General features: G+C 51.6%; 54 protein-coding genes and 1 CRISPR repeat array (1 of these 55 running past the window's edge). Of the genes, 37 read left to right on the forward strand and 17 right to left on the reverse strand.

Annotated elements, in window-relative coordinates:
• The first annotated feature begins 39 nt into the window (after positions 1 to 39).
• A CRISPR array of direct repeats spans positions 40 to 1,792; the repeat unit is 36 nt; unit sequence AGTATAGCACTCTGGTGATTGAGAGCCTAGAGCAAC.
• 12 nt (positions 1,793 to 1,804) lie between these two features.
• The 3 genes from SAR116_RS00005 to SAR116_RS00015 form a co-directional block, all read right to left on the reverse strand.
• Positions 1,805 to 2,122 (reverse strand): hypothetical protein, encoded by a 318-nt coding sequence (locus tag SAR116_RS00005; RefSeq protein WP_013044874.1) that lies wholly within the window; start codon positions 2,120 to 2,122, stop codon positions 1,805 to 1,807.
• Positions 2,123 to 2,258: 136 nt separating this feature from the next.
• A complete protein-coding gene (locus SAR116_RS00010) occupies positions 2,259 to 2,684 on the reverse strand; it encodes a hypothetical protein (protein WP_041860668.1) in 426 nt (141 codons plus the stop codon).
• A gap of 238 nt (positions 2,685 to 2,922) precedes the next feature.
• Positions 2,923 to 3,861 (reverse strand): DMT family transporter, encoded by a 939-nt coding sequence (locus SAR116_RS00015; protein ID WP_013044876.1) that lies wholly within the window; start codon positions 3,859 to 3,861, stop codon positions 2,923 to 2,925.
• 412 nt (positions 3,862 to 4,273) lie between these two features.
• Between SAR116_RS00015 and SAR116_RS00020 the strand changes: the two genes are divergently transcribed.
• Entirely contained in the window at positions 4,274 to 9,064 is a 4,791-nt protein-coding gene (locus SAR116_RS00020; protein ID WP_013044877.1) for a DEAD/DEAH box helicase, read from the forward strand.
• Positions 9,065 to 9,302: 238 nt separating this feature from the next.
• Here the strand turns inward: SAR116_RS00020 and SAR116_RS13845 are convergent, their stop codons facing one another.
• From SAR116_RS13845 to SAR116_RS13055, 4 genes are all read right to left on the reverse strand, one after another.
• A complete protein-coding gene (locus SAR116_RS13845) occupies positions 9,303 to 10,094 on the reverse strand; it encodes an NERD domain-containing protein (RefSeq protein ID WP_013044878.1) in 792 nt (263 codons plus the stop codon).
• Positions 10,095 to 10,262: 168 nt separating this feature from the next.
• Positions 10,263 to 10,499 carry a type II toxin-antitoxin system HicA family toxin gene (locus SAR116_RS00030; protein ID WP_041860670.1) on the reverse strand — a complete coding sequence of 79 codons (237 nt, stop codon included), beginning with the start codon at positions 10,497 to 10,499 and terminating at the stop codon, positions 10,263 to 10,265.
• The gene (locus SAR116_RS00035) at positions 10,475 to 10,864 is read right to left on the reverse strand and encodes a hypothetical protein (protein WP_013044881.1); all 390 of its coding nucleotides are present in this window, start codon (positions 10,862 to 10,864) and stop codon (positions 10,475 to 10,477) included. The genes SAR116_RS00030 and SAR116_RS00035 overlap by 25 nt, the downstream gene beginning before the upstream one ends.
• 154 nt (positions 10,865 to 11,018) lie before the next feature.
• Positions 11,019 to 11,720, reverse strand: a complete 702-nt coding sequence (locus SAR116_RS13055; protein WP_013044882.1) for a tetratricopeptide repeat protein — start codon at positions 11,718 to 11,720, stop codon at positions 11,019 to 11,021.
• Positions 11,721 to 12,020: 300 nt separating this feature from the next.
• On the opposite strand from SAR116_RS13055, the gene rpmF reads away from it, so the two are divergent.
• From rpmF to SAR116_RS00095, 11 genes are all read left to right on the forward strand, one after another.
• Positions 12,021 to 12,206, forward strand: a complete 186-nt coding sequence (gene rpmF, locus SAR116_RS00045) for a 50S ribosomal protein L32 (RefSeq protein WP_041860671.1) — start codon at positions 12,021 to 12,023, stop codon at positions 12,204 to 12,206.
• Between the two features lie 243 nt (positions 12,207 to 12,449).
• A complete protein-coding gene (gene hspQ, locus SAR116_RS00050; protein ID WP_013044885.1) occupies positions 12,450 to 12,779 on the forward strand; it encodes a heat shock protein HspQ in 330 nt (109 codons plus the stop codon).
• A 206-nt stretch (positions 12,780 to 12,985) separates the two neighbouring features.
• A complete protein-coding gene (locus SAR116_RS00055; RefSeq protein ID WP_013044886.1) occupies positions 12,986 to 13,480 on the forward strand; it encodes an SUF system Fe-S cluster assembly regulator in 495 nt (164 codons plus the stop codon).
• 63 nt (positions 13,481 to 13,543) lie between these two features.
• Complete coding sequence (sufB, locus tag SAR116_RS00060; protein ID WP_013044887.1) at positions 13,544 to 14,995, forward strand: Fe-S cluster assembly protein SufB; 1,452 nt, start codon at positions 13,544 to 13,546, stop codon at positions 14,993 to 14,995.
• Positions 14,996 to 15,013: 18 nt separating this feature from the next.
• A complete protein-coding gene (gene sufC, locus SAR116_RS00065; RefSeq protein WP_013044888.1) occupies positions 15,014 to 15,769 on the forward strand; it encodes a Fe-S cluster assembly ATPase SufC in 756 nt (251 codons plus the stop codon).
• Complete coding sequence (gene sufD, locus SAR116_RS00070; RefSeq protein WP_013044889.1) at positions 15,744 to 17,009, forward strand: Fe-S cluster assembly protein SufD; 1,266 nt, start codon at positions 15,744 to 15,746, stop codon at positions 17,007 to 17,009. The genes sufC and sufD overlap by 26 nt, the downstream gene beginning before the upstream one ends.
• The gene (locus SAR116_RS00075) at positions 17,006 to 18,253 is read left to right on the forward strand and encodes a cysteine desulfurase (RefSeq protein ID WP_013044890.1); all 1,248 of its coding nucleotides are present in this window, start codon (positions 17,006 to 17,008) and stop codon (positions 18,251 to 18,253) included. The genes sufD and SAR116_RS00075 overlap by 4 nt, the downstream gene beginning before the upstream one ends.
• 47 nt (positions 18,254 to 18,300) lie before the next feature.
• The gene (locus tag SAR116_RS00080; protein WP_013044891.1) at positions 18,301 to 18,840 is read left to right on the forward strand and encodes a DUF59 domain-containing protein; all 540 of its coding nucleotides are present in this window, start codon (positions 18,301 to 18,303) and stop codon (positions 18,838 to 18,840) included.
• 49 nt (positions 18,841 to 18,889) lie between these two features.
• A complete protein-coding gene (locus SAR116_RS00085; protein ID WP_013044892.1) occupies positions 18,890 to 19,240 on the forward strand; it encodes a HesB/IscA family protein in 351 nt (116 codons plus the stop codon).
• Between the two features lie 71 nt (positions 19,241 to 19,311).
• Positions 19,312 to 21,165, forward strand: a complete 1,854-nt coding sequence (locus tag SAR116_RS00090; protein WP_013044893.1) for an ABCB family ABC transporter ATP-binding protein/permease — start codon at positions 19,312 to 19,314, stop codon at positions 21,163 to 21,165.
• Positions 21,165 to 22,133, forward strand: a complete 969-nt coding sequence (locus SAR116_RS00095) for an alpha/beta fold hydrolase (RefSeq protein WP_013044894.1) — start codon at positions 21,165 to 21,167, stop codon at positions 22,131 to 22,133. Before SAR116_RS00090 ends, SAR116_RS00095 begins: the two co-directional genes overlap by 1 nt.
• Here the strand turns inward: SAR116_RS00095 and SAR116_RS00100 are convergent.
• The 3 genes from SAR116_RS00100 to SAR116_RS00110 form a co-directional block, all read right to left on the reverse strand.
• Positions 22,115 to 23,278, reverse strand: coding sequence for an MFS transporter (locus tag SAR116_RS00100; RefSeq protein ID WP_013044895.1), 1,164 nt, complete (start codon positions 23,276 to 23,278; stop codon positions 22,115 to 22,117). The genes SAR116_RS00095 and SAR116_RS00100 overlap by 19 nt on opposite strands.
• A complete protein-coding gene (locus SAR116_RS00105) occupies positions 23,278 to 23,649 on the reverse strand; it encodes a cupin domain-containing protein (RefSeq protein ID WP_013044896.1) in 372 nt (123 codons plus the stop codon). Before SAR116_RS00105 ends, SAR116_RS00100 begins: the two co-directional genes overlap by 1 nt.
• 80 nt (positions 23,650 to 23,729) lie before the next feature.
• Complete coding sequence (locus tag SAR116_RS00110) at positions 23,730 to 24,488, reverse strand: NAD kinase (RefSeq protein WP_013044897.1); 759 nt, start codon at positions 24,486 to 24,488, stop codon at positions 23,730 to 23,732.
• A 168-nt stretch (positions 24,489 to 24,656) separates the two neighbouring features.
• On the opposite strand from SAR116_RS00110, the gene SAR116_RS00115 reads away from it, so the two are divergent.
• From SAR116_RS00115 to SAR116_RS00150, 8 genes are all read left to right on the forward strand, one after another.
• Complete coding sequence (locus SAR116_RS00115) at positions 24,657 to 25,559, forward strand: formate dehydrogenase accessory sulfurtransferase FdhD (RefSeq protein WP_013044898.1); 903 nt, start codon at positions 24,657 to 24,659, stop codon at positions 25,557 to 25,559.
• A 9-nt stretch (positions 25,560 to 25,568) separates the two neighbouring features.
• Complete coding sequence (mobA, locus tag SAR116_RS00120; RefSeq protein WP_013044899.1) at positions 25,569 to 26,204, forward strand: molybdenum cofactor guanylyltransferase MobA; 636 nt, start codon at positions 25,569 to 25,571, stop codon at positions 26,202 to 26,204.
• Between the two features lie 168 nt (positions 26,205 to 26,372).
• Entirely contained in the window at positions 26,373 to 27,314 is a 942-nt protein-coding gene (locus tag SAR116_RS00125) for a KpsF/GutQ family sugar-phosphate isomerase (protein WP_013044900.1), read from the forward strand.
• 4 nt (positions 27,315 to 27,318) lie between these two features.
• Positions 27,319 to 28,431: a tRNA preQ1(34) S-adenosylmethionine ribosyltransferase-isomerase QueA gene (gene queA, locus SAR116_RS00130; RefSeq protein WP_041860672.1), complete on the forward strand. Its 1,113-nt coding sequence runs from the start codon at positions 27,319 to 27,321 to the stop codon at positions 28,429 to 28,431.
• Complete coding sequence (tgt, locus tag SAR116_RS00135; protein WP_013044902.1) at positions 28,428 to 29,561, forward strand: tRNA guanosine(34) transglycosylase Tgt; 1,134 nt, start codon at positions 28,428 to 28,430, stop codon at positions 29,559 to 29,561. The genes queA and tgt overlap by 4 nt, the downstream gene beginning before the upstream one ends.
• Positions 29,562 to 29,580: 19 nt before the next feature.
• Positions 29,581 to 30,714 carry a tRNA epoxyqueuosine(34) reductase QueG gene (gene queG, locus SAR116_RS00140; RefSeq protein WP_013044903.1) on the forward strand — a complete coding sequence of 378 codons (1,134 nt, stop codon included), beginning with the start codon at positions 29,581 to 29,583 and terminating at the stop codon, positions 30,712 to 30,714.
• Positions 30,715 to 30,945: 231 nt separating this feature from the next.
• On the forward strand, positions 30,946 to 31,842 hold the full coding sequence (locus SAR116_RS00145) for an MBL fold metallo-hydrolase (protein WP_013044904.1): 897 nt from the start codon (positions 30,946 to 30,948) through the stop codon (positions 31,840 to 31,842).
• A gap of 16 nt (positions 31,843 to 31,858) precedes the next feature.
• Entirely contained in the window at positions 31,859 to 32,518 is a 660-nt protein-coding gene (locus SAR116_RS00150; protein WP_013044905.1) for a glutathione S-transferase family protein, read from the forward strand.
• 39 nt (positions 32,519 to 32,557) lie between these two features.
• Here the strand turns inward: SAR116_RS00150 and SAR116_RS00155 are convergent, their stop codons facing one another.
• The 3 genes from SAR116_RS00155 to SAR116_RS00165 all read right to left on the reverse strand — a co-directional run bounded on the left by SAR116_RS00155 (position 32,558) and on the right by SAR116_RS00165 (position 35,598).
• Positions 32,558 to 32,944 (reverse strand): RidA family protein, encoded by a 387-nt coding sequence (locus tag SAR116_RS00155; RefSeq protein ID WP_041860981.1) that lies wholly within the window; start codon positions 32,942 to 32,944, stop codon positions 32,558 to 32,560.
• Between the two features lie 132 nt (positions 32,945 to 33,076).
• Positions 33,077 to 34,051 carry an alpha/beta hydrolase gene (locus SAR116_RS00160; protein ID WP_013044907.1) on the reverse strand — a complete coding sequence of 325 codons (975 nt, stop codon included), beginning with the start codon at positions 34,049 to 34,051 and terminating at the stop codon, positions 33,077 to 33,079.
• Between the two features lie 245 nt (positions 34,052 to 34,296).
• Positions 34,297 to 35,598: an ammonium transporter gene (locus tag SAR116_RS00165; RefSeq protein WP_013044908.1), complete on the reverse strand. Its 1,302-nt coding sequence runs from the start codon at positions 35,596 to 35,598 to the stop codon at positions 34,297 to 34,299.
• Positions 35,599 to 35,942: 344 nt separating this feature from the next.
• Between SAR116_RS00165 and SAR116_RS13060 the strand changes: the two genes are divergently transcribed.
• The 3 genes from SAR116_RS13060 to SAR116_RS00180 all read left to right on the forward strand — a co-directional run bounded on the left by SAR116_RS13060 (position 35,943) and on the right by SAR116_RS00180 (position 38,351).
• Entirely contained in the window at positions 35,943 to 36,896 is a 954-nt protein-coding gene (locus SAR116_RS13060; RefSeq protein ID WP_013044909.1) for a PfkB family carbohydrate kinase, read from the forward strand.
• A gap of 9 nt (positions 36,897 to 36,905) precedes the next feature.
• Positions 36,906 to 37,811: a pseudouridine-5'-phosphate glycosidase gene (locus SAR116_RS00175; protein WP_013044910.1), complete on the forward strand. Its 906-nt coding sequence runs from the start codon at positions 36,906 to 36,908 to the stop codon at positions 37,809 to 37,811.
• A gap of 123 nt (positions 37,812 to 37,934) precedes the next feature.
• On the forward strand, positions 37,935 to 38,351 hold the full coding sequence (locus SAR116_RS00180; RefSeq protein ID WP_013044911.1) for a hypothetical protein: 417 nt from the start codon (positions 37,935 to 37,937) through the stop codon (positions 38,349 to 38,351).
• A 70-nt stretch (positions 38,352 to 38,421) separates the two neighbouring features.
• On the opposite strand, the gene SAR116_RS00185 is transcribed toward SAR116_RS00180, so the two are convergent.
• The gene (locus SAR116_RS00185; RefSeq protein WP_013044912.1) at positions 38,422 to 39,480 is read right to left on the reverse strand and encodes an ester cyclase; all 1,059 of its coding nucleotides are present in this window, start codon (positions 39,478 to 39,480) and stop codon (positions 38,422 to 38,424) included.
• A gap of 185 nt (positions 39,481 to 39,665) precedes the next feature.
• Between SAR116_RS00185 and SAR116_RS00190 the strand changes: the two genes are divergently transcribed.
• The 14 genes from SAR116_RS00190 (at position 39,666) to SAR116_RS00255 (ending at position 53,429) form a co-directional block, all read left to right on the forward strand.
• On the forward strand, positions 39,666 to 40,724 hold the full coding sequence (locus SAR116_RS00190) for an ester cyclase (protein WP_013044913.1): 1,059 nt from the start codon (positions 39,666 to 39,668) through the stop codon (positions 40,722 to 40,724).
• Positions 40,725 to 40,919: 195 nt separating this feature from the next.
• Positions 40,920 to 42,155 carry an ABC transporter substrate-binding protein gene (locus SAR116_RS00195; RefSeq protein WP_013044914.1) on the forward strand — a complete coding sequence of 412 codons (1,236 nt, stop codon included), beginning with the start codon at positions 40,920 to 40,922 and terminating at the stop codon, positions 42,153 to 42,155.
• Positions 42,156 to 42,217: 62 nt separating this feature from the next.
• Entirely contained in the window at positions 42,218 to 43,249 is a 1,032-nt protein-coding gene (locus SAR116_RS00200; RefSeq protein WP_013044915.1) for a carbohydrate ABC transporter permease, read from the forward strand.
• Positions 43,246 to 44,130 (forward strand): carbohydrate ABC transporter permease, encoded by an 885-nt coding sequence (locus tag SAR116_RS00205; protein ID WP_013044916.1) that lies wholly within the window; start codon positions 43,246 to 43,248, stop codon positions 44,128 to 44,130. Before SAR116_RS00200 ends, SAR116_RS00205 begins: the two co-directional genes overlap by 4 nt.
• A gap of 10 nt (positions 44,131 to 44,140) precedes the next feature.
• On the forward strand, positions 44,141 to 45,187 hold the full coding sequence (locus SAR116_RS00210; RefSeq protein ID WP_013044917.1) for an ABC transporter ATP-binding protein: 1,047 nt from the start codon (positions 44,141 to 44,143) through the stop codon (positions 45,185 to 45,187).
• A 13-nt stretch (positions 45,188 to 45,200) separates the two neighbouring features.
• Entirely contained in the window at positions 45,201 to 45,755 is a 555-nt protein-coding gene (locus tag SAR116_RS00215; protein ID WP_013044918.1) for an ester cyclase, read from the forward strand.
• 3 nt (positions 45,756 to 45,758) lie between these two features.
• Positions 45,759 to 47,069 carry a histidinol dehydrogenase gene (gene hisD / locus SAR116_RS00220; protein ID WP_013044919.1) on the forward strand — a complete coding sequence of 437 codons (1,311 nt, stop codon included), beginning with the start codon at positions 45,759 to 45,761 and terminating at the stop codon, positions 47,067 to 47,069.
• Complete coding sequence (locus SAR116_RS00225) at positions 47,066 to 47,833, forward strand: SDR family NAD(P)-dependent oxidoreductase (RefSeq protein WP_013044920.1); 768 nt, start codon at positions 47,066 to 47,068, stop codon at positions 47,831 to 47,833. Before hisD ends, SAR116_RS00225 begins: the two co-directional genes overlap by 4 nt.
• On the forward strand, positions 47,833 to 48,864 hold the full coding sequence (locus SAR116_RS00230) for a LacI family DNA-binding transcriptional regulator (RefSeq protein ID WP_013044921.1): 1,032 nt from the start codon (positions 47,833 to 47,835) through the stop codon (positions 48,862 to 48,864). The genes SAR116_RS00225 and SAR116_RS00230 overlap by 1 nt, the downstream gene beginning before the upstream one ends.
• The gene (locus SAR116_RS00235) at positions 48,851 to 49,825 is read left to right on the forward strand and encodes a nuclear transport factor 2 family protein (protein ID WP_013044922.1); all 975 of its coding nucleotides are present in this window, start codon (positions 48,851 to 48,853) and stop codon (positions 49,823 to 49,825) included. The genes SAR116_RS00230 and SAR116_RS00235 overlap by 14 nt, the downstream gene beginning before the upstream one ends.
• Before the next feature lie 30 nt (positions 49,826 to 49,855).
• A complete protein-coding gene (locus SAR116_RS00240) occupies positions 49,856 to 50,845 on the forward strand; it encodes a cupin domain-containing protein (protein WP_013044923.1) in 990 nt (329 codons plus the stop codon).
• A gap of 36 nt (positions 50,846 to 50,881) precedes the next feature.
• Positions 50,882 to 52,015, forward strand: coding sequence for a cobalamin-independent methionine synthase II family protein (locus SAR116_RS00245; protein WP_013044924.1), 1,134 nt, complete (start codon positions 50,882 to 50,884; stop codon positions 52,013 to 52,015).
• A 20-nt stretch (positions 52,016 to 52,035) separates the two neighbouring features.
• Positions 52,036 to 52,734, forward strand: coding sequence for an alpha/beta fold hydrolase (locus SAR116_RS00250; RefSeq protein WP_190275455.1), 699 nt, complete (start codon positions 52,036 to 52,038; stop codon positions 52,732 to 52,734).
• Positions 52,734 to 53,429, forward strand: coding sequence for an RraA family protein (locus SAR116_RS00255; protein WP_013044926.1), 696 nt, complete (start codon positions 52,734 to 52,736; stop codon positions 53,427 to 53,429). The genes SAR116_RS00250 and SAR116_RS00255 overlap by 1 nt, the downstream gene beginning before the upstream one ends.
• 127 nt (positions 53,430 to 53,556) lie before the next feature.
• Here SAR116_RS00255 and SAR116_RS00260 read toward each other — a convergent pair whose 3' ends face one another.
• From SAR116_RS00260 to SAR116_RS00270, 3 genes are all read right to left on the reverse strand, one after another.
• Entirely contained in the window at positions 53,557 to 55,032 is a 1,476-nt protein-coding gene (locus tag SAR116_RS00260; RefSeq protein ID WP_013044927.1) for an aminotransferase-like domain-containing protein, read from the reverse strand.
• 131 nt (positions 55,033 to 55,163) lie between these two features.
• Positions 55,164 to 56,654, reverse strand: a complete 1,491-nt coding sequence (locus SAR116_RS00265; protein ID WP_013044928.1) for an aldehyde dehydrogenase — start codon at positions 56,652 to 56,654, stop codon at positions 55,164 to 55,166.
• Between the two features lie 69 nt (positions 56,655 to 56,723).
• A protein-coding gene (locus tag SAR116_RS00270; RefSeq protein WP_013044929.1) for an epoxide hydrolase family protein crosses the window boundary here: on the reverse strand, positions 56,724 to 57,671 show its 3' portion. It continues 201 nt past the right edge of the window; the window shows 948 of its 1,149 coding nt (coding positions 202-1,149); its start codon lies beyond the right edge, outside the window — the gene reads right to left on this strand; the stop codon is at positions 56,724 to 56,726.

Genomic DNA, 57,671 nt, shown 5'->3' on the forward strand with positions numbered 1-57,671 from the left:
TAGAGCAACTGTGAGGTGTTTTGTGAGATAGTGAGCTGCAGTATAGCACTCTGGTGATTGAGAGCCTAGAGCAACCGTGGTGGTCTCAAGCAGATAAACCCTTCCAGTATAGCACTCTGGTGATTGAGAGCCTAGAGCAACTGACCGCTTGATATCGCATCACCGCACGGCAGTATAGCACTCTGGTGATTGAGAGCCTAGAGCAACGTAACGCCATTGTGCCGCAAGTCGCGGCGCAGTATAGCACTCTGGTGATTGAGAGCCTAGAGCAACATGAGCAGAATTCATTTATCACTTTGACTTAGTATAGCACTCTGGTGATTGAGAGCCTAGAGCAACTGAATATACCTAATCGTTCACTGCCATCTAAGTATAGCACTCTGGTGATTGAGAGCCTAGAGCAACGGTAATGATGTCCACATGTCCAACTGCGTCAGTATAGCACTCTGGTGATTGAGAGCCTAGAGCAACCGTGCGGGCTTCATAGAACCGGATCGATCCAGTATAGCACTCTGGTGATTGAGAGCCTAGAGCAACTATGCCAAGGCACTATCGGCTGAGGCACAAAGTATAGCACTCTGGTGATTGAGAGCCTAGAGCAACACTATAAGGCAACACAACAAATCGATGTTAGTATAGCACTCTGGTGATTGAGAGCCTAGAGCAACTATGGCGGCGGGCGGCGTTCAACTGACAGCAGTATAGCACTCTGGTGATTGAGAGCCTAGAGCAACATAAAATCGCGTGACGAAAAGAAAACACTAAGTATAGCACTCTGGTGATTGAGAGCCTAGAGCAACTGAAAGTTGGTGTGCCTGCCGTCCTTGGCCAGTATAGCACTCTGGTGATTGAGAGCCTAGAGCAACTGGTGGACAGATATAATACCTGTCATCATGAGTATAGCACTCTGGTGATTGAGAGCCTAGAGCAACGAAGGACAGGTAGTGCCGCCAGCCCCTGAAAGTATAGCACTCTGGTGATTGAGAGCCTAGAGCAACAAGAACGGCGCAAGACCTTATAGCTTTCATAGTATAGCACTCTGGTGATTGAGAGCCTAGAGCAACTCAACAGCTTTAGACCATTTATCACCGATTAGTATAGCACTCTGGTGATTGAGAGCCTAGAGCAACCGTTGGACGGTAACGTCCAATAATTTATATAGTATAGCACTCTGGTGATTGAGAGCCTAGAGCAACACTGGCAATTTATCGGACAAACTGAAATGGAGTATAGCACTCTGGTGATTGAGAGCCTAGAGCAACAGTTGCAGGGCTTCCAATCCGAATGGGCAGAGTATAGCACTCTGGTGATTGAGAGCCTAGAGCAACTCAATAGGTACTGCTGGTTACGAAGCGTCAAAGTATAGCACTCTGGTGATTGAGAGCCTAGAGCAACCAATCGCTTGGTCTACTTAAGACTTCTGGTAGTATAGCACTCTGGTGATTGAGAGCCTAGAGCAACCGGTGATCCTAAAAATCCAGCTCGTTTGGGAGTATAGCACTCTGGTGATTGAGAGCCTAGAGCAACTTCCGATTCAGACGATCCACCGTCGCCAGAAGTATAGCACTCTGGTGATTGAGAGCCTAGAGCAACTGGATTGAGCTTGATCCTGCGCGCGATATCAGTATAGCACTCTGGTGATTGAGAGCCTAGAGCAACTTACCCGCTACTTCCTGAAAGAATGCCAGTTAGTATAGCACTCTGGTGATTGAGAGCCTAGAGCAACCGATCCCTCGATGATGGGTTGACCGCCGAAAGTATAGCACTCTGGTGATTGAGAGCCTACCCCCCAATACCCCATCCCCTAATCCCCTTTATGGCCGAAACGTTCGGCAAAGGTCGATAGCGTATAGGTACGGGTGGCGCGGGCAATGGCGCGCTGATCCTGCATCATACGGTGGATGATGGCCATATCGGCGGGTGTTGCTGCCGCCTGCTGATGCGATGTGGGCGGGGTTATGATCGCGCTTACCACCATTACCGCCAGCGCCATAATGACAAACACACAACCGGCGCGGCCAAGGCCGGTGCGCGGGCGCGGGCATCTGGCCAGCTTATGCAGACAAGCATGGCCAAACCCTAAACAGACATAGCCAAACCGATGAAAAATTGTGCGTCTCATATCATCTATCCTTTGAATAAAAAGGACAGCACCCACACATGAACGACCAAAGCCGTGCCATGCATCGGTGCTGCCAGTGGGAACCTCTAGGAATTTTGAAAAATCATGTCGCGCGGGGCGACGGTCTATTCAGGCTCTATAACAACACCGATGGGCGCCAATAGATGGCTTGTTTGACGGCTTGTTTGACGCCAAGTTTGGCGGTGGTTTTTTGCACCTGCCAGACTTTGGCCTGCCAGACCGGATTAAGCGCCGGAATGAGCCCCGAAAATGCTACTGAAAATGGAACTGAAAATGGAACTGAAAATGGTACTGAAATTGGCGCCGATACTATTGACGCCGCGTCCGAATATCTGGTGATCATAGCCCGCGCCAGACCAGCCCGCGCCAGACCAGCCAGACCAGACAACAGATCATGCAAAGCGGTGGCCAGCCTGTCGCTGGCATTCATATCCGTGCCCGCCTGTGCGGCGGCGATGTCGTGTGTCATCGATGATCCCGACAGCCGCGCTGGCCGCCCTGGCATCATAATATGCAATGACAATGTCGACAGTCCCGACATGCGCTTGATGATCCTTTCCAGATTCGTTTCTGATCCAGTCTAGGCACAGCAAGGTTAATAAAACGTTAACAAAAAACACTTTTTTCGGATTTTTGCGAAATAGTTTCGGCTGGGGATTTGCCAGCTTTCGTTCCTGTTTTGTTTCACGTGAAACATTTTATCTGCGCCCGATCTGCCCCCGATCCAAGCACGGCGATTAGGCGATCAGGCGGCTAGGCCGTGATAATCTAGGGGGCGGTTAAGCCGGTGCGCTAGGCGCGCGCACCACCTTATAGACCCCAAAAACAGTCAGCGCACAGCCGACCAGCGCGACCGCATTTAACTGCTCATCGAATAGCCACCATGTCTGGATCAGCGTCACTGGCGGCACCAGATAGAAATAGCTGGTGACTTTGACGACTTCGCCTTCGCGGATCATATACATCAGCAATATAACCGCCAGAATGGACAGGCCAAACACCAGCCATAACAGCGCCAGCGCCAGCTCGATTGTCGGCGTGACAGCCTGGGTTTCCAGCGTGAAGGTCAGGATCAGCATCATCACCGTCGCCCCCAGATATTGATATAATGACCCGCTAAGCAAGGGGACATCGCGCCCAATGCGCTTTTGAATGATGGTGCCAACCGAAATGCCGAACAGGGCAATGACATTGGCGATGAGCCCGATTATGCTCATGTCGGGCAGGCCTAGTCCGGCGATGCCGTTGCCCGAGATGCCAGAACCCGAGATACCATTGCCAGTGACCACCAGCGTGATGCCGATAAAGCCCGCGATGAGGCCGATATACTGGCTTCTATAATGCGCGCTGTTATAGGGCTGGGCGCGCGCGGGCTGGGGCAAAAACACCCGTTCCAGCACCGATATGAGGATCGGCTGCAAGCCCACGATCACCGCCGAAATGCCTGCCGGTACGCCTTGCTTGATCGCATAGAACACGCCACCAAGATAGAGCCCATGCAGCAAAAGCCCGACCCCCATCTGGCCCGCGGCCTGACGGCATGTGGCGCGCCGATGCCGCCCGATTTCGACGATCAAACCTATCAATATGATCACGAAAATAAAGCGAATGAACAGCATGAAGAACGGCTCTATATAGGGCAGGCCGTATTTGGCGCCGACGAAGCCGGTGCTCCATAGCCACACGAATAATAGCGGGATCAGATTTGTCAGACGCATATGGTTCTCGTTTCGGCTTAGTCTGAAGGCCTTGTCTGGGCGCTAAGTTTGGGGCGCTAAGTTTGGGGCGCTTACATCGGGGGCGCATGGTGGCACGGCATATCGGGCAGATCGCTTGTAGCAGATCATGGCCAGTTGCGAAATGCCGGAATAATTATCGGTCTTGTCAGCCCATTTGTTCCCGTTATGTTTCACGTGAAACATTTTGATGATTGATGACTGGTCGGCGGATCATCGGGCAGATGATTGGGGTCTGGCACGATACCAACCAGACATGATTTTGAGTATAGATGCAATGGGTTAGTAAAAGGTTAATGAGAACTTCGCACGACATATTTCTGAGTATGATGAGGCGCCGTTAACTTTTAATTAACCCTTCATCTATAGGCTTCCCGAACAAGGGGGGCTTCACATGACCACATTCAATGATGTGCTTGACGCATTGCGCGCGCAGGCACGAAATACGCGCGAACAAGGCACATTGTTTGAAGATTTGATGGAGGCAATTTTGCCTCAGCTACCCGATGCTGGCTTTGAAGAGGTCTGGTCGTGGAAAGCATGGCCAGACCGTCATGCACAAACGGGCATGAACGCACAGGATGTCGGCATTGATCTGGTTGGCAAGCGCGAGGGTGAAGATGGTTTCTGCGCCATTCAATGCAAATTCTATGACCCCGATACCAGCATAGCGGAAAGCGATCTTGGCACCTTTTTCACGCAATCCGGCAAGGATGCGTTTTCTTCGCGCCTGATTATCACGACGACTGATAGATGGACAAAACACGCCGAAACGGCGATCCGGCATCAGGACAAGCCGACCAACCGGATGCGTATGGCCGATCTGGCCGAACTGGCCATTGACTGGGATATTCACAAGCCGAAACAGACCAAACTCGATATCACCAAATACACATTGAATGGACGCCAGAAAGAGGCGCGTGACGCGGTCATAACTGGCCTGAAAGATAATGACCGTGGCAAGCTGATCATGGCGTGCGGTACGGGCAAAACCCTGACCTCGCTACATATAGCCGAAATGATGATAGAGGGGACAGGCCATGTGCTGTTCATGGTGCCATCGATTTCGCTACTGGCGCAAAGCCTGCATGAATGGTCGTTTCAACGGCGCAAGGATCATCGCTATATCGCTGTCTGTTCGGATACAAAGGTTGATCGCACATCCGAAGATAGCGCCGTTGAAGATTTGATCTTTCCAGCCTCAACCAATGCCCATAGCGTTGCCCATGCCCTGCGTCAAAAAGCAAACCGCATGACGGTTGTGTTCTGCACCTATCAGTCGATTGACATTATTCATCAGGCACAGCAAATGGGCGCACCTGCTTTTGATCTGGTGATCTGTGACGAGGCGCACCGTACCACCGGTATTGACCGCGCCAATCTGGCAAAAGGCAAAACCAGCCCCTTTGTTCGCGTGCATGATGGCGATTATCTGAAAGCGGCGAAACGTCTGTATATGACAGCGACGCCGCGCATCTATACCGATCATTCAAAACAAAAGGCCGATGACCAAAATATCGGCATCTATTCGATGGATGACGAGGCCGAATTTGGCACGGTTCTGTATCGGCTGTCTTTTTCCGATGCCATTACCGAAGGGCTGTTATCCGATTACCGTGTTATTGTCCTGAATATGTCCGAAAGCCATGTCAGCCAGACGATGCAGGATGCGATTTCGGATAAAAACGAACTCTCGGTCGATGATGCAGCAAAGATTGTTGGCTGTTATAATGCCTTGCGCAACCGCCCCGAAGAAAGTGACAGCAAAAAGCTCAAGCGCGCGGTCAGCTTTTCCAGCACGATCAAAAAATCGAAACATGTGCGCGATCATTTTCAGGCGGTTGTCGATAAGATGGATGAGCAGGAACATGACGGCTTTACCTGTCAGGTCGATCATGTCGATGGCACCAATACCGCACTGGAACGCAAAAACAAACTTGACTGGTTGCGTGAACCGGCAGGCGCGAATGAACATGGCGAAATCTGCCGTATATTGAGCAATGCCAAATGCCTGACCGAGGGGGTGGACGTGCCCGCACTCGATGCCGCCATTTTCATGAATCCGCGTAAATCACAGGTCGATGTGGTGCAGGCCGTTGGCCGCGTCATGCGCAAGGCCGAAGGCAAGGATTATGGCTATGTGATTTTGCCGATTGTTATTCCCCTTGGCAAAACCCCCGAAGAGGCTCTGGATGACAATGAAACCTATGCCGTGGTCTGGGAAATTCTGCGCGCCTTGCGTTCGCATGATGACCGCCTGACCAATATGATCAGCAAACTTGATCTTAACGCCACCAAGCCCGATTTCATTCAGGTGATTGGCGGCGATGCGTGGGATGACCAAGACAGTGAAAAGGTAAAAGACGGCTTTCAGTTCGGGCTGGATCTGGGCGAGGAATTCAGAGACGCCATCTATGCCAAGCTGGTTGAAAGGGTAGGTGACCGCCAATATTGGGAAACATGGGCGCGTGATGTTGCGCATATCCATGAACTGCTGATCACCCGCATCACCGATTTATGCGCCAGCAATCCGGCCTTGCAAGCGCGGTTTGACGGATTTGTTACCAGCCTGCAAGCCGACATTAATGACAATGTCGATGCGGGTGAGGCTGTTTCGATTCTGGCGCAACATATGATTACCCGCCCTATTTTTGACGCCTTGTTTGACCATTATGATTTTGCGGGGCTGAATCCGGTATCGCAATCGCTGGATATGATGCTGGCGGAACTGGCACCTTTTGGTCTGGAAAATGAATTACGCGGCATGGATCGCTTTTATGCCAGTGTCCGTGATCGCGTGACTGGCATTGATAATGCCGCCGCGCGCCAGAAGATCGTGATTGAACTTTATGAAAAATTCTTCAAAACGGCTTTTCCGAAAGTGTCGGAAAGTCTGGGCATTGCCTATACGCCAGTTGAAATTGTCGATTTTATCCTGCATAGCGCCGATCATGTTCTGCGCACCCAATTCGGGCGCGGCATTGGCGATGAAGATGTGCATGTCATTGACCCGTTCACCGGTACTGGTACCTTTATCAACCGTTTGATCAGCAATCCCGCGCTGATCCCCGATGAAAAATTACCGCATAAATTCGCGCATGAAATCCATGCCAATGAAATGCTGCTGATGGCTTATTACATCGCCTCAATCAATATTGAAGAGGCGTATCACGTGCGTATGTCAAAGGCTAATGGTGGGGCGGGCGGGGGTGCCAAAACAGGCGGTGATTATATGCCGTTTCCGGGGATTGTTCTGACCGACACATTCCAATTATATGAACGTGCCCTATCGCGGCAGGACGATATGGACAGCCATTTCATGCCCGATAATAACGAACGCCGTAATCGCCAGATCAACGCCCCGATCCGCGTTATTATCGGTAACCCGCCATATTCGGCAGGGCAGAAATCACAGAATGACGCCAATCAGAACCTCACCTATCCCAATCTGGATGAAAGCATACGTTCAACCTATGCGGCACAATCGACCGCAACAAACAAAAACGCGCTATATGATTCCTATATCCGCGCGTTCAAATGGGCGTCGGATCGCATCGGTGATGAAGGCGTCATTGCCTTGGTTTCAGGTGCCGCATGGATTGACCGCCCCTTTGCCGACGGTATGCGTAAATCACTAGCCGAAGAATTTAGTTCGATTCATATTTTTCATCTGCGCGGTGATATTCGCAAAAATATGCTGTCAAAAGGGGCGGCGCGCGAAGGTGAAAATGTCTTTGGTCAGGCCAGTATGACCGGAATCGCCATCACCATCCTGACCAAGCAAGCGGGGCATGTGGGCGATTGTGCCATCTATCATCACGATATTGGCGATGACCTGCGCCGTGATGACAAACTGGCCAAAATCGCCGATGCCAGATCGATTGCGGGGCTGGATTGGCAGACCATCATTCCTAACCCTGAGGGTGACTGGTTGAACCAGCGTGACCCCGCTTTTCAGAAATTGATAGCACTGGGAAGTAAGGATGTTAAGTCCCGCAAGGTGATTGCGCCCGATACGGTGTTCAAGGTTTATAGTGGCGGTGTCAAAACCAACCGAGACCCGTGGGCTTACAATATCAGTCAACAAAAACTGGTGGATAATATGCAGGCGATGGTGGGCTTTTACAATGAACAGCTGGCCGATTTTCAGGCCGCAAAACAAAATCACTCAGATCTGAAAGCCGCCGATTTCATTTCAAATGATCCAACAAAAATAAGCTGGAGCCGTTCTCTAGTAGCCGATATAGGTAAGTTAAAATCACTGATTTTCAGCCAGCAACATATCACATCTTCGCAATACCGACCTTTTACACGCGAATACCTATATTTTGATCGTCGCCTGAACGACATGGTTTATCGGATGCCCTCAATTTTCCCGAAGCCCGATAACGAAAATCGTGTTATCGCGGTGACGGGGGTTGGGTCACGGAGCGGGTTTTCATGTCTGATTGCCGATTGTGTGCCAAACCTTCATTATCTGGACTCTGGCCAATGTTTCCCGCGCTGGACATTTGATGAGGATGGCCGTAACCGACAGGATAATATCCCGAATGAGGCTGTGCGCCGTTTCCGCGCGCATTACGCCGATGAATCGATCACTGGCGATGATATTTTTGATTATGTTTATGGCATTCTGCACGCCCCCGATTACCGCACAACATTTGCCAACGACCTGACCAAGGCATTGCCGCGCATCCCGATGGCACCCGATTTTCGGGCATTTGCCAAGGCGGGCAAACAGCTCGGGGCTCTGCATCTGAATTATGAAACAGGCGATGAATATGGCCTGAACATCCTGGTTGATGGGGATATTGCGCTGGGGGATATTCTGCTGGATGATGCGGATTATCATGTGCAGAAAATGCGCTGGGCATCGAAAACCGACAAAACCGCCATCCGCTATAATAACCGCATCACGCTGGCGGGGATTCCCGCCGATGCCTTGCGCTATGTGGTGTCGGGCAAGCCCGCGCTCGATTGGGTGATTGACCGCTATTGCATCAAGACCGACAAGGCAAGCGGTATTACCAATGACGCGAATGACTGGATCACCGAACAGATCGCTAATGGCGGCAATGAGGGCGGCGCGCCCGATGCGCTGATCCGCCTGATCCAGCGCGTTACGCATCTGAGCGTCGAGACGATGAAGATCGTCGATAATCTGCCCCCTAGTTTGGAGGAATAGGGATGGGTTTTTGTGATATTTTGAATTGGATTTATGCCCATGAAACCCTTACGGCAGGTTTCTTGGGGGTTGGTGCGGCATCCGCATCGGTTTATATGCTGACCATATTCTTTTCACCCTGATTTTGATGTCCAGCACCCGATTATGAGTGCGCTGGCCTTCAAAGCTAAAAGAAGTGGGTTAACAAAACGTTAGCGCGGGTGATTTTATGTGACGTTTTGTGTTTTGAGATAGAACATTAGCTTTCGTCATCATCGGGAATATCCTTTACAAAGCGGCATCGGGGATAGCCCGTACATCCCAGAAAAATATTGCCTACATTATTACCGCGCTTCGCCGTTCTTTTCGTCAATGCTGAACCACATCGCGGACAGTGCGTTGATGAACTGTGCCTATCATATATTGAGCGGATATGTTCATCATCGCTTATTGAGTCTTGCGCTTGCAATTGGGCAAACCGGTCATTTATGCGCGTCACATCAACGTCATCAAAAATACGGCGGTCAAATTGCTTGATATATCTATCAACGCCAGATTGAAGGACATTAGCGGGCATATCTGTTTTGAACTCACAATCACCTACAAATGAAATCAATTCGTGGATATTGCGCCGATTTAAGCCAAGATAGTTAGCAAGCATTATCTTTTGCCTGAAGGTTTGTCGCAATGGGTTTTGGAATTGATGCTTTGCCTGATAGTGAATCTGTGTCCATTTGGCCTGTTTTTCATTGCCAAAAATCCAGCCATCCATGTTTTTTGTTTCGATTATGAACAACCCGAATGCAGAGATCACAATATGATCAATTTGTGTTGTTCCATGTCGACCATTCCCAGAGGGGATGATCACATTCTCATGAATAGAATATAGGTCAGCATCAAGCGACGAGTGCAAGCTATCAGAGGTTTCCTGTTCGCCAAGCCACCCTTTGTGCGATGGATTGTAGTACACACCACGAAATCGGGGAATAGGACGCCTAGCCCTGCCATAAGGATCAGCCCCGAACAACAATTTTATTAAATAGGTGATCACATCTTTTAAGCGTCTGGTTACAAGTTAAGCCAAAGCCTATAAAAGACGGGTTAATTAAACGTTAAGTGAGTGCGATTTTACTTAATAATTTTCACCCCATCACCCCTCATGTCGGGATGCCGCTTGCCAGCTGGATATGCCATTCGGCGCGGGTGATCTGGCTGGTGATTAACAGTCACATTCACCATATAAACAAGCGTCAGGCAAGCCAGATTGGGCGATCATGGATTTCAATGTTTGCTGGATCACGTCGCTACCAGATTTGCCAGACACAATCACATGGCCAGGATGACCCGCCTTTTTGAATTTGCGATGTGAGCCTTTGGCGGGTTCTTGAGTAAAACCATGCTTTTCTAGCGCGGCGATGACTTCACGGACTTTTAATGTGCGTTTTGATGATGCCATGCGGAATAATTCCCGTGCTGGCACCGTTCCACATTGTCGTTATTGTGATCTGATGCTTTGAATTTATCGCGCCAAACCAAAAATTTAAATTTTACTCGTTCCCATATAGGCATACGCAAATTGTCATAATGTGCGCGCTCTGCGCCAGTGGCGGCGTCACGCTCGTCAAACCAGTCAATCAAAGCATCGATGAATATCTCGCTTGCTTCGTCTTCGCTGTCGCCCTGAACGGCGATATAGGGGTATGTTGCGACGATATGATGGCTACCATCTTCGCATTTGGTCATGAAAACGCCGCCTTCAAGTCGTTGCAACACATTTTTCAACGCGACTGGTGCCCGTTCGTCTTGTGCTGGTTTTGACATTTAGAGTTCTCCCTGTAGCTTTTCAGGGGGCATTATGTTGGCTTGCCCGTCAGAAAAAATATACCCACCAAAATGTCTGCTACTATCACCGCTATCAGTAACGCAAAAAAATGTCAATATTTTGGCGGGCGTGGTTTATTTGTAATATCCCCCCTCATGTCGGGATGCCGCTCGCCAGCTGGATATGCCATTCGGCGCGGGTGATCTGGCCATCGCTCAGGCGGGTGCGCAGACGCGATAACAGCTTGTCCAGCTTGGCATGAAAATCTGCCGATAAAGGCTTATGCGATCTGGTCGGGTGCGTGCTGATCTGGCGGGCGTTGATTTCGGCCATGCGCGCCCAGCCATAGGCATGCTGCAGATTGCGCTTTACGCCGCGGCCATGCGCAAACAGGATCGCCAGATTATGCTGGGCAACGGGGTGGTTGTGATGCGCCGCCTGATGATAGAAACGTGCCGCTGTGGCAAAATTCTGCTTCACGCCAAGCCCGCGTTCATACAGAAAGCCAAGCCGGAATTGCGCGCGTATATGCCCCTGGGTGGCGGCTAGGCTGTAATAATGATGCGCTGTGGTCATGTCTTGCGGCACATGCTGGCCGCGCTGAAACGCCTCGCCAAGCCGGAATTGCGCGATTGCCGAGCCGGCGGCGGCCTGCTGGCGGAGGGTGGTGATCTGCTTGCTGGTGTCCTGCGGTAAGGTGCCAGCTTCGGCCTCGGTCACAAAGGGGATCGCCAGCACACACAGGATCAGCGCGATAACAATGCCGCGCATCATCGCCACCGTGCGGCGCGCATTTCCATAGCGGCTGGGGTCGGGAATGTGAATGCTGGTAATGGTAAAGGGTCTTGTGGTCATGTCTGCCTCCTGTTTTGTGTTTCCGGCGCACCGGCTCCTGAGGCAAGTATTAGGAATAAATAATTTACAAAACGTTAATGCAATGGTGAATAATGCGCGCCTCACCAAAATGTGATTTCGGCGGTGCCTGTCCGGCATTGACCAGCACGGGCAGGGGCGCATGTCAGCATCAAACATGCGGAAATATAGGGGCTTTCGGTTGACATAGGGCGGCTTTTCGCCTACACCCTCGTGAAGTTTGGTGCCAGCATGGCTCTGGTTGTGCGTACCGAACCCCATTTCAGATAAATGAGCAATAATATGGCTGTTCCAAAAAGTAAGATCACCAAATCAAAGCGGAATATGCGCCGCGCCCATGATGCGCTGAGCAGTGACGCCTATGTCGAAGATAAAACAACTGGCGAATTGCACCGCCCGCATCATATCGACCTGAAAACCGGTATGTATCGCGGCAAGCAGGTGCTTAAAGTCAAAGATCGCATCTAATCTATCGGGCATCAGTCTATCGGGCATCAGTCTATCGGGCATCTGGTCTATCGGGAAAAGCGGCACCTATTGATGTCTGTCCAGATTACCCCGATGATCATTCGGCCTCTTTGACTGGTTCCAGGCGGGCTTTATGAGTGGTTGGCATGCGGGGCTTTGCACCGGGCTTTGTCACAGTTGAATCTCATCACGCTAAAGCTCATTTCGCTATATGGGCACCTTTAAGGGTAAAGGCTTTTCATCATGAACGACAAACATGCGAAATTCAGCATTGGCGCGATTGTACGGCACCGGCTGTATCCGTTTCGCGGCGTCGTTGTCGATGTCGATCCCGAATTCGACAATAGCGAAGAATGGTATAATTCGATCCCAGCCGAAGCGCGGCCAGAAAAAGACCAGCCATTCTATCATCTGCTGGCCGAAAATGCCGATAGCTATTACACCGCCTATGTCAGCCAGCAGAATCTGTTGGCCGATGGCGAGAATGGCCCGGTCGGGCATCCCGATATCGACGAGGTTTTCGACAGTCTGGATGGCGAATGCTATGTGCTGCGCCGTGAGGCCTATAACTAAGCCGCCTAGCGCTTATAATTCCCGATTTCATAAATAATTTTTGCATGCTTGCGATGGCGATAGGGCTTGCAATAACGGCGGGTTTTCCTATATCTAGCTAATCAGGACTAAATTAGTCTTGATTATGATAATCATTCGCAGATATGGCCTCGTTTCCGTTCTTAATGTGCGGCGATGGCGCCAATAGAGCGAAAGCAGGAGACAGCATGATCAGGCTGAACCGGATGACAGATTACGCGATTGTCGTGCTTGGCGCATTGGCGCATAAGCGCGATGAAACCGTGGCGACCGCGTTACTGGCCGAACTGACCGGGTTGAAACAGCCAACCGTGGCCAAGGTGGCCAAAAACCTCGTGGCGGCCGATCTGCTGGTCACGCAACGCGGGGTGAATGGGGGGTATCGGCTGGTCCGGCCTGCGCGGTCGATTTCGCTGGTTGATATTGTCGAAGCGATGGAAGGCCCGATCGCGGTGACCGATTGCGTCGATGGCGCGCCAGATCCATGCGCGGTGACGCATTGCTGTTTCATGGCAAATAACTGGAACCGGGTCAATCTGGCAATCCGCGGCGCGCTTGAGGCGGTGACGCTGGAGGATCTGACCGATCCGGCGCAATTGTTTCCGGTGCGGATGTCGGCAGATCAGATGGCCGATGATGACCCGCAAGATAATAATGCGTCTTATGTAGAGCGCATGAATTAGGACTTTGACAACAGGACTTTGACAACAGTTAGACTAGACATTTAGCGAGTAAGAGGAAAGCTTATGGCGGCAACAACCCAAACCATCGAACAGATGGAAGCGGCAACAGGCAAATATAAATACGGATTTGTCACCGATATCGAAAGCGATAAGGCACCCAAAGGCCTTAACGAAGATATCATCCGCTTTATTTCGGCCAAAAAGGACGAGCCAGAATGGATGCTGGCCTGGCGGCTGAAAGCCTATAAAAAATGGCTGACGATGGAATCACCCGACTGGGCGAAGCTAGATATTGATCCGATTGATTATCAGGATGTGTATTATTATTCGGCGCCGAAAGATTCTGAAAAGCTGAAATCGCTTGATGAGGTCGATCCGGAATTGCTCGCTACCTATGAAAAGCTGGGAATTCCGCTGAATGAGCAGAAAATGCTGGCTGGCGTGGCAGTTGATGCGGTGTTTGATTCAGTATCGGTAGCGACGACCTTTCGCGGTGAACTGGCCAAGGTGGGGGTTATTTTCTGCCCGATTTCCGAAGCCATCCGCGATTATCCCGATCTGGTCAAAAAATATATGGGGTCAGTGGTACCTGTTGCCGATAATTATTTCTCGGCGCTGAACAGCGCGGTGTTCACCGATGGATCATTCGTCTATATCCCGAAAGGCGTGCGCTGCCCGATGGAGCTATCGACCTATTTCCGGATCAATGAACAGAATACCGGCCAGTTCGAACGGACGCTGATTATCGCCGAGGACGAATCCTATGTCAGCTATCTCGAAGGCTGTACCGCACCGCAACGCGATGAAAACCAGCTACATGCGGCGGTTGTCGAACTGGTCGCGATGCAGGATGCCGAAATCAAATATTCAACCGTGCAGAACTGGTATCCGGGCGATGAAAACGGCAAAGGCGGGATCTATAATTTTGTCACCAAACGTGGCGCCTGTCGCGGTGATCGGTCAAAGATTTCATGGACACAGGTGGAAACCGGTTCGGCGATCACATGGAAATATCCATCCTGTATTCTGCAAGGCAAGGAGTCGGTGGGCGAATTCTATTCGGTGGCTTTGACAAATAACATGCAACAAGCCGATACCGGCACGAAAATGATCCATATCGGCGAAGGCAGCCGTTCGACGATCATCTCGAAGGGGATTTCGGCAGGCAAGTCGCAAAATTGCTATCGCGGGCTTGTGCGGATGCAACCAGGTGCCGAGAATGCGCGTAACTTTACGCAATGTGACTCGCTTCTGGTGGGTGATAAATGTGGTGCGCATACGGTGCCCTATATCGTCTCGCGCAACCCCAGTGCCAAAATCGAACATGAGGCGACAACGTCGCGCATTTCCGAAGATCAGCTGTTTTATTGTCTGCAACGCGGCATCAATGAAGAAGATGCCGTGTCTTTGATCGTCAATGGCTTCTGCAAGGAAGTGATGAAGGAATTGCCGATGGAATTTGCCGTCGAAGCACAGAAACTTATTGGAATCAGCCTTGAAGGCTCGGTTGGTTAATCTCAGACAGGATATATTATGACAGCTTTACTTGAAATCAGGGATCTACACGCATCGGTTGGCGATACACCGATCCTGAAAGGTATTAATCTGACGATTAATGCTGGCGAAATACACGCCATCATGGGGCCGAACGGGTCGGGCAAAAGCACGATGTCCTATGTACTTTCTGGCCGTAATGGTTATGAGGTGACAAGCGGCGATGTTTTGATGAATGGCGTGTCGATGCTGGAAATGGAACCCGATGAACGCGCCCGGGCGGGCATGTTTTTGGCGTTTCAATATCCGGTCGAATTGCCTGGTGTCGGCGGCATGAGCTTTTTGCGCGCGGCCGTCAACGCGCGGCGGATTGAGGCTGGTGAGGATGAAGTTGATCAGCTTGAATTTGTCAAAATGGTGCGCGCCAAGGCCAAAATTCTGGGCATTAATGACGAGATGCTGAAGCGGGCGGTCAATGTCGGCTTTTCAGGCGGTGAAAAGAAACGCTATGAAATTCTGCAGATGGCCTTGCTTGAACCGATGATGGCGGTGCTTGATGAAACCGATTCCGGCCTTGATGTTGATGCGCTGAAGATCGTGTCGGAAGGGGTTAATCTGTTGCGTGATCCAGCGCGCTCGATGCTGGTGATTACGCATTATCAGCGTTTGCTGGATTATATCGTGCCTGATTATGTGCATATTCTGGCAGGTGGTAAAATCCGTAAATCTGGCGATAAGTCGCTGGCACTTGAAGTAGAGGAGCAGGGCTATGCTGGCATCGACGATGCAGCCTAATCTTGACCAAATGACCGGACTTGGCGGTGTGCGGAGCGATGCGCTGGCACGCTGGCAAGCCAGTGGTTGGCCGGATGCCAATGTTGAAGCGTGGCGCTTTACGCGGCTTGGGGCGGTGATTGCGCGTGATCTTGTGCCTGCTATTCAAGGCGGTGAAACAGGACGTGAAACAAGCGCGACGATTGCCAAGATTGCGGCCGAGATGCAGGCGCATGTGATCCGCTTTTATAATGGCATGATTGATGTGGCTAGCCTTGACGGGCTGCCTGATGGCATGGTGGCGACACATAGTCTGACATCGGATTTTGATGCGATTGCGGCCGAGGTGGCGGGGCTTGCCCCGAACGATCATCCGGTTGGCAATCTGTCGTTAGCGGCGATGAGTTCAGGGCTGCGGCTGTCGGTTGCGGCAGGGGTGCAGATTACGCAACCAGTATTGTTGGCATTTGAAGGCGATGGTGAAAATGTGTCGGCGCATCCGGTTTTGATGGTCGATGTCGGTATGGGCAGCGCGGCGGTGATTGCCGAATGGCATCAAAGCCAGCTTGGGTTGAATGCGCCGCTTTGTGCGCTTCGTCTTGCCGATAAAGCGCGGCTTGATTATGCCAAAGTGCAGGCCGAGGGTGCCGATAGTGTGCATCTGGCGGCGACGGGTATTGCGCTGGGTGAGGAATCGGTCTTTGCCGGCTTTTCGATTTCGGCAGGTGGCCAGCTGGCACGGTTGGAAACGCATGTGACGCTGACTGGCGAAACGGCGGAATGTGGCTTGTCGGCGATCTATCTTGGTCGGGATAAACAGCATCACGATATCACCACCTATATGGATCATGCGGTTGGGCATTGCCATTCAAACCAGATTATCCGTGGGGTACTGGATGATGCGTCACGTGGAGTGTTTCAAGGCAAGGTGCATGTCGCACCCGATGCCCAGAAAACCGATGGCCAGCAGATGAGCCGTGCGTTGTTATTGTCACGCAAGGCCGAAGCCGATGCCAAACCCGAACTCGAAATCTATGCCGATGATGTGATCTGTGCGCATGGTGCCACCGTTGGTGAACTTGATGAAACGCAGCTTTTCTATCTGACCAGCCGGGGCATTCCCAAAGCGAAAGCCCGTGCCATGCTTATCGGCGCGTTTCTGGATGACGCGATTGATGTGGTGGATAATGCGGCGTTGGCTTCAATGCTTAGGCATATCAGTGATGGCTGGATGGCGGATGTCAAAGGGGTGTCGCTATGACCGATAATCTAGCGCTTAAAACGGCGGTCTTTGATAGTGACGCGATCCGCGCTGACTTTCCGATCCTGTCACGCGAAATTCATGGCAAGCCGTTGGTATATCTGGATTCAGCCGCCTCGGCACAAAAACCGCATCAGGTGATGGATGCTTTGATGTCTGCCTATACGGATACCTATTCGAATGTGCATCGTGGTTTGCATTTTCTATCCGAGGCCTCAACCGATGCCTATGAAGCTGTACGCCAGAAAGTTGCCGGATTTATCGGCGCCCCGTCACCCGACGAGATTGTGCTGACCTCTGGCGCGACCATGGCCTTGAACATGATTGCGCATAGCTGGGCTTTGCCCCGTTTGCAGGCAGGTGATGAGATTCTTATCAGCATTGCCGAACATCACGCCAATATCGTGCCATGGCAGATGGTTGCCGAACGTACCGGTGCCGTGTTGCGTGCCTTTCCGATGGATGAAGATGGCAGCTTTTCGATGCAGGCCATGACCGAGATGACCAGTGAAAAGACACGGATCATTTCGATATCGCATGTATCGAATGTGCTGGGTACGGTTTATCCGCTGGCCGAGATTGCCAAGCTGGCAAAATCGGTTGATGCGTTATTTGTCGTTGATGGCTGTCAGGGCGTTGTCCATATGCCAGTTGATGTGACCGCGCTGGGATGTGATTTCTATGTGTTTTCAGCGCATAAATTATATGGCCCTAATGGCGTTGGCGTGCTGTGGGGCAGGTCTGAGATTCTGGCTGATATGCCGCCCTTCATGGGTGGCGGCGACATGATTGATCGTGTCACCATTGAGAAAAGCACCTATGCCGCGCCGCCACATCGCTTTGAAGCGGGGACGCCAGCGATTGCCGAAGTTATTGCGCTGGGCGCGGCGGTTGATTATGTTGAATCAATCGGGATGGCGGCGATACGGGCGCATGAACAGGACGTTCTGTCCTATGCGCATCAGCGTCTAAGTGCGGTTGAGGGGCTCAATATCATTGGTACGGCGGTTGGTAAATCGGGCGTTGTGTCATTTACGATGGATTGTGCGCATCCGCATGATATTTCGACGATCATTGACCGTGATGGTGTTGCGATAAGGGCAGGGCATCATTGCGCCCAGCCGTTAATGGATTATCTGGATGTATCGTCAACAGCGCGGGCGTCGGTTGGTGTTTACACCACTAAAAGTGAATTTGACGCGCTGGCAACATCATTGGAAAAAGTGGTACGTATTTTCAGCTAGGGCGCATTTTTGGCTAGGTGGTAATTGACCATCAAAAGGTAGAATAGATGAACGATCAGATTGATGAGCAGAAGGATGAGGATGTGGACAATCCCTATAAAGCATCTGCATCCGTAAATATTCCAAGTCATATGCGTTCAGCCGAGGACAATAAGCTGGCGCGTGAAAATGACAGTGGTTATCTGGGGCCGGGGTTACCCGAATTTCTGAATTTTGGTGCCAATACGTCGAGCGAAGGTGATGGGTTCCGTGCAACGGCAGGTAGCCCGCTTGAAGCACCGCAAGGACAGGCTGACGCGGTGGCGATTGAAGATGCGCTGAAATCAGTGCATGATCCTGAGATACCGGTTAATATTTTTGATCTAGGTCTTATATATGATGTGATAAGGCAGGATAATGGCGATGTCGATATCACAATGTCACTGACCGCGCCCGGATGCCCCGTGGCAGGCGAAATGCCAGGCCAAGTTGCCGAAGCGGTGGCAAAGGTTGATAGCGTTGGCAGTGTGAGTGTCGAGCTTGTGTGGGATCCAGCATGGACGCCCGAGCGCATGAGCGATGATGCAAAGCTGGCGCTTGACTGGTAGAATAGCCCTTTGGGTTGCTAATTTGTAATGCGTTTGGAAAGGATAGATCATGTTTGACCCGAATAAACCGATCGTCACTTTGACGGATAAGGCGGCACTGCATGTTCAAAGCCTGATGAACAAGGCTGAGAGCGATGTTATCGGTCTGCGGGTGGGTATCAAGACCACCGGTTGTTCAGGTATGCAATATGATGTCCAATTTGCGACCGAGCAAAAACCGTTTGAAGATAAGGTTGAAGAAAAAGGCGTGACTTTATTCATTGATCCAACAGCCGTGATGTTTCTGATCGGGTCGGAGATGGATTGGCAGGAAGATAAATTTGCCGCGCGTTTTGTCTTTAATAATCCCAATGAAATTGCCCGTTGTGGGTGCGGCGAAAGCTTTTCTGTCGCGTCATAGGCGGGTTTCAGAAGCCTGTTTTATGCTGTTACCCATGACAGTATCTGCTGGCGTCAAACTAGACGGTGAATATGTCAGACCCGAAGTCAAAGAAAATCATTACGCTGCTTGCCGGTTTGGCGCGTTACACAATACCGCGTGGTAACTGGCGTGTGCGTGGCCGTATAACGGCGGCCTTTGCCTGTCTTATGGCGGCAAAAGGGTCAAATATAATAACCCCGCTTATGTATGGTGCGGCGGTTGATCTGGTCAATGGTGATCAGGGATTTGCGATGTCGGCCCTAATGTGGGTCGTGGCAGGTTATGCACTGGCACGGCTTGGCCAGCAGGTATTCAGCGAAGCCAAGCAATATCTGTTTGCCAGCGTTGCCCAGCGTGCGGTGCGCGGTGCCGCCTTGAATGCCTTTCGGTATCTGCATAAATTGTCATTGCAGTTTCATCTTGATCGGCAGACAGGCGGCCTGACAAGGTCGATTGATCGCGGTGCCAAAGGTATTGAATTTCTGCTGACCATCGCCTTTTTCGAGGTGTTGCCCCTATTTGTCGAAATGCTGTTTGTCAGTGCCATTCTGTGGTCGATGTTCGGATTTTTCTATGCGGCGGTGACATTCGTGACGGTGATGGCCTATGTGATCTTCACGATCAAGGTGACCGAATGGCGGATACGGTTCCGGCGTGAGATGAATAATGCTGATGAAAGCGCTGCGACACGCGCGGTTGATTCGATGCTGAATTACGAAACAGTCAAATATTTCAATGCCGAAGAGGTTGAAGCCGAGCGTTATGATACGGCGATGCGCAAATATGAAATCATGGCGGTCAAATCACGTACGTCATTGTCGGTGGTCAATATCGGACAGGGGGCGGTTATTGCCATTGGTCTGATGGCGATGATGGGGATGGCAGGTCTGGATATCCAGCGCGGATTGCTGACCGTGGGTGATTTTGTGATCGTGAATACCTATCTGTTACAGCTCTATCTGCCGCTTAATTTTCTGGGCTGGGTCTATCGGGAGTTACGCCAGTCGCTGGTCGATATGGAACGTATGTTCAAATTGCTGGATGAAGAACCCGATATTGCCGACAAGCCGGATGCTGGCGATCTGGCTGTTGGCGGCGGTGAGTTGGTCTTTGACAATGTGCATTTTGCCTATGCTGACCGGCCTATTCTCAAAGGTGTCAGCTTTCGTGTGCCGCCAGGCAAGCGTACCGCCATTGTTGGCCCAAGCGGGTCTGGCAAAACGACGATTTCGCGGCTGCTATTCCGCTTTTATGATCCGAATGAAGGCAGTATCTGTCTGGATGGGCAGGATCTGCGCGATGTATCGCAAAGTTCACTCCGCAGTGTCATTGGCGTGGTGCCGCAGGATACGGTCATGTTTAATTCGACGATTGGCTATAATATCGGCTATGGCCGGCATGATGCCAGCCAGGCCGACATCGAAGCGGCGGCCAAGGCGGCGGCGATTGATGGCTTTATCAGCAAATTACCCGATGGCTATGACACCCGCGTTGGTGAACGTGGGCTAAAACTGTCTGGCGGTGAAAAACAGCGCGTTGCGATTGCCCGCGCGATTTTGAAAAAGCCTGCGATCTTTCTGTTTGATGAAGCCACATCGGCGCTGGATAGCCGCACCGAAAAGGATATTCAGCGTTCGCTGAATGATATTTCACGAAGCCAGACAACATTGGTTATTGCACACCGGCTTTCGACGGTTGTCGATGCTGACGAAATTCTGGTGCTGGCTGATGGTGAAATATGTGAGCGTGGGACGCATCGCCAGCTTCTGGCCAAAAACGGGCTTTATGCCATGATGTGGCAACGCCAGTCTGATGGTTTCATAGATGATGATCTGACGAAAGATTATGATGGCAGTTCTGACTATGACGGTGTCGGCGATAGGCCGCAAGAGGTCATAAGCTGATGTATCGCCATGCCAGCGAAGCGGGGCTTGTCTTGCCGTCTGGTACCGATATCAACCAGCCCTATGATGGCCATAATCTGCGCGGGCATCTGGCCGAAATAGCTGATCAAAGCACAATGCAGGGGAAAGTGCGGGGGCATGTTCTGCTGTGTCCGGGATTTACCGAATTTTGCGAAAAATATAGCGATGTGATAAAGGCGTTCAATGACCGCGGTTATAATGTGCTGGCGATAGACTGGCCCGGGCAGGGCATGTCGGGGCATCTGGGGCGGCATCGTATGGCGGTGCATTGTGACAGCTTTGACCAGCATATTGGCGCGATGGACAGATTGATCACGGCGGTGGGCTGGCAGGATAGGCCAGTGATACTGTTCGGTCATTCGATGGGCGGGCATCTGGCGTTGCGCCTGTGCCAGCATCTGCGGGCGCAGGTGCAGGCGGCGATTATCCTGTCGCCGATGATCGTGCCACCCGTCATGCCTGTATGGATGGTGCGTCTCATCACGCAGACGCTTGTTGCGGCAGGGTTCGGGCGTTTCTATCTGCCGTTTAAAAAGCCGCCGACGCTTGATTATATCAGGCAATTTCGCCCGCATAATCTGCTGTCACGCGATAAAGCCGGATATGAAAGCCAATTTGTCTGGTTTGATGATAATCCCGAATTGCGACGGAGTCAGCCAACCGCAGGCTGGGTGCGCGCCGCCTATGAATCATGTGCGCGCACGACATTGAACAAAGACTGGATGGCGGCGGTAGATTGTCCGGTGCTGGGCTTTGAGGCGGGTGATGAACGGGTGGTGCATAAAAAGTCTAGTGACCGGATGCTGGCCTGTCTGCCGCATCTGACGCGCTATGAATATGACGGGGCGCGGCATGAATTGCTGAATGAAACACCCGATGTGGTGGCGGATATATGGACGCGGATCGATGCGTTTTTAGGCGGCCGAGGTCAAAGCCGTTTGAAATAGCGGCCAGTAGCCAAAGCACATTCCAAAACCGCCAGAGAGAACACCGTCCAAAGCAAAATCGCCATACCGCCATTAACGATCATGTGACCAGCCAGAAACGGAAAGCCAAACACGCCAATAAAATAGGACAGGCCAAATAATTGCAAAGTCTGCGGGATGATATCGGGCTGTGCCTCATTCGCCGCCATCGCCTTGATGATCGGATAGGATACGCCATAGCCAATGCCAAATAATATGGCGCCAAGCACATAGAGAAAGACATTGCTGTCTTGTAGAATAAACAGCATGACGCTAAACCCCATAACGCCAAGCAAGAGTGCGATCACCGCATAGGGTGATTGCCCGCCCATGAATTGCGCAAATATCACACGGCAAATAATCACCGTAACCGTATAAGCCAGAAAATAATCGGCATAGGCCATATTCTGGGCGTCGGCATAGACAATCTGGAAATTGGTGATGCCAGCAAAAACACTGGCACCAATGCCGACCATGATAATGGGAATAGCGGCACGCGATGTCATTACCTGCTTGATGCTGGTCATTGTCAGTCTGGTTTTATCAATAATCTGCTTTTCAATGGTCAGTATCCGCATTGGCGCGGCAAGCCAGAAAAACAAAATGGCGCTGATCCCACATAGGCCGGCCGTGGCTAGAAAAGTCAGTCCCATGCCAAAGCCCAGCCGCGTCATAGCCGCACCAAATACTGGTGAGAGACCAAACCCAGCCATGATGAAAACCGAAAGAAGGGTGAAATACTGAATGCGCTCATGCGGGTGAATGACGCGATTTAGCGCTACCGGTGTCAGGGTATAGAACAAACCCCAGCCCGCGCCTAGGAACAGGCCTGCCGCCTCTACTATCAGCCCAGTTTGACCGGCAAGCCCAAATAACAATCCCGCCACGGTGATCAGACCACCAGATAAAGCGATGGTGGGCATGATGCCTAACCAGCTGGTGATATGGCCAGAATAAATCACAACAATTAATGTCGCGATCGCTGTCAATGCCAGCACAAAACCGACATCGGCTTCATTGCCACCAAAGTCGGCAAATAAAGCTGGTAATAAAAAGGTCAGCCCATAGGCACCCGCTTGCAGGAAAATGCCAAAGAAATAGAGGCTCAATAGCGTTTGGCGCGGCATTAGGCGGCCTCGCCTCCATCGGGACCATAGAAAATCACCCATGTTGTCATGCTCTCGCCAAACTGGGTAAAGCGATGCGGCACACCGGCGGCAACAAACAGAAAATCGCCCGGGGCAAACGGCACGCGTTCATCGGCCATCTCGAAAATGCCAGTGCCATCAATGATGATATAGGCCTCATCCTGACGATGCGGGGTCTGATAATCGGCTTTTACCGGTTCGTATAGCTCAACTTTAAGGGTGCCATGTTCGAATAAGGTGGCAAATCTCTGAGATATGTCACCGTTTGTTACCTCGGTCAGTGCCTTACGTGCTCTGGATAGGCTGATATGTGCACATTGTGCAGGCCTTTGGGGGGATTCCTGTGTCATGCTGTCTGCTCCATCAAATCAATAGGCTGATTGTCCGATATTATAGACTGCAAAGTATTAATAAATAATGAACAGGCTTATTAAACCAAGAATTGTTCCTGAATTGCACGTTCGGTCAAAGAAAACCCAGGATCATATAGTAAATTCAATGTGATATCGCGCGCCTGAGCGATGGAAACATGTTTGACATGACGAAATTCGGTGCTGTCAGCACTGACGCTAAGTGGCCTGAAATCAGGTTCAAGATTTACCAGTTCGACTGCCGAGGTTTCCGGTAGCAATGCCCCGCGCCAGCGCCGTGGCCGGAATGGCGAGATCGGTGTCAAGGCCATTAATTCGGTGCCAAGCGGAATGACCGGCCCATGCGCCGACAGATTATAGGCGGTCGAGCCGACAGGCGTTGCCAATAAAACACCATCACAGATCAGCTGTTCAAGTTTGTTTTTGCCATCGACAGAAATATTGATATGGGCGGCGTTATGCGTCTGCCGCAATAATGACACTTCGTTGATCGCCAGCGCGTCGTGCGTTGAACCATCCTTGTCGGTGGCGGTCATGCGCAATGGATGAATGGGGGCGCCTTCGGCGGCGGCGATGCGTTCAGGTAGTTCGGCACTGGCATAGTGATTCATCAAAAAACCAAGATGCCCACAATTCATTCCGAAAACAGGCAAGCCAGATGACATGGTTTCATGCAACACATTGAGCATATGCCCGTCACCACCAAGCGCGACAATATGGGTGGCGTCAGCAAGCGCGCTATGACCATATAGATCGACAAGCTGTTGCAGGCGAATTCTGGCCAGATCATGATTTGATGCGTTAAAATGTATCTTCATAAATAACCTGTTGCCCCGCGTGCATGATGCCAGAAGCGGTGATAAAGCGACTGTCTTTGAAATGAGCATAATCAGTTTATCAGGTAAAGGCAAAATTAGGACGTGTGAATAAGGTATTTCGTATAAAAGGCTTGAAAGAGGAGGGGCGTTTCCGCCACTGTTGTCAGCATGAGTGATAAACAAAAAAATGTGCCATCCTTGTTGATCGCGCCTGAACCCGATGCGGACGGTCTGACGCAGACTGTTGCCGGCCTGAACGAAGCTGGCGCGCCGATCAATCTACCTGTCGTTACCGAAAAACCGATTACGCTGTTTCTGAATAATCAGGAAATCGTGACCTCGATGACATTGGGCGACTGGGTGCCGGAACTGGCGGTCGGGTATTTTTTGAATCAGAACATGCTGCGCCATGACGATCAGATCACCGGCGTAGATATTGATGATGATCTGGGCGTCTGTATTGTGCGCACCGCGCGTGAAACCGATTTTGAAGCCAAGATGAAACGCAAAATTCGCACCAGCGGCTGTGCCGAAGGTACGGCCTATGGCGATATGATGGAACGTTTTGACGATATTACATTGGCCGCCGATGCCACCTTCAAGGCAAGCTGGCTTGTCGGCTTGTCAAAAGCCATCAATACTACGCCCAGCCTGTATCTCAGCGCGGGTGCTATTCATGGATGTGTGTTGTGCAAGGCAGATCAGCCGTTGGTCTATATGGAAGATATAGGCCGGCATAATGCGGTTGATAAAATTGCTGGCTGGATGTTTTTGAACAAGGTTGCACCAGAGGATAAGATTTTCTATACGACCGGACGGTTGACCACCGAAATGGTTATCAAGACCGTACAGATGCAGATTCCAGTTCTGGTCTCGCGTTCGGGCTTTACCGCCGCGGCTGTCGAACTGGCACGCGCGGCTGATCTGACGCTGATCGGACGTGCCAAGGGCAAACGCTTTATTGCGTTGGCTGGGCAACAGCGGATCGATTTTGATATTGAAGCTGGCGCCACCACAGACGCTGAATTTGCCGATAGCCCATCGCGCCAGCGCGCCCAACAGGATAAATGAGCAATCCAGATGAATAATTCGTTAGATTCTGATCATGTTGGCTATTTGCTGCTTGCTGGTGGGCAGTCACGGCGTATGGGCGGTGGCGATAAGAATCTGATGCTGCTTGGCGGCAAGCCACTTTTACAGCATGTGCTTGACCGGATTGATATCGGCACAGCCCCCGTTTTGTTGAATGCGAATGGCGATGCGGCACGTTATGCCAGCTTTGATATGCCCGTCCGTGCTGATGTGGTTGATGGCTTTGCCGGACCGCTGGCGGGCATATTGACCGGATTGGAATGGGCGGCACGCGAATATCCGGAAATCTCCCATATGATTAGCCTTGCTACCGATGCGCCGTTTCTGCCGCGTGATCTGCCAACGCGGCTGATGGCGGGATTGATCGATGCGGGGGCAGATATAGCCCAGGCCGCTTCGCCAGATAACATGGATGGAAACACCAGACGGCATCCGGTGTTTGCGATCTGGCCGGTGGCATTGGCCGTTGATCTGCGACATGCGCTGGTTGATCAGGATATCCGCAAGATTGATGATTTTACCGCCCGTTATCACTGTGCGGTAGTGCCTTTTGAAGGGATGCCGGATCCCTTCATGAATCTGAATCGCCCTGAAGATTTTGCCATAGCGCAAGATTATATTTAGATTCCTGCTTTGGCAGGGATAGTCTTTTGGAAGGGATAGTTTGGCATTCATGTACTGTGATGACAAAAACCATGTCCCATCTTGTGATTGGTGCCTGTGCGCGTTACATAGGCATTGTGGATATGAGCTAAAGCACGCGTTTGGCAGGCTGGAACATGGGGATCAATAATGGCGAGTGACGCGATTACCGCAGCAAAGGGGCTTTTTACCGCCTATCACGAAGCCATGACACGGCTGGAACAAGGGCTTGGTACCGGATTTAGCGCGGCGGTTGATATGATGCTGAATACGGCAGGTCATGTGGTTGTTTGCGGCATGGGAAAATCGGGTCTGGTTGGCCGCAAGATTGCGGCGACGCTGGCGTCAACGGGGACACCATCATTGTTTTTACATCCTGCCGAGGCGATCCATGGTGATCTGGGGATGGTGCGGCGCGGTGATGTTGTTCTGCTGATGTCACATTCAGGTGAAACCGAGGAAATCATCCGCCTGCTACCTGCGTTAAAGCGGCTTGAAACACGGATTATCGCCTTTACCAGCAATGCCAATAGCACGATGGCGCGCGAGGCCGAAATTGCCCTTGATATTTCGGTTGATCGCGAAGCCTGTCCACTCAATCTGGCACCGACAACATCCAGCCTGAATACATTGGTGCTTGGCGATGCGCTGGCGGTTGCTTTGATGGAAAAGCGCGGCTTTGAAGCGGCCGATTTTGCCGCAACGCATCCCGGTGGGGCTTTGGGACGACGCTTGCTGACGCATGTGCGCGACCGTATGCGGGTGGATAACCTGCCCTTTGTTGATGCCGATAGTTCGGTTCAGGATGCGCTGATGACCATGACCGAAGGGCGGCTTGGGCTGACGCTTGTTGGTACGCCCGAAAAGCTGGACGGGATACTAACGGATGGCGATTTACGCCGCCTGCTGGTGTCGGGTGCCGATCTGGCTGGTGCGCGTGTTGGCGATGTGGCAAGTGCTGATCCGTTGTCGATTGCGCCGGACGCGATGATGAATGAGGCCGAGGAAAAGATGCTGGAAGCGCGAATTCAGTGCCTTGTTGTGAAGGATGATCAGGCGGTGGTTGTCGGTATTTTGCAGATTTTTGAATAGGCTTATGAAACTTTCTGATTTTGATTTTGATCTGCCACCTGACCGGATCGCCACAGCACCAGCGCAACCACGAGATAGTGCGCGGCTTCTGGATCTGTCGGGTGCGGCTATAGCCGATCGTCATGTTGGTGATTTGCCCGATCTTTTGCGTGCAGGTGATCTGTTGATCGTCAATGACACCGCAGTTATTCCAGCACGGCTTATCGGCAAGCGCGGGGATGCCAGAATCAGCGTGACATTGCATAAATATGAAGGGCATAAAAATGGGGGAAATGCGATCTGGCGGGTATTCGCCAAGCCCGCTAAGAAATGCCGCCCTGATGATATTATCATGTTTGCACCGGACTTTGGCGCGCGGGTTCTGGGGCGCGGTGAAGGAGGAGATGTCGAGCTGGCCTTTATTGACCCAAGGTCAGGCAATGCGCTGGACACCGACAGCCTGAATGCGGGACTTGATACATATGGCACAATGCCATTGCCGCCTTATATTGCCCGGCCTGATGGGGTGCTTGATTCCGACCATGAGGATTACCAGACGATGTTTGCCAGCCAGCGTGGGGCGGTTGCCGCCCCAACGGCGGGTTTGCATTTTACCGATGGTCTGACCAGCGCATTACAAGCCAAAGGCGTAGCAATTGCGGCGGTGACATTGCATGTGGGGGCAGGCACATTTCTGCCAGTTACGGTCGAGACGATTGCCGAACATAAAATGCATTCCGAATGGGGTGCGATTCCGGCGGATGTCGCCGCCAAAATCATCGCCACCAAGCAGGCTGGTGGGCGGGTGATTGCGGTGGGGACGACAAGCCTGCGTATTCTGGAAGCCAGCTTTGCCGCGCTTGGCCATATTGGCCATTTTGCCGGTGAAACGGATATTTTCATCACGCCCGGTTTTAGCTTTAATGTCGTCGATATGCTGATGACAAATTTTCATCTGCCGAAGTCAACATTGCTGATGCTGGTCAGTGCCTTTGCCGGTCATGCGCCGATCATGGCGGCCTATGACCATGCGATTGCATCGGGCTACCGGTTCTTTTCCTATGGCGATGCCTGCCTCTTATCACATAATCTTTTATCGCATAATCTATCTGCACAAGCCGAAACGGAAACAACATGACCGCATTTTCCTATGATCTGCTTAGTACCGATGGCACGGCGCGGCGTGGCCGTCTGCATACCGCGTGGGGTGTTGTCGAAACGCCGGTTTTCATGCCTGTTGGTACCGCCGCGACGGTCAAGGGGATGATGCCAGAGTCAGTGAAATCGACAGGTGCCAGCATCATTCTGGCGAATACCTATCATCTGATGTTGCGACCAGGTGCCGAACGTGTCGGGCGGCTTGGCGGGGTGCGCAAGATGATGGGCTGGGATGGCCCTTTATTGACCGATTCTGGCGGGTTTCAGGTGATGTCACTAGGCCCGCTGCGCAAGCTGGATGAAGATGGCGTGACCTTTAAGTCGCATTTGGACGGTAGCAAGCATCGGCTGACCCCCGAACGATCAACCGAAATCCAGCATCTGCTGGATGCGACAATCACCATGGCGTTTGATGAATGTACGCCCTTTCCAGCTGAAAAGACGGTGGCGGCAGATTCAATGCGGCTGTCAATGCGCTGGGCAAAGCGATCCCGCGACGCCTTTGTGCCACGCGAAGGCTATGGACAATTTGGCATCGTGCAGGGGTCGGTTTTTGCCGATTTACGCGCTGAATCTGTGGCGGCGCTGGGCGATATCGGTTTTGAAGGCTATGCGATTGGCGGGCTTGCCGTGGGTGAAGGACAAGAGGCGATGTTCGAAGCGCTGGAATTTACCACACCCTTGATGCAAACGGATAAGCCACGCTATCTGATGGGGGTTGGCAAGCCATCCGATCTGGTCGGCGGGGTAGCGCGCGGCGTTGATATGTTCGATTGTGTTCTGCCAACGCGGTCCGGGCGCACCGGTCAGGGCTTTACCCGCCGCGGCCCGATCAATATCAAGAATGCCCGCCATGCCGAGGATAACCGTCCGATTGACGAAGCCTGTAGCTGTCCGGCCTGTTCGCGGTTTTCGCGTGCCTATCTGCATCATCTGTTCAAAGCCGATGAAGTGCAGGGGCTGATGTTGCTGAGCTGGCATAACATCCAATATTATCAGGATCTGATGGCCGATATGCGGGCGGCAATCGAGGCTGGTACATTTGCGCAATTCGAAAAAAACTTTCATGCTATGCAAAGTCTGGGGGATATCGACCCGCTTGATCCCTAGACAGTGGTAAGGAGGTTTGATGCCGAAATCGGCGGTTTCAAAAGATAAAAGCAAGCTGAAAGCATGGCTGATTGCCGATGCCAAGGCGGCTGGCTTTGCCGATATCGGAATCACAAAAGCAACGCATTCAGCGCAAACCACCGACGGGCTAGCCCAATTTCTGGACGATGATTTTGAGGGCGATATGGCGTGGTTGCGCGATACCGCCGATCGCCGTCAGCAACCGCATGCGATGTGGGGTGATGCCCGCACCGCCATTGTGCTGGGGATGAATTACGGCCCCGACCATGATCCGATGGGCAATCTGGATGCGCGGGACAAAGGCAATATCTCGGTCTATGCGCGCGGACGCGATTATCATGAGGTGATCAAGGGCAAGCTGAAACAGCTGGCCGGACGGCTGGCGGTCAAATCAGGCTGGCAGGTCAAGGTCTTTGTCGATACCGCGCCATTGATGGAAAAGCCGCTGGGGCAAAGTGCCGGTATTGGCTGGCAAGGCAAGCATACGAATCTGGTATCGCGAACGCATGGTTCATGGCTGTTTTTAGGGACGATCCTGACCGATGGTGAATTGCCCTATGATGAGGCACAAAGCGATCATTGCGGTAGCTGTCGTGATTGCCTTGATATTTGCCCGACTGATGCGTTTCCGGCGCCCTACAGGCTGGATGCGCGGCGGTGCATTTCCTATCTGACAATCGAACATAAAGGCCAGATACCAAAAGACTTCAGAACCGCCATTGGCAACCGTATCTTTGGCTGTGACGATTGTCTGGCGGTATGCCCGTGGAACAAATATGCCAAGGCCGCTAGCGAGGCCAAACTGGCCGCGCGTATGGAAACCACATTGCCAGAGCTGGCGGCATTGCTGGCACTGGATGAGGCCGGATTTCGCGCACAATTTGCCAGCACGCCAGTGCGCCGCGCGGGCTATGAACGGTTTTTGCGCAATGTGCTGGTCGCGGCGGGCAATAGCGCGGATATGGGGCTGGTGGATGTCATCATGCCGCATCTGGATCATGCTAGCGGGCTTGTACGCGGCATGGCGGTATGGGCACTTGGGCAGTTAATGGATGATGCGGATTTTATGGCGATGAAAGCACGCTATATAGGCGTCGAGACTGATGCGGATGTTGCGGCCGAATGGGGCTAGTGCGTTGCTGATCAGATGCGTGACCAGCTTGATAGCCAGCCTCATGATTATATGATTTTGAATATCGTCTGATTTTCTGTTACGGTTTTAATTATACGAGGTTTATGTCTGACCGCCCGATTTTGGAGGCGGCCAGCCTTTATCCCGGATCAGGGTATCGTGATCTTTTATTGAATAGTGTCCGGAACATGTAACCAGACTGACTATCGCTATTCATTAGGAGGGGCAATCATGACACCGGTTAGACTATCGTTACGGGTAGCTGTTACGGCTATCTTTATGCTGTGCGCATCTTTGGCGTCACATTCTGTTGCGTGGGCGCAGGACGCGCCAATCGTTTCAAAATTATCTGATAATACATATTCGGTTTTCTGGGGATTTTTTAACAGTCTGGTTGTTATCGGCAACAAAGGTGTGCTGATTACCGACCCCGCCAATGATAACCGCGCGGCAGTTTTAAAGGCCGAAATCGCCAAGCTGACCGATTTGCCCGTCACCTATATTGTACTGTCGCATGAGCATTTTGACCATATTGGCGGTGTTGGTGCCTTTCCGCAGGCAAAATTAGTTGCCCAGAAAAATATTCATGCGGTGTTGCCACTTGATCCGCTTGATCTGGCACCTGACGATATCGATATTACCTTCGAAAATAAATATACCCTCAATATGGGCACAACCGATGTCGAAATGCATTTCATGGGAGCTGGCGATGGCGTGGCGACTACGGTTGTTTATATGCCATGGGAAGGCATTGCCTTTACCGCCGATCTTTATGAGGACAAACGGCTGACGCCTGCATCATTTCTTGATGATACCAATATGCTGGGTGTGCGGCGTATTTTGAACCGGATCGGTCAATGGCCGATAAAACACGCGGTGACGGCGCATTCACTATCAAGCGATCCACAGATATTGCGGGATAATATCCGCTATATCAATGATCTGTATGATGCGGTTTATCCGCCTATTGCAAAGGCCGCGGCATCAGATAATCCATTTGCCATATATGGATTGCTGGATAGCCTGCCCGATACGGTAACACTTGAGGCTTATGCTGACTGGGATGGCTATGAACATTTTTCCGGACATGTAAGGCGGATGGCGTTATCGATCATCCATGGCGGATAGGGGCATAGGGAAGCAGATGTCATCCTATAAGCTGTATATAACACATAAGAACTATTCATCATGGTCATTGCGGGCATGGCTGTTAATGCGGGCGTTTGATATTCCCTTTACCGAAAAAATGGTGCCACTTGACGAGCATGTGAAAATTCCAGCATTGGCGGGCATCTCGCCAACGGGCAAGGTGCCATGTCTTGTCGATGGCGAGGTGACGATCTGGGAAAGTCTGGCGATTGCCGAATATCTGGCCGAAAGGCACCCGACCAAAATGCTGTGGCCTTTATCTGAACCTATGCGCAGTCATGCAAGGGCTATCAGCGCCGAAATGCATGCCGGTTTTGGTGCCTTGCGAACGGCTTGCCCGATGAATATGCGGCGTCCGGTGTCGGTATTGACGGTGGCGGATGACGTTAAGGCCGATATAGCGCGTGTCATTGAAATCTGGCGCGATTGTCTGGCGCGCTATGAGGGGCCGTTTCTGTTTGGCCATTTCACCATTGCCGATGCGATGTATGCGCCGGTTTATAGCCGGATCAAAACCTATGGTCTGGCGCGCGGTGCGACGCATAAGGCGGTGACAGCGCGCTATGGACAGGCACTGGTGTCAATGCCTGCCTGGCAGGAATGGCATGATGCGGCACTGGCAGAAACGGCAATTGTCGCCGTCAATGAGGTATAGGGGATGAGGGTGCCGAGAGGCTAATTGATGGCTTGTAATCTATGCGGCGGCAATCGCATCAATTTCAAGAAGCCATGTTGGATCAAGCGTTTGCACAATAACCGAGGTCGTCGCCACCGGTTGATTACCTAAGGCTTTCATGCGCCATTTAGCATTTGCATCGGCAAATGTTGGATCAGTCAGAAATGTGGTGACTTTGACAATGTTCTGTTCGGTCATATCAGCATGACGCAGAATGACAGCTATATTTGACCAAATGAGTTCAAGCTGTTCATCAATAGTCTTTCCAGCATGCCCTTTGTCATCGAGACCCATGGTGCCGCTTATGAATAGAAGCCGTGCTGGTGATAGCGCCTCGGTAGCGTGAACATAGTCATTTGTTGCCCGATAAATGCCAGTCAGTGGATCGTGCATTATACGTTTCATAAGGACGCCTTGTTTTTCGGTTTCTGTTCGCATCATATTAAGGGATCGATGTTAATATCCGGTTAACAGCGCCTAAAAAAGGCGGGGTGCCGAGAGGGCGAATATCGCGTTATGTCACGCCGAGAGGCCAGACTAATCGATCGATTGCAGTCGTTGCACAGCGTTAACAATACGGCTGAGCGCAGGGGGGGTAAGCACCATGCCAGCATGGTCAATATCTGGCAGAATATCAATGTCAACTAGCCCAGGCGCAGAGGCAAAGACGGTGTCATATTTATCTGCGTGAAAAAGTTCATCATTCGCACCAGCCAGAACGATGAATGGTTTTGAAGCTGATTTGATGGCCGCTTTATAGTCATCTGGTAATCTGAAATTTGTTGCCAGATTGTAGTCATAAGAACCAGTTAACAGGTCACTGGTATATGGGTTTATTCCATAGCGTATCACAGGCAGAAAGTTGAACCATGTTACCCCAATCGCGTTTAGGATGTTGAGTGCTAACAATCTTGGAACGCCAACACCTGCCCAATCAGCACTTTGTCTTTGGGTTGGTGCGTCTTGATGAATGAATGGGGATAGAAGCAGATAGCTGTCGAATAGATCAGCATCGGCGCTGACCGCAAATCGTAAGGTAAAACCACCACCTGCCGAAAAACCAGCAAGGGTGCGCGGGTGTGATGGCCGGATATGGTCAAGGAAATCGATAATGTCACTTTCAAGACGTCCTATTTTATCGATATGGCCTTTGCGACCGGAATTTCCATGCCCACGTATATCAAGGGCATAGGTTGAGAACCCAGCATATGCCAGATGCTTTGCGACATTATGCATGCTTATACTGGTGGCTGATGATCCATGTATCAGAATGACCGAACCTTTGATGTTGTCATTTTGCTCTGGCGCATAGTGCCGATAGGCCAGTTGTCCGGCGCTACTTTCAAAGACGTTGATATCTTTTGCCCCACGATAGTCAGCCTGCCCGAATGCCCTATCGATACTTTGCAAGACTGGCGGTGTTTTGGGGGCACCCATCCAGAGGGCGCAAGCAATAGCGAAAACGCCAATGCAGATGAATAAAATGAGAATCTGCAGAGTAAAATTAGGCATTTAATGCTTTCCCATGTTTCACCGCACAAGCAAACAGACATGCTATGTTGGTAAACATTAACTATAGAAGGAAAGCGTTAATATCCGGTTAACAGCACCAAAAAAGGCGGGGATTGCGCCCCGCCTTTGCTTCATTCGAGATGAATGGCCAGTGTGATTAGGGCCAGTGTGATTAGGGCCAGTGTGATTAGGGCCAGTGTGATTAGGGCCAGTGTGATTAGGGCCAGTGTGATTAGGGCAAGAGCCTATTTCGTGTGATAGCCATATTCGCCATGCTGGGTGATGTCGAGGCCTTCGATTTCATCCTGTGTATCAACACGCAGACCGCCAGTCATCGCGCTGATGATTTTCAGGATCGCAAAGCTGGCAATCGCTGTCCAGATCACGGTGATGATCACCGAGCTGAACTGTACCCATAGCTGTGAGGCCGCCGAGACGCCATCGGCAAGGCCAAGGCCGCCAAAAGCAGGCAAGGCCAGATAGGCAACAAGCAGACTGCCCAGAATGCCGCCAACACCATGCACGGCAAAGACGTCAAGCGAGTCATCGATCTTCATCTTGACGCGGATAAGGTCAACCGCCAGATAGCAGGCACCACCGCCAACAAGGCCAAGGATCAAGCCACCTGGCACACCGATAAAGCCAGAGGCAGGTGTCACGGTCGCCAGACCCGCCACCATGCCGGTGACAATGCCGACAAGCGATGGGCGGCCAAAGCGAAGCCATTCGATAACCATCCACACAAGTGACGCGGTCGCGGCGGCGATATGCGTGACCAGCAACGCCATGCCTGCACCTGATCCAGCACCGAGCGCCGAACCGCCATTAAAGCCAAACCAGCCAACCCAGAGCATACTGGCACCGATCATGGTCAGAACCGGACTATGCGGCGGGGTAACGGACTCGGGAAAATTGCGACGCTTGCCAAGAACAATGGCGCATACCAATGCGGCGGTGCCTGCGGTGGCATGCACAACGATGCCGCCAGCAAAATCCATCACGCCCCATGTGGCCATGATGCCGCCACCCCAGACCCAATGCGTTACAGGCGCATAGACAACCAGAAGCCAGATTGCCGAAAACAGCAGAACAGCCGAGAATTTCATGCGTTCGACATAGGCACCAATCACCAAGGCCGGCGTGATGATGGCAAAGGTCATCTGGAAGACGGCAAAGACAGATTCGGGAATTGTGCCCGACATGCTATCAAGCCCGATAGCGCCCATGAACATATTGCTAAGGCTGCCAAACCATGCGCCGTCGCCACTAAAGGCGAGTGAGTAACCGGCAATGACCCAGAGGATTGACATCAGACAGGCGATGGCAAAATGATGCATCAGCACCGAAACAATATTCTTTGATTGCACAAGCCCAGCATAGAAAAGTGCCAGACCCGGCAAGGTCATGAACAGGACAAGGGCGGTCGCGGTCAAAATCCACGCGGTGTCACCGCTATTGATCGCATCTGACGCGAAGGCTGGCGCAGACGCCATACCAAAACCCGCCAGCGCCATAAAGGCACAGGCCATCGAAACAAAACTACGCATGATATTCTCCGTTTGACTGGGGATGTTTATCACCCCCGAATTACTTTTCATTTAGTGTCGTTGGCGTCGGTGAAATAGCAAGATGATTGCATTTACAATAGGCATAACTGCCCAAAATGATGAAAATTAATGCAAAAAAGAATAGCAAAGCCCAATTTTTGAGCATTTATATGTCCGGATTATCGATTGTAATCGCTATTTTGAAGCAGTCGTTCCAGAGATGCTGACTTTGTCATGGCAAAGCGGCATAGTATGTGCCTGTTTTTTAAATGCTGTCCTGAATGACCAATGAATATGGCTATGAATCATGACAAGTGAATGATGTTAAACAATGTTGATAGTGAATGATGACCCCTGTTAGTGATGATCATACCGCGTCTTTGCCATCGATCCTGGTGATTGGCGGCGCCAATATCGATATTACGGCGACCTCATCTTATGAAAATCTGGTGCTTGAGGAATCGAATAGGGGCGTGGTTGATCTTGGCTGTGGCGGGGTTGCGCGTAATCTGGCTGAAAATCTGGGGCGTCTAGGTCTGGCGCCTCAATTGGTCAGCGTTTTTGGCGATGACATGCTGGGGCAGCGTTTGCGGCAAAGCTGTGTTGATGGCGGGGTGAAGCTGGATCATGCGATCACCCGTGCAGGCGCGAACAGCGATAGCTATGTCAGCATCCATGATGGCAAGGGTGAAATGTATGTCGCGCTGCACCAGATGGCGCTGATTGATAGTCTGACGCCAGATTGTATCACGGCTATCGATCCAGTGCTGGCGGCGGCTGATGCGCTGGTGCTTGATGCCAATCTGCCAGCCGAGACGCTGGCTAGTATTTTTGCGCGTGCCCATGGCAAGGTGGTGTTCTGCGATTGCGTGTCGGCGCTAAAAGCGCATAAGCTGCGCCCGTTTCTGGGTCAGATTACCTGTCTGAAAGCGAATCTGGCTGAAGCCCGGGTGCTGACGGGGCTGGGACAGGATGCACAGACACATATGCTGCTGGATGGTTTGCGCCCGACGGGTGTTGCACAGATTATCATGTCGGATGGAGCCAATGGCTTTGTTGCGGTGAGAGAGAATGATAAGGCAGCCAAAATACCCACTACAACAGAGGCGGTGAATGTATCGGGGGCTGGTGATGCCTTGCTGGCCGGATTTGTCTATGGCTGGGCGCATGACATGGCATGGGACGCGCGGGCGGAATTTGCCCATGGTGTGGCGCAATTCACTTTATCATCCCGAAATGCGGTACATGCTGATATAACGGCGGCATATATTCACGCGCATTATGCGCCTGTTTCTTAGGATCCGAGGATGATTGACTATACTGACGAAGTTACTGATGCGCGGGCTGATAACAAGGCCATTGTGGCGCTGGAATCGACCATCATTTCACATGGATTGCCATGGCCGGAAAATCTGCACACTGCCAAACGGCTGGAAGCGGTGGTGCGCGCGGCAGGTGCGGTGCCAGCAACGATTGCGGTGCTTGATGGGCGTGTCAAAATCGGGCTGGATGCGGATGATCTGGAACGGCTGGCCGCCCCCGATGGCGCTATCGAGAAGCTAAGCCGTCGTGATCTGCCGCAGATTCTGGCGCAAAAGGGGCATGGTGCCACCACCGTGGCGGCGACCATGATTCTGGCGCAAAAGGCAGGCATCAAAGTGTTTGCCACCGGCGGTATTGGCGGGGTGCATCGAGGTGCCCAACAGAATTTCGATATTTCGGCCGATTTGCAGGAACTGGCCAAAAGCGACGTTGCGGTGGTCTGTGCGGGACCAAAGGCGATCCTTGATCTGCCGCTGACGATGGAATATCTGGAAACGCTGGGGGTGCCGGTGATTGGCTATCAGACGGATGAATTGCCAGCCTTCTGGTCACGCACATCAGGGTTGAGGCTGACCAGCCGGGCTGAAACGCCAGAAGAGATTGCCGCCATCCTGACCGCGAAATGGTCATTCGGGTTGGCTGGCGGCGCGGTGATCATGAATCCGGTGCCAGAGGCAGATGCTATTGCCGAGGCCGATATCAAAGCCGCGATCAAGGCGGCACTGGCCGCGGCCGATGAACAGGCGATTAGTGGCAAGGATTTAACACCCTTTCTGTTGCAGCATATGGTCGCATTGACTGGCGGTGACTCGTTAAAAACGAACATCGCGCTGGTGCTGAACAATGCCAGACTGGCCGCCAAAATAGCTGTTGCCATGACGGCGGCATAAACCGGCCTTATTCTCACTTTACCTGCATATTTGTAAAATTGATTTAGATCAATGTGGCTGGTGGCGAGGCATGATAGGCATTGTATCGACTTTTTCAATAATAGCTGTTTGGGAGAATGATCGATGCAAGAACATCATAGAACCATGGTAAGTCGCGCCGCCTATGGCAAGCTTACCGGCTTTATACTTGGCCTTCTGGGCATGATTATCATAATCTATATGCTACCAACGCTGGGCTGGGGTATCCGGTTTGGAACCCTGTTTTATGCTATAAATCTAGGGCTTTTAGTCGGTATTTTAAGTGTCGATATCAGGCACCCTGTGTTTCCAGTTGAATTCAAATGGTGGGTGATGGGGCCGTTGATGGGCGGGTGGATCATGTTTACGCTGATGCTGTTTATCGGAGATGCCTATGAAAAAATATTGAGCCAGTCAGAAACTGTTTTAGCCTCATTTTCATCGCCTTTATGGATGATTCTGGATGGGGCGATCTGCGGGCTGATTATCAGCCTAGTTGTCCATAGAAAGGTCAAAGAATAAGTGCGGTCAGATAGGGGCTGACGGTCTGTGTAATTGGGAATGCGGTTTGCTGTGATCAAGCAAGGTCACGCTAAAGGTCGCGTTTGGGGTTACCGCGCAGATGTTGAAGGCGGGCAAATACATCAAAGCCCATCTGATACAGAATATATAGAATGTCGATTGGCACCCAATTTTCGGTGATTTTGCCATCGACAAGATGGTAAAAATCCATCACCCGCATTTCGACATGTGTGCCGGTCGCTGGCAAGCCCAGCCATTCGCCCATATGCGTGCCCGTCACCGATGGCCAGCCGCCGGTGACAACAAAATTACCATCGCCGATACGGATATAATGCCCAGCGCCACGGCGATCAGGAAAGCCTGTCAGAAAGGGTATCTGATGATGTGCGCGGAAACCGTCCATGCCGCGTGTCGTGCCAATGCCAGCCGGGCCATACCACAGGAATGTCGCGCCCCAATAAGCGCCATGTTGCATGCTGTCGAGGGATTTGCCGTCAAATGTGAGCAATGCGTTATGCATGTCTATGACAGTGTCAAAGGCACGCGCGCCAGCGGCGGAATCCTGTTGATCAAGACGGAAGCCCGCACCGCCGGAGGGGGGGTGCCATGCGCCTTCGGCACCTAATGATGGCGCTATCGGCCAGACATGCGCCTGGCGCATCAGATCAAGCAGATCAATCAGCATGTAGGAATGGGCGATCTTGTCGTCAACAATATGATGCACCTCGCAACTGCGGATCGTCACCACGCCGTTAGTGGCCGGGATACCGCATAAATCCTGCGTAAAGGTACCTTGATAATGCCCCATCGTCGCGATCAATAACCGACCTGTCAGACTATTATCATCTATGCGGGCATCCATGCGGGCATCGGGCTTGCTGTAGCCACCTGTAAAAATGCTGTCGCGCCGTTCCATATCGGGAAGCGCGGCACGAAGCTGGCACCAGACATCTTGAATAGCATCATGCCCCTGAAGCTTGTTAAAAGGGTGACTTGCCCATAGATGCGCATCGGCGTGATAGGCATCCTTGACATCAGCACCATGTGCCAGACCATGCAGAAGCCTATGCGCGGTTTGTTTGGCGGCAATAATAGTGTCATCATTAATGGTGTCATCATTCTGGGTCATGTTAGATCCGTTGGGGCTGGGGTGTCGGCTGGATGGTTTGACAGTCGTGACGTTATCATGACCTATTTTGAATAGGTATGCAAAAACTCTTGCCAAAGTTTTTGATTGCTGTCTAGGTTTGGGCAGGATTGATCATCAGCACGTCGGCATCACATTATGGGCGTCGTCTGGCCAAGGGGTTTTACATGACATCACAACATGCTCTTAACAAGCAACATATCACCCCTTTGCGCAAAGCCATGTATGACTTTACGCCGGCAGGTGTGCGCGCCGAGATTGTCGCATTGTTTGCACCGGATGCGGCTGTTCATCTGGCGCATCCCTTTGAGACGCTGGCGGGACCAGACGGGTTGATTGAGCAAGCCTTGATGCCGCTTTATCAGGCCTTTCCGGATCTGGAGCGACGCGACTTTCTGGTGATGGCGGGCGCGGCGACGGATGATGATGGTAGCAGTGACTGGGTAGGGTGCTGTGGCTATTATACCGGCACTTTTATGGCACCATTTCTGGATATACCACCAACTGGACATCAGGCCAGTATGCGATTTCATGAATTTTTCCGCTTTGAGAATGGCAAAGTGGTCGAGATGCAGGCGCTGTGGGATATCCCCGAAGTGATGATGCAAGCCGGAGTCTGGCCAATGAGCCCAAGCATGGGGCGTGAATGGCTGGTGCCTGCGCCCGCTACGGCGGATGGGCTGTTTCTGCCGCCATGGCAACGCGATACTGCCGATGCCAGTATTCAACTGGTTCTGGATATGCTGTCGGGGCTGGGCAAATTTGCCGAAGCTGGCGCGGCAGCGATGGAACTGGAAAGATTCTGGCATCCGCATTTCAGCTGGTACGGGCCAGCAGGTATTGGCACAGGCCGGGGTGTTTCCGGCTTTCGTAACTGGCATCAAATGCCGTTTCTGGCAGGCATGCCCGATCGAGGGTCAGGCCCCGGGAAACGGTATTTTTTCGGCGATAATGATTATGTTGCTGTTACTGCCTGGCCAGGCATGGCGATGACAATGAGTGGTGATGGATTCCTTGGAATCGTGCCAGCAAAACAGAAAATCACCATGCGGAGCCTTGATTTCTGGCGCTGTGAAAATGGATTGATTCGGGAAAACTGGGTGCTTGTCGATCTGTTGCATGTTTATAACCAGCTTGGTGTTGATGTGCTGGCGCGCATGCGGGCGATGACCTCGGCAAACCCCTATGGGCCAAACCGCCGATTCTTTGAGATCAAGCCATCCTGACCTGATCCTTTGGCGGATGCCACGAAAAGGATAGCTATTCTTCAAATAAAACCATCAGTATGACTTTGTGCTTTACAAACTTTGCATACGTATTCAAAGTTTATGAAGAGTTCTGCTTAGGTGATGTTTCATGCTTAGGCTTTTGGCGGCATTAAGCCGTAGTTTGATCAAACAAAGATTTTAGGGAGTAAGTTTATGAACATATTGTCGAAAATGGCACTGATAGGCGCTGTTGCAATCGCCGGATCATCCTCGGCCTTTGCTGGTTGTGGAATCACTTCTGGTTCAGTGCGGATTATTGCAAATGATTTTCCTGCCTCGCAGGCGGTGACTGCGGAAGCCATGAAATGTGATGGTAATGGCGCGTCAGTGACCGTAAATCTGAATAAGGATTATAAAGACCTTATCGTTGCGGCTATGACAGCCAACCCAGCTGAATATACAACGTCACATGCGACTAACAGCACGCTAGTCTCGCTGATGAATGATGATCTTGTGCGCCCGTTGAATGATTATGTTGCAAAATATGGTCAGGGTATTGCCAAGTCACAATTGATCACCGTTGATGGCAATGTAATGGCGATTGCCTTTATGGCAAATGCCCAGCATCTGTTCTATCGTCAGGACATCCTTGATGCGGCGGGCGTTGGTATTCCAGCAAGCTATGATGATGTTCTGGCTGCAGCCAAGGCCATCAAAAGCAAGGGTCTGATGGACTATCCGATCGCTGGCACATATAAGGCTGGCTGGAATCTAGGTGAAGAATTCGTCAATATGTATCTTGGTCATGGCGGATCATTCTTTAAGTCGGGGTCTGCCGAGCCGGCGATCAATAACGCCAAGGGTGTTGCCACATTAAATATGATGAAGGCACTTAGCGAATATATGAATCCTGACTTTCTGACGCATGACTCGAACGCTGTGCAGGCGTCATGGGAAGCCGGTAATGTCGCCATGACAAATCTGTGGGGTTCGCGCGCAGGTGCCGTGACTGACGGTGAGGGCTCTACTGCCGACATCGAAAATAACACAAAATTTGCGAGTGCTCCGACTGCCGCTGGGGGATCAACACCAGCATCGACTTTATGGTGGGACGGTTTTGCGATTGCCAGAAATATCTCGGATGCCGATGCCGAAGCCACATTCAAGGCGATCATGGTGGGTATTTCACCTGAGATGGCCAAAGCCAATGTCGATAAGGCCAACTGGCTGATGGACGGTGTTCCGGCACGAGCCGCTGGTGTTGGTGTGATTGCAACAGCCAAAGGCGCGGCATTGCCTTATCCGATGCTGCCTTATATGGGCGCATTGCATGGCGCGGCAGGTAGCGAGCTTGCTGACTTTCTGCAAGGCAAGGAAACTGCCGAACAGGCGCTTGCCGATATTGAAGCCGCCTATCGTGCAGCAGCTAAAGAGAAGGGCTTCCTCTAGGAAGCTGATTGACTGGAGAGAGCCGGTCTCTCTCCAGCCTCTATTTCATTTAAGATTGAACCATGCCACATCGTACATTTATGAGCTTTATCTGGCCGTCTGCACTCGCAATGCTTTTGTTCATTGCCTTGCCGATCGTATCAGTTGCCGTGCAGTCGTTATTTGTTGCGCATGAGCAGGTTTTTGTTGCGGTGGAAAATTGTGGCCCCTTTGGATGCACAACGGTTCAAAAGATCGATCCCCAAGCAACCGCGGCATTGCGTGAAGCACAGCCGCTTGGCCAGTTCAACGGCCTTGGCACCTATCTGAATCGTAATCATCTGGCGTCGGCTGAAATTTCGCAAGCCTGGGACAGCCGAACAGGTGTTGGCGAATTCATCTCCAAGGTTTTGAATCTGCCCTTTTACAAAGCGCTTAGCTTTACGCTGACCTATACATTCGTGGTTACGCCCTTTGTCATTATTCTAGGCTTCTTTGTGGCGTTGGCGGTGAATCGCCTGCCGTCTTTTTTCAAAGGCCCAACCATTTTCGTATCTTTACTGCCGATGATTGTCACCCCGCTGGTCGGGTCGCTCATTCTGTTCTGGATGATTGATGCAGATGGCGTGATCGGTGGCACTTTGCAGCTTATTTTTGATAATCCAGATTTATCACTCAAAGCATCACCAACGCTGACATGGATCACTTTGATCGTTTATGGTGTCTGGCATTCGGCGCCTTTTTCATTCATCGTTTTCTATGCGGGTTTGCAAACAGTGCCACAAGATACGCTGGAAAGCGCCATGGTTGATGGCGCCAATCGTTGGGAACAGGTACGTTACGTTATTGTGCCGCATCTGTTGCCGCTGGTGGTGTTTATTTCATTGATGCAATTAATGGATAATTTCCGCGTTTTTGAGCCGATTATCAGTTTCAGTGCCGAAGCCAGCGCGACATCATTATCGTGGATTATCTATAATGACCTGCGCGGAACCGACGGCAATATTCTGTTTGGGTCGGCAGCGGCAACGTCGCTTTTGACCATCATCGGTGTCTGTATTCTGTTGACGCCGGTTCTGATCCGCACATGGCGGGCACATGGAGCGCGCGCATGAGTATTGTCGCTTCACGCAAGCCGCTGTCATTTCTGTCAATCGCGGCTATGGCCTTTTTGCTGATATGGCTGGCTATTGCGGCGGTACCGTTTCTGTGGACGCTGTGGGGTAGTTTCAAAGTTCAGGCAGATTTTTTCTCGAAGCTGGATTGGCAGAACGCGCTATATGGTGTGTTCACGCTAGCTGAAACAGGCAGCTATTTCACTGGAAAGGGCTATGAAGGTGCCTGGATAGAGGAAGAATTCTGGCGGTCATCGGTAAATACGCTGATTATGACCTTTTCGGTTGTGGCTATTTCATTGACCCTTGGCACGCTTGGTGGCTATGCCTTGTCACGATCAGGCTACCGCTATGCGTTCTGGGTGTTGATTATTGCGCTGATATTCCGCGCCATGCCGCATATCACGCTTGTATCGGGTTATCTGCTACCGTTTTTCCAGCTTAATCTTTATGGGTATCTGGGCACAACGATTGTGGTCATGGTGGCTATCAATCAGCCGTTCACATTGTGGATGCTGCATTCCTTTTTCCAGAATATCCCAAAGGATCTGGACGAAAGCGCTATGGTCGATGGGTGTACGAGGTTTCAGGCCTTTCGCTATGTGATCATTCCGGTTATGTGGCCAGGCGTTATCACAACCGGGCTGTTCAGCTTCCTGCTTGCGTATAATGATTTTGCCCTGACCGGTTTGTTGCTGTCGCAGGAAAATCAGACGATGGTGCCAAAAATCGCCAGCTTTCTTGGGTCGGCGCAAGAAGAAGGCAATGTCATGTATGCGGTATCGGCCGTTGTGTCTGCCACGGCACCTTTATTTATTCTGGTGATGTTTTTCCAGCGCCAAATTGTAAGTGGTCTGACGGCTGGCGCGGTCAAGGGATAGGGAGATAAGGATGGCGAGTATCACGCTGAACAATCTGACCAAACGCTGGGGTGACTTTGTTGCCGTGGACAGTTTTGATCTGCAGATTCAGGATGAAGAATTTCTGGTGCTGCTGGGTCCGTCCGGCTGTGGCAAGACAACGACCATGCGGATGATCGCCGGACTTGAGGAAATTACCGAAGGCAATATCAGTATCGATGGCAAGGTGGTAAATCATCTTGAGCCAAAGGATCGTGATATTGCTATGGTGTTCCAGTCATATGGCCTGTATCCGCATATGAATGTCTATGAAAATATCCGCTTTCCCCTGCATGTGCGCAAAGTCGATCGCGCTGAGCATGATGAACGTGTCATGCGCGCCGCGCAGATGGTCGAATTGACCGATTTTCTGCATCGTAAACCGTCAGAATTATCAGGTGGCCAGCGCCAGCGTGTGGCACTGGCACGGGCTATTGTGCGCGAACCGAATGTATTTCTGATGGATGAACCTTTGTCCAATCTGGATGCAAAGCTGCGGGTATCCACCCGCGCGCAGATCAAGCATCTGCATCATCAGTTGAAGGTGACAACGGTGTATGTAACGCATGACCAGATTGAAGCGATGACGCTGGCAGACCGCGTGGTGGTTATGAATCAAGGGATTGTGCAGCAAATTGGCACGCCAACCGAAATTTATGACATGCCAGCGAATGACTTTGTCGCCAGTTTCATTGGCAATCCAGCGATGAACCTGCTGACAGGTCATTTGAAAGGCGGGGTCTTTAGTGGCGAGAATATCACTGTCAAAGGGTTGAAAGGTGTGGATGGCCCAGTACGCCTTGGCTTTCGGGCTGAAGATGCCAGTCTTGGCAAAACCGGCGCCATTAAGGCGCCAGTCTATTCAGCCGAATTGCTGGGTGATGCAACGATGCTGACGGTAAAGGCTGGCGGGGCGATGGTTTCGGTCAAGGCGCATAAGGATGTGCGAAGCGCAATTGGCGATCCTGTGACAATTTCAGTGCCGGCATCGATCTGTCATCTGTTTGATGTCACGACCGGCACACGTATTGAGAAGTAGGAGAGACTAGCTTATGTCGATAAATACCAGACCAGAACAGGCGACGCTAACCCGTGATACCGATATGTCGAAGACCGATGACACACGGCGGGTTATCGAAGGGATGGTTGATGGTCTGAATGACCATCGTATCGATGATATAGGTGCTTTTTTCGCCGAAAGTTTTCGCTGGATGGGGAATCAAGGCTGCGGCACAAAAATGGGTCTGCAGGCGTTTCAGGATAATTGGCAACGCCCATTTCAGGCGGCTTTTTCGGATAAAGTATGTATTGATGAAGCACGGCTGTTCATGGGGGAATGGGCAGCCGCCTTCGGACGCCAGGAAGCGGTACATTCAGGTGATTTCATGGGTATTGCTGCCACCGGCAAACGCGTTGAAATACGGTATATGGATTTCTGGAAAGTGGCAGATGGCAAAATTGCCGATAATTGGGTGATGGTCGATTTTCCGCATGTGATGGCGCAGCTGGGTGTCGATGTTTTTAATGGTAAAGGCTGGGAAATCTATGACCGCGGCGAGGCGTCACCACCGCGGCCTGCGAAGGCTTCCGGTGCGCGTGAGGAGTAGAACATGGCAATCACCTATCTAAAATCGGGCAAACCACAAACCGAACGGTCAGAAGATGACGCCAAGGTGCGTGACGTTGTTGAGCGCAGTCTGGCTGATATCGAGGCGCGCGGTGATGCAGCGGTTCGTGATCTGGCCAAAAAATTTGATAATTTTACGCCGCCAAGTTTCCGGCTTAGCGCCGAAGAGATTCAAGCATTGATCGACGACGTTTCACCGCGCGATATGGAAGATATCAAATTTGCACAGGCACAAGTGCGTGCCTTTGCCGAAATTCAACGCGCGTCAATGCAGGATGTCGAAGTCGAAACCATGCCTGGTGTTATTCTGGGGCATAAAAACATTCCCGTACAATCAGTCGGCTGTTATGTGCCAGCAGGTAAATTTCCGATGGTGGCTTCAGCGCATATGTCGGTTCTGACTGCATCAGTTGCTGGGGTGCCGCGTATTGTTGCGATGACACCGCCTTTTGGAGGCAAGCCCAATCCCGCAGTGATCGCGGCCATGCATATGGGCGGCGCGCATGAGATTTATGTGCTAGGCGGTATTCAGGCTGTCGGTGCGATGGCGATTGGCACGGAAACGATTGATCCGGTGCATATGCTGGTTGGCCCTGGCAATGCCTTTGTGGCCGAAGCAAAACGGCAATTATTTGGCCGAGTCGGAATCGATTTATTTGCCGGCCCAACCGAGACGATGGTGATTGCTGATGACACCGTTGATGCCGAATTATGCGCTACCGATCTTCTGGGGCAAGCCGAACATGGCTATAATTCACCAGCCGTACTGTTGACCAATTCGGAGAAGCTGGCGCGCGAAACGCTGGCAGAAATTGACCGCATTCTGGAGATTCTGCCGACCGCCGATACAGCGTCGGTAAGCTGGCGTGATTATGGCGAAGTCATTGTCTGTGATAGCTATGATGAGATGCTTGAGGTGGCCGATGATATCGCGTCGGAACATGTGCAGGTGATGACCGACCGTGATGACTGGTTCCTTGAAAAAATGACATGCTATGGTGCGCTGTTCCTTGGCCCGCGAACGAATGTTGCCAATGGTGACAAGGTGATTGGCACCAACCATACGCTTCCCACCAAAAAGGCAGGTCGTTATACAGGCGGACTGTGGGTTGGTAAATATCTGAAAACACATTCCTATCAGAAAGTGACGACAGATGAAGCTGCGGTTACCGTGGGTGCCTATTGCTCGCGGCTTTGCATGCTCGAAGGGTTTGTCGGCCATGCTGAACAAGCCAATATCAGAGTGCGCCGCTATGGAGGCCAGAATATACCTTATGGAGAGGCTGCCGAATGATCGATCTGCCAAGAACCCCATCGTTCCGGCTTGATGGCCGACGTGCGCTTGTGACAGGCGGATCATCAGGGATTGGGCTGGGCTGTGCGGTGGCGCTGGCCGAAGCAGGCGCGCATGTAACGGTGATGGCGCGCAAAAAGACAGCGCTTGAGGAACTGGCCGAAGCCTTTGCCAAGCAAGGCTGGCCACTAGAGATTATCAGTAACGATATTGTCGATTGTGATGCCACAAAAATTGTTCTGGATTCGCTGGCGCCATTTGACATATTGGTGAATAGTGCCGGTTTGGCACGCCATGCGCCAGCGACAGAAACATCAATTGATGATTTCGATGCGGTGATGAATGTTAATCTGCGGGGGGCGTTCTTTCTGGCACGGGAAGTCGCCAAAGGCATGATCGGGGCAAGTCTGGCCGGATCGATCATCACAATTTCCAGCCAGATGGCCTTTGTTGGCGGGGTTGATAGAAGTGTCTATTGTGCATCGAAATTCGCCGTTGAAGGCTTTACCAAATCGATGGCCATCGAATTGGCACCTTACAAGATTCGGATTAATACAATCAGCCCAACATTCATCCGCACGCCGTTGACCGAGCAAACCTTTAGCCGACCAAGTCGGGTGAAATGGATCGAAGAAAAGATCAAACTAGGTCGGGTGGGCGAAATCGAAGATGTGATGGGCGCGGTGCAGTTTCTGGCAAGTGACGCGGCTGGTTTGGTCACCGGGACATCATTGCTTGTTGACGGGGGGTGGACAGCGGACTGATGGCACGAGATAACGCCACATCTTTGGACGTTGCCCGCCATGCCGGGGTAAGCCAGTCGGCCGTGAGCCGCGTGTTTACCCCAGGTGCGTCAGTATCGATGAAAATGGCAGATAAGGTGAAACGGTCGGCTGATGCGCTTGGCTATCGGCCGAATGTGCTGGCGCGGTCACTAATTACCGGCCAATCACGTATCATTGGCCTTGTTGTCGCCTATCTTGATAATCAGTTTTATCCAGAAGCGCTGGAACGGCTGTCCATGAGCCTGCAAGAACAAGGCTATCATGTGCTGGTTTTCATGGCTTCTAAGACGGCAGGCAATATCGATCAGGTGCTGGAAGAAATTCTGGATTATCAGGTCGATGGGGTGATTATGGCATCGGTCGCCATGTCATCAAGTCTGGCTACGCGTTGTGACGAAGCTGGCATTCCGGTGGTGCTGTTCAACCGTCGCCAGAGCGATCTGTGCTTTAGTTCGGTAACATCGGATAATGTGTCAGGTGGACAAAAACTGGCGCGCTTTCTGATCGCTGGTGGGCATCAGCGTATCGGCCATATAGCGGGCTGGGACGGGGCATCGACACAGCATGATCGTGAAGCTGGATTTGTTAAGGGTCTGCAAGATGCTGGGCAAAGCCTATTTGCACGTGGATGTGGAAATTTCATACTGGAAGAAGCGCGTATTGCCGCCCGTGATATGTTTAGCCAATCGGTGATACCCGACGCCGTTTTTGTCGCCAATGACCATATGGCCTTTGCCGTCATGGATGTGCTGCGCTTTGAATTGGGACTTTCGGTGCCAGATGATGTGTCGGTTGTCGGCTATGATGATGTGCAGCTTGCCAGCTGGACAAGTTATGATCTGACAACGGTGCGACAACCAGTCAATAAAATGGTTAGCGAGACAATCGATATATTGATGGCGCGGATCGAGCAGGGGGATAGCCAATTACGTAATGTTGAGCTCGATGGATCTTTAATCGTTCGGGGTTCGGCCAAAATGCAAGAGGGATGGGAAAATGCAGGGGTTTAATAGTCGTTGGAAGGATTTTCCCGATTATATTATCGGCATAACGCAGGAAATCTGGGAGCAGCGCGGCATCGCCACGCTTGAGCATTATTATACGCCGGATATTCCGGTTAGGTCTCCAGGTTCGGTGGTGATCGGTAATAAGGATGTGATTGCGGCAACGATGGCGACATTGGCTGAATTTCCGGATCGCAGATTGCTTGGCGAGGATGTGATCTGGTCGGGATCGCCAGAAGAAGGGATGCTGTCATCGCACCGGATCTTTTCAACCGCAACACATAGTGCCGATGGTGTCTATGGCAAAGCCACGGGCACCAAACTTGGCTATCGTGTGATTGCCGATTGCCATGCGATCAATGATCAGATCAATGATGAATGGTTGATCCGCGATCAGGGTGCTGTCGTACGTCAGCTTGGCTGGAACCCGAAAGATTATGCGGCTGATCTGATTGCGCGTGAGGGTGGTGCTGCCCATTGTGTGAAGCCGTTTACCCCGGCGATTGACGTGCCGGGCCCTTATAAAGGCCGGGGCAATGACAATGAATGGGGGCAAAAATATGCCGATATTCTAGGGCGCATGATGATTGGCGATATGGCTGTGATTCCGGCAGAATATGACCGTGCTTGTCATCTGGAGTTGCCTGGCGGGATCACGGGCCATAGTCATGATGCGGCAGACCAGTTCTGGATGGGGCTACGATCCAGCTTTCCAAAGGCCACATTTACCATCGAGCATCAGATTGGCCGTAGCGACCCGCATATGCCGCCGCGTGCAGCGATCCGCTGGGGCTTGCATGGAAAGCATGAAGGCTGGGGTAGCTATGGTGCACCAACAGGCGCCGAGGTCTATATCATGGGCGCGTGTCATGCCGAGTTCGGGCCATGGGGTCTGCGCCGTGAATATGTTCTGCTTGATGAAACATCTGTTTGGAAACAGATTCTCATTCATATGGGTGATGATTAGAGATTAGGGACCAGGTGGGGAGGTCATGTGATGTCAGTTGATGAAATGGAAAAGCGGATCGTTCGGTATGGTGATCTTGTGCCATGTCGTACGGCCTTTATTGATGCCCATACGCCAGGTTCTGACAGGAAAGAAAATTTTACCATCATCGGCGGTGGTGTATCTGAAGCCGCAGATCAGCATGTGCATATCAAGGAAACGCCGGGTTTCAATATAGGGGCGGCAGGGCAACCGCCGAAATGCCGTAACTCGCTACATACACATCGTACTGCCGAGGTGTTTTTTGTGCTGTCTGGCCGCTGGCGGTTTTTCTGGGGTAATGATGGCACTGATGGCGAGGTTACGCTTACCGAAGGTGATGTTATCAATATCCCAACGGGTATTTTTCGTGGGTTTGAAAATATTGGTACCGACTATGGCATGATCATGGCAGTTCTGGGCGGTGATGATGCTGGTGGTGGCGTGATATGGGCACCACAGGTGATCGAGGATGCCAAAGATCATGGCCTAGTTCTGGGCGAAAATGGCGTGCTTTATGACAGCAATAAGGGCGCGCATTTGCCTGCTGGCATAGAGCCCATGCGGGTGCTTGATGAAGATGATATGGCGCTATTCCCAAAGGTAACGACAGCAATGTTTGTGCCGCGCTTTGTGGCCCGTTATCTGGATATGATGGCACTTGCCGACCACCAGCCTGTGACCGTAATCGGGCAGGATGGGATGCTGATTGATCAGCCAGGATTCACGCTTGAATTCCTATCGGCAGGCTCGGTTGACAACACAGCCTATAGTACCGACCGACATGAGATTCTGATGGTCATGCGTGGCCATTGGCAGGTTACGTGGGCAGGGGGGCAAACGGTGCTGGCCCCTGGCGATGTGTTTGCCATACCGCCCGGTATCGAACGTCGTCTGCAGGTGGCGATGAGTGGTGAGGCCAGCCTTTTCAGAGTATGTGATACAGATGATGAAGCCGGACCCACAATGAACTTTTTTAGCGATAACCGCCCACATCAATAACAGTGTCAGTAATAGCCGTTCAAAAGGGAGTGTAGAATGCGTAAAATTCAAACAAGCCATGTGGGGTCTTTACCGCGCACCCAAGAGGTAGTCGATTTCATTTTTGCCCGCGAGAATGAGCAGCCCTATGATGCGGCGGCGTTTGATGCTTGTATGACATCGGCCTGTGGCGAAACCGTGCGTAAACAGGTCGAAGCAGGCATTGATATTGTGTCAGACGGTGAGACCTCGAAGATTTCCTATGCCACCTATGTCAAGGATCGCTATACAGGCTTTTCAGGCGATAGTGATCGTAACCCGCCAGGGGATCTGAAATTGTTTCCGGGCTTTCTCAAGCGTCTGGCTGATGATGGCGGTACCCCGCAATATGCGCGCCCTATGTGCACGGGCGAGGTGAAATCCAAAGGCCAAGGTGAACTTGAAAGCGATATTGCCAATTTGAAAGCCGGTATGCAGGCGCATGGCGCAAAGCGGGCATTTATGAATGCCGCATCGCCCGGGGTGATTTCTCTGTTCTTGCAAAATCAGCATTATAAAACCCGTGAAGCCTATCTGGCCGCCCTTGCCGATGCGATGAAGGCCGAATATGAAACGATCGTCAATGCAGGTATTGATCTGCAACTCGATTGTCCGGATCTGGCACTGTCTCGTCATATGCTGTTTGCTGATTTGTCGGATGACGAATTTGTGGCAGTGGCCAATCTGCATGTCGAGGCGTTGAATCATGCCTTGCGTGACATTGATCCAGCGCATGTGCGGGTGCATATCTGCTGGGGTAATTATGAAGGCCCACATGTCTGTGATATCGATATGGAAAAGGTATTTCCAACATTGATGTCAACGCGGGCACGCTATGTTCTGTTTGAAACGTCGAACCCGCGCCATGCGCATGAATGGACGGTATTCCGTGACCGCAAGGCCGAAATACCTGACGATAAAGTGCTGGTGCCAGGTGTAGTGGATACAACGACCAATTTTGTCGAGCATCCAGAATTGGTGGCGCAGCGTATTGAAAAATTCACTGATATTGTTGGTGCTGATCGGGTGATTGCCGGGTCGGATTGCGGGTTTGGTACCTTTGCCGGTTTCGGTGCAGTGGATCCAGATATTGCCTATGCCAAGCTTAAAACCCTGTCTGAAGGCGCAGCGCTGGCATCTGCTAGGCTGTAAAGACGCGGATGGCCTTTGCAATGCAGCAACAATCAGTGGTTCTATTGCCAGGCATGATGTGTGATGCGCGTCTGTTTACGCCGCAAATCAAGGCGCTGTCGGCATCATACGCGGTCAGTGTGGCCGATCTGACACAGCATGATAGCATTGCTGCTATGGCCGCGTCAGTGCTTGCACATGCACCGCATAATTTTGCCCTAGCAGGTCTGTCGATGGGCGGCATTGTGGCGATGGAGATAATGCGTCTAGCTCCCGAACGGGTCACAAGGCTGGCTTTGCTGGACACCAACCCACTTGCCGAAGCTGAAACCATGAAAGCGAAGCGGGTGCCACAAATCGCAAAAGCCAAGGCAGGGGCTTTACATGAGATTATGAGGCATGAGATGAAACCAAATTATCTGGCTGATGGCCCGGATCGCGCTCAAATTCTGGATTTATGTATGGACATGGCTATTGACCTTGGCGTCGAAGCGTTTGTTAATCAATCTATTGCCTTGCGCGATCGTCAGGATCAGCAAGAGATATTAAAGCAGATCACTGTGCCAACATTGGTGATGTGCGGAGCGAAAGACACGCTGTGCCCGATAGAACGGCATCAATTGATGCATGAATTGATCACAGGGTCACGATTTGAGATTGTTGACGGTGCCGGGCATCTGCCAACTTTGGAACAAGCCAATAACGTTAATACAGCGCTATGGCGCTGGCTGGAGGAATAATGGATCAGGCACTTTTAACTTTACTACAGCAGGTTGATACGCCAACGGTTTGTAACGCTATCGAAGTGGCGCAAGGCAAACGCGGATTTAGCGCTTTTACCCGTGGCACCATGCAGGCATCAGACCCACAGGCAGCCGCCATTGTCGGCTATGCACGCACCGCCAAGATTTCAGCACAGCGCGCTTCGGATGATCCTGTCGATGAGGTCAAAGCTCGGCGTATGGCCTATTATAAGTATATGTCAGATGGCGTGCGTCCATCGATTGCCGTGGTTGAAGATACGGATTTTCCAGATTGCGTTGGTGCCTTTTGGGGCGAAATTAATACCACTGTTCATAAAGGCTTTGGCGTGCATGGCGCGCTGACCAATGGGGTGATGCGCGACCTTGGCGATTTGCCCGCAGGCTTTCCGGTTATTGCTGGTTCAATTGGCCCCTCGCATGCCTTTGTCCATGTGACCGAAATAGGCATGCCGGTAACTGTATTTGGACTGGTGGTAAAGGATGGTGATCTGGTTCATGCCGATCGGCATGGTGCGTTGGTGATCCCCGCAGATGTGATTGATCAGCTGCATGATGCCATCACAGCATTGCTGGCGACGGAAAAGCTGGTGCTGGAACCAGCGCGGGCGGATGGCTTTGATTATGATGCCTTTGAAAAAGCCTGGTCAGCGTTTGAGGCTGCCCGAACGTGATCGGTTGTGAACGGCGCTAGCCAGCTTCTGGGGTGATCCAGCAGGTGGTGACGACCATTATCTGGGGACTTGAAAATGAGGGCGCAAGATGTTGATGAAGCAATGTGTGAGCAGATCAAATGTTACATCATTGAAGCATCGATTTTGCTTCCTGAGCAATTTGCCGCAAGCCAAGATCGATTTTATTGCCAGCTACGGATGGAAAACCAATCCGTAAGGAATTCTTGGGGGTTCCGCTATTGAAAAAAATATGGCCAGGCTCAATCAACACCCCTCGTTTTTGAAGTCGGGTCGCTAAAACCTCGGTATCAAATTGGGGTGGTCCCGTGAGCCAGAAAGAGGTGCCGCCCGTGGCACTGCCCTGAGAAAACATCGGCAAATTGCGTTTTATGCCCTCATTCATGATATGCCAGCGTTCTGAATAGATTTGCCGCAAATTCTTCAGATGCGCATCATGATATCCATGTGCCAGGAATATCGCTGTTGTTTCCTGAACAACACTTGGTGGGTGCCGAACAGTCAGACTGCGAATGATTTTGGCCGACTTAATGATGTCTGGATGAGCCACGATGAATCCCATGCGAATGCTTGGTGACAGGGTTTTGGACAGACTGCCCACATAAATCACACGGCCTGTCTTATCATGAGATTTCAAGGCAGGTCGCAACTTCAAGTGACCAACAAGGCCAATTTCATAATCATCTTCAACCACCATTGCGTTTGCCGCTTCGGCCTTGTGGATCAATCGCAGCTGGCGTTCTTCAGGCATGACAACCATGGTCGGGAATTGGCATCCGGGCGTGACATAAACAAATTTGAAATCTTGTGGTAGGCGATCTGGATCAAGGCCGTCACGGTCAACGTCAACGCATTCGATGTCGTTATTATAAAGATGAAACAGATGACGCGCTTCCTGATAGCCCGGGTTTTCGAATGCGATGGGCCGTGCGTCATCATTGAATAATGTGGCAATAATACTGAGCGCATGCTGGGCGCCAACGGTAATAAGGATTTCATCATCACTTACGTCAATTCCACGATAATGAAGCAAACGCTGGCGCAGTTGGAAGACCAGATCGGGACAATCGATTTCTACCGCTTCACTGGTCCAGATTGGCAGGGCTTTGCGCCCCAGAGCAAGGCGGGAACATTCGCGCCACGCCTCGATTGGAAATAATTCAGTATCAATCTGATTATAAACAAAAGGAAACCGGAATTCAGTCCAGTTTTTTGGCTGTTTTGCCCGTAATTTGGGTTCTGGCAACCGGCAGTTAGCTGTGACTATTGGAGGCTGAGACACGGGGGCTGGCTCATCAGCATAAAGCTGAGCGCCATGGGGGTCGGTTGCTGATAGCGTCATGCCAACGGTAAAGCCAGACCGGTTGTGCGATTCCAGAATACCAATACCAACGAGATCCGAATAGGCCTCATAGGCGCTGTTTTTCGAGACTTGCAGTTGATCTGCAATTTCGCGGCATGACGGTACTTTCTCGCCCTCGCGATAGATACCCCTGATAATGCGTGAACAAATGGCGCGGCGCACAAGATCTTTTTTACAAATCTCTGAGGCGCTAGCCGTCGTCACAGCGTCTTGTGAATCCATCTTCACCTCATTCACTGCCTATACGCGCCTCCAGCTCTGAGCCATATCAATGCCGTTCCGGATCACAGTTAATCCCATGATCATACATAACTTAGGCAAAACATTATCACGAATAGAGTTTTATTGGCAAATTACCCGCTTGTTGTGATCCAGATGGTTTTGGTTTGCAGATATTGCTCTAGCGCCTCGGTTCCATTATCGCGGGCAAGTGAGCCAGATTGCTTATATCCGCCAAAAGGCGTTTTAATATCACCTTCGGAAAAGCCGTTCACCGAAACTGTTCCACATGGTAGCCGCCGCGCCATCGAAATAGCCCGATCAATATCACGAGTGAAAACGGTGGCATGCAGTCCGTAATCGGTATCGCTGGCGATGGCTAGCGCTTCTTCGGATGATGTAACCGGCATGATTCCCAGCACGGGGCCAAAAATCTCGTCGCGGGCTATGGTCATGTCATTTGTAACCCCATCAAATACAGTGGGTGCAATGAACTGACCTGGGCCATCAACGTCACCGCCAACAATAAGTCTGGCACCTTCGGCTGTTCCCTTGTTGATATAGCCCATGACTTGGGCTTTATGTTCGGGCGTAATCATTGATCCAATAGTTGTTTCCGGATCCAGAGGGTCACCAAGTTGGAACGCGGCAACACGTTTCAGGATTTTATCCATGAAATCATCAACCAGCGGTTTGGCAATAATCTGCCGCATATTGGCCGAACAATTCTGTCCACCATTCCAGAACGCAGCCATCGCCGCATGTTCGATCAGATCATCATTTATGGCCGCATCATCGAGAACGATGAAGGGGCTTTTGCCGCCCATTTCCAGACCGACACTTTTCAGATTACTGTCGCCGGAATAGCGCATGAACATGCGCCCAACTTCGGTTGAGCCGGTAAAGGAAACAGTGTCAATGTCATCATGCATACCAATGGCCTGGCCAGCTGTTTCGCCAAGGCCAGGAAGGATGCTGACCACGCCAGCAGGCACGCCAGCTTCATTCAATAGCGCGCCAAGCCTGATCGTGCTAAGTGGCGTCTGTTCAGCAGGTTTCACCACAATCGAACAGCCAGCCGCAAGTGCCGGGGCAATTTTCCACACCGCCATCAAGAACGGGAAGTTCCACGGCAGGATAGCCCCCGCAACCCCAGCTGGTTCCTTGACAATAAGCGCCATCGCGTCATCGCCAGTCGGGGCAATTTTGCCAAACGTCTTATCAGCCAGTTCAGCGTACCAGCGGAAAAAAGCCGGAGCTTCGGTACCAACCTCATGCAGACAGTCGGTAATCGTTTTACCAGCATCAATACTTTCCAGAACTGCAAGCTCTTCTTTGTTCTGTTCAACCAATGCAGCTAGTTTCAACAGTATTTCCTTGCGATATTCCGGTGCAGAACGTGACCATGTGCCTGCATTGAAAACGCGGCGACCAGCTACAACAGCACGGTCAACATCGGCAGCTTTACAATGGGCAAAGCTGGCGATCGTTTCACCAGTTGCCGGATTTGAGGTTTCAAGCTTGTCACCATCGGCGGCGTCACAATAAGCGCCGTCAATAAATGCCTGTGTTGTCAGGCTGATGGTGTCTTTTATAGAATGGAAATGTGTCTTGGTCTGGGACATGAAACGCTCCTTCGTGATTGCAAGTTATAGATGATGGTCATCAGCATTAAATCTGGCACAGGGCTCAGCCTATCCCAAACTGCGGGCGAATTTTCGGATATCGGCGATCAGCAACTCTGGTTGTTCCATTGCCGCAAAATGCCCACCGCGTGGCATTTCGGTCCATTGGGTGACATTATAAAGACGCTCGGCATAGGTTTTCGGCGGCCATGCCAGTAATTCCTTTGGGAATACTGCACAGGCGGTTGGCACCTCAACACGCCGTCCTTCGGGTGAGAGGATACGCCCACCTTCTTCGCGTCGTCCGTAATAAATCCATGATGCCGTATTAAACGTGCGTGTAACAATATAGACCATGATATTGGTCAAAAGCTGGTCTTTGCTATACACGCTTTCAACATCATTTCCGACCGTATCCGACCATGAATTCATCTTTTCCAGAATCCAAGCGGCAACACCAACTGGACTATCCATCATGGCGTAACTGAGCGTTTGGGGGCGCGTGGCCTGCTGTGTGCGATAGCCGTTCTCCATGATCTGATCGATTTCGAACTGGTCGGCCCAGGCCTGTTCTGCTGGTGTTTGCGGCCCGTCAGGGTGGCGCATTGTCAGGATATTAATGTGAATGGCCTGGCAGGTGGAGGGATGGTCATACCCAAGAAAGCTGGAAACAGCTCCGCCCCAATCGCCGCCTTGCGCTATATAGCTGTCATAGCCAAGCGTATCAGTCATCAGGCTGTTGAAGGCCTTGGCCATGCGGCGGGGTCCCCAAGGGCGCGGTGGTCTGCCGGAAAATCCAAAACCAGGTAATGATGGTGCCACTACGTCAAAGGCATCTTCGACATCACCACCAAAACGTTCAGGATGAGCCAACAAGTCGATAAAATCGAGAAATTCAACCACCGTACCAGGCCAACCGTGACTTATAATCAATGGTCTGGGGTTTGACCCACTCCCTTTTTCATGAATGAAATGTAAATCAACACCGTCAACAGGTGTGATAAATTGATCGAACCG

Source organism: Candidatus Puniceispirillum marinum IMCC1322, from assembly GCF_000024465.1.
GTDB classification, from domain to species: Bacteria; Pseudomonadota; Alphaproteobacteria; order Puniceispirillales; family Puniceispirillaceae; genus Puniceispirillum; species Puniceispirillum marinum.

Bases quoted from the DNA above. Each gene is read 5' to 3' on its own strand.
- queG (WP_013044903.1), top strand. From the start codon at position 29,581: ATGCCGAAATCGGCGGTTTCAAAAGATAAAAGCAAGCTGAAAGCATGG.
- SAR116_RS00055 (WP_013044886.1), top strand. From the start codon at position 12,986: ATGATCAGGCTGAACCGGATGACAGATTACGCGATTGTCGTGCTTGGC.
- SAR116_RS00265 (WP_013044928.1), bottom strand. From the start codon at position 56,654: ATGTCCCAGACCAAGACACATTTCCATTCTATAAAAGACACCATCAGC.
- sufD (WP_013044889.1), top strand. From the start codon at position 15,744: ATGCTGGCATCGACGATGCAGCCTAATCTTGACCAAATGACCGGACTT.
- SAR116_RS00080 (WP_013044891.1), top strand. From the start codon at position 18,301: ATGAACGATCAGATTGATGAGCAGAAGGATGAGGATGTGGACAATCCC.
- SAR116_RS00020 (WP_013044877.1), top strand. From the start codon at position 4,274: ATGACCACATTCAATGATGTGCTTGACGCATTGCGCGCGCAGGCACGA.
- SAR116_RS00240 (WP_013044923.1), top strand. From the start codon at position 49,856: ATGTCAGTTGATGAAATGGAAAAGCGGATCGTTCGGTATGGTGATCTT.
- SAR116_RS00245 (WP_013044924.1), top strand. From the start codon at position 50,882: ATGCGTAAAATTCAAACAAGCCATGTGGGGTCTTTACCGCGCACCCAA.
- SAR116_RS00145 (WP_013044904.1), top strand. From the start codon at position 30,946: ATGACACCGGTTAGACTATCGTTACGGGTAGCTGTTACGGCTATCTTT.
- SAR116_RS00255 (WP_013044926.1), top strand. From the start codon at position 52,734: ATGGATCAGGCACTTTTAACTTTACTACAGCAGGTTGATACGCCAACG.
- SAR116_RS00180 (WP_013044911.1), top strand. From the start codon at position 37,935: ATGCAAGAACATCATAGAACCATGGTAAGTCGCGCCGCCTATGGCAAG.
- SAR116_RS00155 (WP_041860981.1), bottom strand. From the start codon at position 32,944: ATGAAACGTATAATGCACGATCCACTGACTGGCATTTATCGGGCAACA.
- hisD (WP_013044919.1), top strand. From the start codon at position 45,759: ATGGCAATCACCTATCTAAAATCGGGCAAACCACAAACCGAACGGTCA.
- SAR116_RS00110 (WP_013044897.1), bottom strand. From the start codon at position 24,488: ATGAAGATACATTTTAACGCATCAAATCATGATCTGGCCAGAATTCGC.
- mobA (WP_013044899.1), top strand. From the start codon at position 25,569: ATGAATAATTCGTTAGATTCTGATCATGTTGGCTATTTGCTGCTTGCT.
- SAR116_RS00095 (WP_013044894.1), top strand. From the start codon at position 21,165: ATGTATCGCCATGCCAGCGAAGCGGGGCTTGTCTTGCCGTCTGGTACC.
- SAR116_RS00125 (WP_013044900.1), top strand. From the start codon at position 26,373: ATGGCGAGTGACGCGATTACCGCAGCAAAGGGGCTTTTTACCGCCTAT.
- SAR116_RS00010 (WP_041860668.1), bottom strand. From the start codon at position 2,684: ATGTCGGGACTGTCGACATTGTCATTGCATATTATGATGCCAGGGCGG.
- SAR116_RS00075 (WP_013044890.1), top strand. From the start codon at position 17,006: ATGACCGATAATCTAGCGCTTAAAACGGCGGTCTTTGATAGTGACGCG.
- SAR116_RS00090 (WP_013044893.1), top strand. From the start codon at position 19,312: ATGTCAGACCCGAAGTCAAAGAAAATCATTACGCTGCTTGCCGGTTTG.
- SAR116_RS00250 (WP_190275455.1), top strand. From the start codon at position 52,036: ATGCAGCAACAATCAGTGGTTCTATTGCCAGGCATGATGTGTGATGCG.
- SAR116_RS00215 (WP_013044918.1), top strand. From the start codon at position 45,201: ATGTCGATAAATACCAGACCAGAACAGGCGACGCTAACCCGTGATACC.
- SAR116_RS00105 (WP_013044896.1), bottom strand. From the start codon at position 23,649: ATGACACAGGAATCCCCCCAAAGGCCTGCACAATGTGCACATATCAGC.
- SAR116_RS00035 (WP_013044881.1), bottom strand. From the start codon at position 10,864: ATGTCAAAACCAGCACAAGACGAACGGGCACCAGTCGCGTTGAAAAAT.
- hspQ (WP_013044885.1), top strand. From the start codon at position 12,450: ATGAACGACAAACATGCGAAATTCAGCATTGGCGCGATTGTACGGCAC.
- SAR116_RS00205 (WP_013044916.1), top strand. From the start codon at position 43,246: ATGAGTATTGTCGCTTCACGCAAGCCGCTGTCATTTCTGTCAATCGCG.
- SAR116_RS00165 (WP_013044908.1), bottom strand. From the start codon at position 35,598: ATGCGTAGTTTTGTTTCGATGGCCTGTGCCTTTATGGCGCTGGCGGGT.
- SAR116_RS13060 (WP_013044909.1), top strand. From the start codon at position 35,943: ATGATGACCCCTGTTAGTGATGATCATACCGCGTCTTTGCCATCGATC.
- SAR116_RS00005 (WP_013044874.1), bottom strand. From the start codon at position 2,122: ATGAGACGCACAATTTTTCATCGGTTTGGCTATGTCTGTTTAGGGTTT.
- SAR116_RS00230 (WP_013044921.1), top strand. From the start codon at position 47,833: ATGGCACGAGATAACGCCACATCTTTGGACGTTGCCCGCCATGCCGGG.
- SAR116_RS00190 (WP_013044913.1), top strand. From the start codon at position 39,666: ATGACATCACAACATGCTCTTAACAAGCAACATATCACCCCTTTGCGC.
- SAR116_RS00115 (WP_013044898.1), top strand. From the start codon at position 24,657: ATGAGTGATAAACAAAAAAATGTGCCATCCTTGTTGATCGCGCCTGAA.
- queA (WP_041860672.1), top strand. From the start codon at position 27,319: ATGAAACTTTCTGATTTTGATTTTGATCTGCCACCTGACCGGATCGCC.
- SAR116_RS00160 (WP_013044907.1), bottom strand. From the start codon at position 34,051: ATGCCTAATTTTACTCTGCAGATTCTCATTTTATTCATCTGCATTGGC.
- sufC (WP_013044888.1), top strand. From the start codon at position 15,014: ATGACAGCTTTACTTGAAATCAGGGATCTACACGCATCGGTTGGCGAT.
- SAR116_RS13055 (WP_013044882.1), bottom strand. From the start codon at position 11,720: ATGACCACAAGACCCTTTACCATTACCAGCATTCACATTCCCGACCCC.
- tgt (WP_013044902.1), top strand. From the start codon at position 28,428: ATGACCGCATTTTCCTATGATCTGCTTAGTACCGATGGCACGGCGCGG.
- SAR116_RS00015 (WP_013044876.1), bottom strand. From the start codon at position 3,861: ATGCGTCTGACAAATCTGATCCCGCTATTATTCGTGTGGCTATGGAGC.
- SAR116_RS00185 (WP_013044912.1), bottom strand. From the start codon at position 39,480: ATGACCCAGAATGATGACACCATTAATGATGACACTATTATTGCCGCC.
- SAR116_RS00085 (WP_013044892.1), top strand. From the start codon at position 18,890: ATGTTTGACCCGAATAAACCGATCGTCACTTTGACGGATAAGGCGGCA.
- SAR116_RS00150 (WP_013044905.1), top strand. From the start codon at position 31,859: ATGTCATCCTATAAGCTGTATATAACACATAAGAACTATTCATCATGG.
- SAR116_RS00235 (WP_013044922.1), top strand. From the start codon at position 48,851: ATGCAGGGGTTTAATAGTCGTTGGAAGGATTTTCCCGATTATATTATC.
- sufB (WP_013044887.1), top strand. From the start codon at position 13,544: ATGGCGGCAACAACCCAAACCATCGAACAGATGGAAGCGGCAACAGGC.
- SAR116_RS00175 (WP_013044910.1), top strand. From the start codon at position 36,906: ATGATTGACTATACTGACGAAGTTACTGATGCGCGGGCTGATAACAAG.
- SAR116_RS00100 (WP_013044895.1), bottom strand. From the start codon at position 23,278: ATGCCGCGCCAAACGCTATTGAGCCTCTATTTCTTTGGCATTTTCCTG.
- SAR116_RS00030 (WP_041860670.1), bottom strand. From the start codon at position 10,499: ATGGCATCATCAAAACGCACATTAAAAGTCCGTGAAGTCATCGCCGCG.
- SAR116_RS00225 (WP_013044920.1), top strand. From the start codon at position 47,066: ATGATCGATCTGCCAAGAACCCCATCGTTCCGGCTTGATGGCCGACGT.
- SAR116_RS00195 (WP_013044914.1), top strand. From the start codon at position 40,920: ATGAACATATTGTCGAAAATGGCACTGATAGGCGCTGTTGCAATCGCC.
- SAR116_RS00200 (WP_013044915.1), top strand. From the start codon at position 42,218: ATGCCACATCGTACATTTATGAGCTTTATCTGGCCGTCTGCACTCGCA.
- rpmF (WP_041860671.1), top strand. From the start codon at position 12,021: ATGGCTGTTCCAAAAAGTAAGATCACCAAATCAAAGCGGAATATGCGC.
- SAR116_RS00210 (WP_013044917.1), top strand. From the start codon at position 44,141: ATGGCGAGTATCACGCTGAACAATCTGACCAAACGCTGGGGTGACTTT.
- SAR116_RS00260 (WP_013044927.1), bottom strand. From the start codon at position 55,032: ATGGATTCACAAGACGCTGTGACGACGGCTAGCGCCTCAGAGATTTGT.